At 43.4% G+C, this 42,966-nt stretch carries 42 protein-coding genes, 18 tRNA genes and 1 rRNA gene (1 of these 61 only partly in view); 50 read left to right on the top strand and 11 right to left on the bottom strand.

Annotated elements, in window-relative coordinates; all coding sequences use genetic code 11:
• The 18 genes from NV379_RS22215 to NV379_RS22130 form a co-directional block, all read left to right on the top strand.
• A 23S ribosomal RNA gene (locus tag NV379_RS22215) occupies positions 1 to 187 on the top strand; the annotation flags it as partial.
• Between the two features lie 67 nt (positions 188 to 254).
• Positions 255 to 330 (top strand) — tRNA-Asn (locus tag NV379_RS22210).
• 3 nt (positions 331 to 333) lie between these two features.
• Positions 334 to 425: transfer RNA gene (locus tag NV379_RS22205), tRNA-Ser, on the top strand.
• A gap of 24 nt (positions 426 to 449) precedes the next feature.
• A tRNA-Glu gene (locus NV379_RS22200) sits at positions 450 to 524 on the top strand.
• A 10-nt stretch (positions 525 to 534) separates the two neighbouring features.
• Positions 535 to 610: transfer RNA gene (locus NV379_RS22195), tRNA-Val, on the top strand.
• A gap of 12 nt (positions 611 to 622) precedes the next feature.
• A tRNA-Met gene (locus tag NV379_RS22190) sits at positions 623 to 699 on the top strand.
• An 8-nt stretch (positions 700 to 707) separates the two neighbouring features.
• Positions 708 to 784: transfer RNA gene (locus tag NV379_RS22185), tRNA-Asp, on the top strand.
• A 49-nt stretch (positions 785 to 833) separates the two neighbouring features.
• Positions 834 to 909 (top strand) — tRNA-Phe (locus tag NV379_RS22180).
• A gap of 17 nt (positions 910 to 926) precedes the next feature.
• Positions 927 to 1,002 (top strand) — tRNA-Thr (locus NV379_RS22175).
• A gap of 15 nt (positions 1,003 to 1,017) precedes the next feature.
• Positions 1,018 to 1,102: transfer RNA gene (locus tag NV379_RS22170), tRNA-Tyr, on the top strand.
• Positions 1,103 to 1,109: 7 nt separating this feature from the next.
• Positions 1,110 to 1,183 (top strand) — tRNA-Trp (locus NV379_RS22165).
• A gap of 21 nt (positions 1,184 to 1,204) precedes the next feature.
• Positions 1,205 to 1,280 (top strand) — tRNA-His (locus tag NV379_RS22160).
• A 16-nt stretch (positions 1,281 to 1,296) separates the two neighbouring features.
• A tRNA-Gln gene (locus NV379_RS22155) sits at positions 1,297 to 1,368 on the top strand.
• Between the two features lie 9 nt (positions 1,369 to 1,377).
• Positions 1,378 to 1,452: transfer RNA gene (locus NV379_RS22150), tRNA-Gly, on the top strand.
• Between the two features lie 18 nt (positions 1,453 to 1,470).
• Positions 1,471 to 1,544: transfer RNA gene (locus NV379_RS22145), tRNA-Cys, on the top strand.
• Positions 1,545 to 1,561: 17 nt separating this feature from the next.
• A tRNA-Leu gene (locus NV379_RS22140) sits at positions 1,562 to 1,650 on the top strand.
• A gap of 20 nt (positions 1,651 to 1,670) precedes the next feature.
• Positions 1,671 to 1,747: transfer RNA gene (locus tag NV379_RS22135), tRNA-Arg, on the top strand.
• 13 nt (positions 1,748 to 1,760) lie between these two features.
• Positions 1,761 to 1,840, top strand: a tRNA-Leu gene (locus NV379_RS22130).
• 77 nt (positions 1,841 to 1,917) lie between these two features.
• Here the strand turns inward: NV379_RS22130 and NV379_RS22125 are convergent.
• Positions 1,918 to 4,068 carry a YhgE/Pip domain-containing protein gene (locus NV379_RS22125; RefSeq protein WP_258209519.1) on the bottom strand — a complete coding sequence of 717 codons (2,151 nt, stop codon included), beginning with the start codon at positions 4,066 to 4,068 and terminating at the stop codon, positions 1,918 to 1,920.
• Positions 4,069 to 4,112: 44 nt separating this feature from the next.
• Positions 4,113 to 4,565 carry a DUF441 domain-containing protein gene (locus tag NV379_RS22120; RefSeq protein ID WP_258209518.1) on the bottom strand — a complete coding sequence of 151 codons (453 nt, stop codon included), beginning with the start codon at positions 4,563 to 4,565 and terminating at the stop codon, positions 4,113 to 4,115.
• A 438-nt stretch (positions 4,566 to 5,003) separates the two neighbouring features.
• On the opposite strand from NV379_RS22120, the gene NV379_RS22115 reads away from it, so the two are divergent.
• Positions 5,004 to 5,083: transfer RNA gene (locus tag NV379_RS22115), tRNA-Leu, on the top strand.
• Positions 5,084 to 5,167: 84 nt separating this feature from the next.
• Here the strand turns inward: NV379_RS22115 and NV379_RS22110 are convergent.
• Positions 5,168 to 5,962 carry an alpha/beta fold hydrolase gene (locus tag NV379_RS22110; RefSeq protein ID WP_258209517.1) on the bottom strand — a complete coding sequence of 265 codons (795 nt, stop codon included), beginning with the start codon at positions 5,960 to 5,962 and terminating at the stop codon, positions 5,168 to 5,170.
• Positions 5,963 to 6,146: 184 nt separating this feature from the next.
• On the opposite strand from NV379_RS22110, the gene NV379_RS22105 reads away from it, so the two are divergent.
• On the top strand, positions 6,147 to 7,523 hold the full coding sequence (locus NV379_RS22105; protein WP_258209516.1) for an MATE family efflux transporter: 1,377 nt from the start codon (positions 6,147 to 6,149) through the stop codon (positions 7,521 to 7,523).
• A 76-nt stretch (positions 7,524 to 7,599) separates the two neighbouring features.
• Here NV379_RS22105 and NV379_RS22100 read toward each other — a convergent pair whose 3' ends face one another.
• Entirely contained in the window at positions 7,600 to 8,364 is a 765-nt protein-coding gene (locus NV379_RS22100; protein ID WP_258209515.1) for a sulfite exporter TauE/SafE family protein, read from the bottom strand.
• A gap of 287 nt (positions 8,365 to 8,651) precedes the next feature.
• Between NV379_RS22100 and NV379_RS22095 the strand changes: the two genes are divergently transcribed.
• The 15 genes from NV379_RS22095 to NV379_RS22025 all read left to right on the top strand — a co-directional run bounded on the left by NV379_RS22095 (position 8,652) and on the right by NV379_RS22025 (position 23,423).
• Positions 8,652 to 11,096, top strand: a complete 2,445-nt coding sequence (locus NV379_RS22095) for a heavy metal translocating P-type ATPase (protein WP_258209514.1) — start codon at positions 8,652 to 8,654, stop codon at positions 11,094 to 11,096.
• Positions 11,097 to 11,114: 18 nt separating this feature from the next.
• Positions 11,115 to 11,435 (top strand): thioredoxin, encoded by a 321-nt coding sequence (trxA, locus tag NV379_RS22090; protein WP_258209513.1) that lies wholly within the window; start codon positions 11,115 to 11,117, stop codon positions 11,433 to 11,435.
• A complete protein-coding gene (locus NV379_RS22085; RefSeq protein WP_258209512.1) occupies positions 11,435 to 11,785 on the top strand; it encodes a metal-sensitive transcriptional regulator in 351 nt (116 codons plus the stop codon). Before trxA ends, NV379_RS22085 begins: the two co-directional genes overlap by 1 nt.
• Before the next feature lie 90 nt (positions 11,786 to 11,875).
• A complete protein-coding gene (locus NV379_RS22080; protein WP_258209511.1) occupies positions 11,876 to 12,076 on the top strand; it encodes a copper ion binding protein in 201 nt (66 codons plus the stop codon).
• Positions 12,076 to 12,696 carry an NAD(P)/FAD-dependent oxidoreductase gene (locus NV379_RS22075; protein ID WP_258209510.1) on the top strand — a complete coding sequence of 207 codons (621 nt, stop codon included), beginning with the start codon at positions 12,076 to 12,078 and terminating at the stop codon, positions 12,694 to 12,696. The genes NV379_RS22080 and NV379_RS22075 overlap by 1 nt, the downstream gene beginning before the upstream one ends.
• Before the next feature lie 224 nt (positions 12,697 to 12,920).
• Positions 12,921 to 13,883 (top strand): alpha/beta hydrolase, encoded by a 963-nt coding sequence (locus NV379_RS22070; protein ID WP_258209509.1) that lies wholly within the window; start codon positions 12,921 to 12,923, stop codon positions 13,881 to 13,883.
• A 102-nt stretch (positions 13,884 to 13,985) separates the two neighbouring features.
• Positions 13,986 to 14,990: a GTP 3',8-cyclase MoaA gene (moaA, locus tag NV379_RS22065; RefSeq protein WP_258209508.1), complete on the top strand. Its 1,005-nt coding sequence runs from the start codon at positions 13,986 to 13,988 to the stop codon at positions 14,988 to 14,990.
• Between the two features lie 119 nt (positions 14,991 to 15,109).
• On the top strand, positions 15,110 to 15,775 hold the full coding sequence (gene liaF, locus NV379_RS22060; RefSeq protein WP_258209507.1) for a cell wall-active antibiotics response protein LiaF: 666 nt from the start codon (positions 15,110 to 15,112) through the stop codon (positions 15,773 to 15,775).
• Positions 15,776 to 15,794: 19 nt separating this feature from the next.
• Positions 15,795 to 16,892, top strand: a complete 1,098-nt coding sequence (locus NV379_RS22055) for a sensor histidine kinase (protein WP_258209506.1) — start codon at positions 15,795 to 15,797, stop codon at positions 16,890 to 16,892.
• Complete coding sequence (locus NV379_RS22050) at positions 16,855 to 17,508, top strand: response regulator (protein ID WP_258209505.1); 654 nt, start codon at positions 16,855 to 16,857, stop codon at positions 17,506 to 17,508. The genes NV379_RS22055 and NV379_RS22050 overlap by 38 nt, the downstream gene beginning before the upstream one ends.
• 104 nt (positions 17,509 to 17,612) lie before the next feature.
• Complete coding sequence (gene zwf / locus NV379_RS22045) at positions 17,613 to 19,100, top strand: glucose-6-phosphate dehydrogenase (RefSeq protein WP_258209504.1); 1,488 nt, start codon at positions 17,613 to 17,615, stop codon at positions 19,098 to 19,100.
• Between the two features lie 48 nt (positions 19,101 to 19,148).
• On the top strand, positions 19,149 to 19,754 hold the full coding sequence (locus NV379_RS22040; RefSeq protein WP_258209503.1) for a cyclase family protein: 606 nt from the start codon (positions 19,149 to 19,151) through the stop codon (positions 19,752 to 19,754).
• A gap of 18 nt (positions 19,755 to 19,772) precedes the next feature.
• Positions 19,773 to 21,359 carry a peptide chain release factor 3 gene (locus tag NV379_RS22035; protein WP_258209502.1) on the top strand — a complete coding sequence of 529 codons (1,587 nt, stop codon included), beginning with the start codon at positions 19,773 to 19,775 and terminating at the stop codon, positions 21,357 to 21,359.
• Between the two features lie 214 nt (positions 21,360 to 21,573).
• On the top strand, positions 21,574 to 22,644 hold the full coding sequence (locus tag NV379_RS22030; RefSeq protein WP_258209501.1) for a glycosyltransferase family 4 protein: 1,071 nt from the start codon (positions 21,574 to 21,576) through the stop codon (positions 22,642 to 22,644).
• 5 nt (positions 22,645 to 22,649) lie between these two features.
• Entirely contained in the window at positions 22,650 to 23,423 is a 774-nt protein-coding gene (locus tag NV379_RS22025; RefSeq protein WP_258209500.1) for a YheC/YheD family protein, read from the top strand.
• Positions 23,424 to 23,518: 95 nt separating this feature from the next.
• Here the strand turns inward: NV379_RS22025 and sspI are convergent, their stop codons facing one another.
• Positions 23,519 to 23,740 carry a small acid-soluble spore protein SspI gene (gene sspI / locus NV379_RS22020; protein WP_258209499.1) on the bottom strand — a complete coding sequence of 74 codons (222 nt, stop codon included), beginning with the start codon at positions 23,738 to 23,740 and terminating at the stop codon, positions 23,519 to 23,521.
• A 143-nt stretch (positions 23,741 to 23,883) separates the two neighbouring features.
• Between sspI and NV379_RS22015 the strand changes: the two genes are divergently transcribed.
• Together NV379_RS22015 and NV379_RS22010 are read left to right on the top strand one after the other, a co-directional pair.
• On the top strand, positions 23,884 to 24,573 hold the full coding sequence (locus NV379_RS22015) for a potassium channel family protein (RefSeq protein WP_258209498.1): 690 nt from the start codon (positions 23,884 to 23,886) through the stop codon (positions 24,571 to 24,573).
• Positions 24,574 to 24,578: 5 nt separating this feature from the next.
• Positions 24,579 to 25,373, top strand: coding sequence for a TrmH family RNA methyltransferase (locus tag NV379_RS22010; RefSeq protein WP_373426147.1), 795 nt, complete (start codon positions 24,579 to 24,581; stop codon positions 25,371 to 25,373).
• A gap of 73 nt (positions 25,374 to 25,446) precedes the next feature.
• Here NV379_RS22010 and NV379_RS22005 read toward each other — a convergent pair whose 3' ends face one another.
• Positions 25,447 to 26,505, bottom strand: coding sequence for a metallophosphoesterase family protein (locus tag NV379_RS22005; protein ID WP_258209496.1), 1,059 nt, complete (start codon positions 26,503 to 26,505; stop codon positions 25,447 to 25,449).
• A 203-nt stretch (positions 26,506 to 26,708) separates the two neighbouring features.
• Between NV379_RS22005 and NV379_RS22000 the strand changes: the two genes are divergently transcribed.
• The 6 genes from NV379_RS22000 to NV379_RS21975 all read left to right on the top strand — a co-directional run bounded on the left by NV379_RS22000 (position 26,709) and on the right by NV379_RS21975 (position 33,168).
• Positions 26,709 to 28,406, top strand: a complete 1,698-nt coding sequence (locus NV379_RS22000; RefSeq protein ID WP_258209495.1) for a molecular chaperone HscC — start codon at positions 26,709 to 26,711, stop codon at positions 28,404 to 28,406.
• A gap of 8 nt (positions 28,407 to 28,414) precedes the next feature.
• Positions 28,415 to 30,244, top strand: a complete 1,830-nt coding sequence (locus NV379_RS21995) for a J domain-containing protein (protein ID WP_258209532.1) — start codon at positions 28,415 to 28,417, stop codon at positions 30,242 to 30,244.
• A 23-nt stretch (positions 30,245 to 30,267) separates the two neighbouring features.
• Positions 30,268 to 30,918, top strand: a complete 651-nt coding sequence (locus tag NV379_RS21990) for a DUF1266 domain-containing protein (RefSeq protein ID WP_258209494.1) — start codon at positions 30,268 to 30,270, stop codon at positions 30,916 to 30,918.
• Between the two features lie 111 nt (positions 30,919 to 31,029).
• Positions 31,030 to 31,806 (top strand): sporulation protein YunB, encoded by a 777-nt coding sequence (gene yunB, locus NV379_RS21985; RefSeq protein ID WP_258209493.1) that lies wholly within the window; start codon positions 31,030 to 31,032, stop codon positions 31,804 to 31,806.
• Between the two features lie 99 nt (positions 31,807 to 31,905).
• Positions 31,906 to 32,784: a lipoyl synthase gene (gene lipA / locus NV379_RS21980; protein WP_258209492.1), complete on the top strand. Its 879-nt coding sequence runs from the start codon at positions 31,906 to 31,908 to the stop codon at positions 32,782 to 32,784.
• A gap of 33 nt (positions 32,785 to 32,817) precedes the next feature.
• Positions 32,818 to 33,168, top strand: a complete 351-nt coding sequence (locus NV379_RS21975; protein WP_258209491.1) for a YutD family protein — start codon at positions 32,818 to 32,820, stop codon at positions 33,166 to 33,168.
• Positions 33,169 to 33,239: 71 nt separating this feature from the next.
• Here the strand turns inward: NV379_RS21975 and NV379_RS21970 are convergent, their stop codons facing one another.
• Together NV379_RS21970 and spoVV are read right to left on the bottom strand one after the other, a co-directional pair.
• Positions 33,240 to 34,049, bottom strand: a complete 810-nt coding sequence (locus NV379_RS21970) for an NAD kinase (RefSeq protein WP_258209490.1) — start codon at positions 34,047 to 34,049, stop codon at positions 33,240 to 33,242.
• Between the two features lie 96 nt (positions 34,050 to 34,145).
• Positions 34,146 to 35,396, bottom strand: coding sequence for a dipicolinic acid transporter SpoVV (gene spoVV, locus NV379_RS21965; RefSeq protein ID WP_258209489.1), 1,251 nt, complete (start codon positions 35,394 to 35,396; stop codon positions 34,146 to 34,148).
• A gap of 149 nt (positions 35,397 to 35,545) precedes the next feature.
• Here spoVV and NV379_RS21960 point away from each other — a divergent pair, with 149 nt between their 5' ends.
• Positions 35,546 to 35,941 (top strand): globin domain-containing protein, encoded by a 396-nt coding sequence (locus tag NV379_RS21960; protein WP_258209488.1) that lies wholly within the window; start codon positions 35,546 to 35,548, stop codon positions 35,939 to 35,941.
• A gap of 22 nt (positions 35,942 to 35,963) precedes the next feature.
• Entirely contained in the window at positions 35,964 to 36,683 is a 720-nt protein-coding gene (locus NV379_RS21955) for a DUF2225 domain-containing protein (RefSeq protein ID WP_258209487.1), read from the top strand.
• Positions 36,684 to 36,741: 58 nt separating this feature from the next.
• Here NV379_RS21955 and NV379_RS21950 read toward each other — a convergent pair whose 3' ends face one another.
• Together NV379_RS21950 and NV379_RS21945 are read right to left on the bottom strand one after the other, a co-directional pair.
• Positions 36,742 to 36,975: a hypothetical protein gene (locus tag NV379_RS21950; protein ID WP_258209486.1), complete on the bottom strand. Its 234-nt coding sequence runs from the start codon at positions 36,973 to 36,975 to the stop codon at positions 36,742 to 36,744.
• Positions 36,972 to 37,133, bottom strand: coding sequence for a YycC family protein (locus NV379_RS21945; protein WP_258209485.1), 162 nt, complete (start codon positions 37,131 to 37,133; stop codon positions 36,972 to 36,974). Before NV379_RS21945 ends, NV379_RS21950 begins: the two co-directional genes overlap by 4 nt.
• Before the next feature lie 177 nt (positions 37,134 to 37,310).
• Here NV379_RS21945 and NV379_RS21940 point away from each other — a divergent pair, with 177 nt between their 5' ends.
• Positions 37,311 to 39,104: a M3 family oligoendopeptidase gene (locus tag NV379_RS21940; protein ID WP_258209484.1), complete on the top strand. Its 1,794-nt coding sequence runs from the start codon at positions 37,311 to 37,313 to the stop codon at positions 39,102 to 39,104.
• A 388-nt stretch (positions 39,105 to 39,492) separates the two neighbouring features.
• Here the strand turns inward: NV379_RS21940 and NV379_RS21935 are convergent, their stop codons facing one another.
• Positions 39,493 to 40,749: a methyl-accepting chemotaxis protein gene (locus NV379_RS21935; protein WP_258209483.1), complete on the bottom strand. Its 1,257-nt coding sequence runs from the start codon at positions 40,747 to 40,749 to the stop codon at positions 39,493 to 39,495.
• A 281-nt stretch (positions 40,750 to 41,030) separates the two neighbouring features.
• On the opposite strand from NV379_RS21935, the gene NV379_RS21930 reads away from it, so the two are divergent.
• The 4 genes from NV379_RS21930 to ilvD all read left to right on the top strand — a co-directional run.
• Positions 41,031 to 41,396 (top strand): O-methyltransferase, encoded by a 366-nt coding sequence (locus NV379_RS21930; RefSeq protein ID WP_258209482.1) that lies wholly within the window; start codon positions 41,031 to 41,033, stop codon positions 41,394 to 41,396.
• Positions 41,397 to 41,516: 120 nt separating this feature from the next.
• Positions 41,517 to 42,011 carry a hypothetical protein gene (locus NV379_RS21925; RefSeq protein ID WP_258209481.1) on the top strand — a complete coding sequence of 165 codons (495 nt, stop codon included), beginning with the start codon at positions 41,517 to 41,519 and terminating at the stop codon, positions 42,009 to 42,011.
• Between the two features lie 54 nt (positions 42,012 to 42,065).
• Entirely contained in the window at positions 42,066 to 42,701 is a 636-nt protein-coding gene (rnhA, locus tag NV379_RS21920) for a ribonuclease H (RefSeq protein WP_258209480.1), read from the top strand.
• A gap of 174 nt (positions 42,702 to 42,875) precedes the next feature.
• Positions 42,876 to 42,966, top strand: the 5' end (the start) of a protein-coding gene (ilvD, locus tag NV379_RS21915) for a dihydroxy-acid dehydratase (protein ID WP_258209479.1). Its footprint extends 1,595 nt past the window's final position; 91 of the gene's 1,686 nt are visible here — the first part of the coding sequence; its start codon is at positions 42,876 to 42,878; its stop codon lies off the right edge, out of view.

The raw sequence follows: 42,966 nt of genomic DNA, 5'->3' as shown, positions 1-42,966 counted from the left end.
AGGAGCACCGCTGGGTAGCTATGTACGGAGGGGATAAGCGCTGAAAGCATCTAAGCGCGAAGCCCCCCTCAAGATGAGATTTCCCAATTAGTAAGACCCCTTGTAGACGACGAGGTTGATAGGTTGGAGGTGGAAGCGCGGTAACGTGTGGAGCTGACCAATACTAATAGGTCGAGGGCTTATCTAAATACCATGATTTACCTTCGTTTAGCATCTAGTTTTCAGGGAATAAACCCTGTATAATAGTTAAGTATTCCCTGATAGCTCAGTTGGTAGAGCACACGACTGTTAATCGTGTTGTCACAGGTTCGAGCCCTGTTCGGGGAGCCATATGGAGAGGTGTCCGAGCTGGCCGAAGGAGCACGATTGGAAATCGTGTAGGCGTCACAAGCGTCTCGAGGGTTCGAATCCCTCTCTCTCCGCCACTATACTTTTCACAAATTAAGCACGGCCCGTTGGTCAAGGGGTTAAGACACCTCCCTTTCACGGAGGTAACAGGGGTTCGAATCCCCTACGGGTCACCATAGTTTATACGGAGGCTTAGCTCAGCTGGGAGAGCATCTGCCTTACAAGCAGAGGGTCAGCGGTTCGATCCCGTTAGCCTCCACCATATAAACATTATCGCGGGATGGAGCAGCTCGGTAGCTCGTCGGGCTCATAACCCGAAGGTCGCAGGTTCAAATCCTGCTCCCGCAACCAAATTATACGGAGCTGTGGTGTAGAGGCCTAACATGCCTGCCTGTCACGCAGGAGACCGCGAGTTCGAATCTCGTCAGCTCCGCCATTTACTCTTCTACTTGCATCGTGTATGCTAGTATAGAGCCAGGTAAGATGGCTCGGTAGCTCAGTCGGTAGAGCAGAGGACTGAAAATCCTCGTGTCGGCGGTTCGATTCCGTCCCGAGCCACCACTGTTAACTAATAATATGCCGTTGTAGCTCAACTGGTAGAGCAACTGACTTGTAATCAGTAGGTTGGGGGTTCAAGTCCTCTCGACGGCACCATAAGTTTTTTCTTCCGGAGGCTTAGTGAAGTGGCTAAACACGGCAGACTGTAAATCTGCTCTCTTCGAGTTCGGTGGTTCGAATCCATCAGCCTCCACCAATATTATAGGGGCATAGTTTAAAGGTAGAACAAAGGTCTCCAAAACCTTTGGTGTGGGTTCAATTCCTGCTGCCCCTGCCAATTATAACTTCAAATTTCGTGGCGGTCGTGGCGAAGTGGTTAACGCATCGGTTTGTGGATCCGACATTCGGGGGTTCAATTCCCCTCGTCCGCCCCATTTTTACTCCAAGTAATGGGGATTAGCCAAGCGGTAAGGCAACGGACTTTGACTCCGTCATGCATAGGTTCAAATCCTATATCCCCAGTTTATATATGCGGAAGTGGCTCAGCGGTAGAGCATCGCCTTGCCAAGGCGAGGGTCGCGGGTTCGATTCCCGTCTTCCGCTCCATTTATACAATAAAGATTAGGCGCCATAGCCAAGTGGTAAGGCAGAGCTCTGCAAAAGCTCTACCCCCAGTTCGAGTCTGGGTGGCGCCTCCATCATCTTTATCACCCTTGCCGGGGTGGCGGAACTGGCAGACGCACAGGACTTAAAATCCTGCGGTAGGTGACTACCGTACCGGTTCGATTCCGGTCCTCGGCACCATTTACAACTAAAGATTTTTTGCGCCCTTAGCTCAGCTGGATAGAGCGTTTGACTACGAATCAAAAGGTCAGGAGTTCGAATCTCTTAGGGCGCGCCATTTATAATGGCAAGCCGGTGTGGCGGAATTGGCAGACGCGCGCGACTCAAAATCGTGAGGGAAACCGTGGGGGTTCGAGTCCCTTCACCGGCATCACACAAACAAGCCTTGATGATCATGGAAACATGGACATCAAGGCTTGTTTTTTTGTGTTTACTCGGAATCGAATATTAATGCATAAGATCGCTACTCTTAAGCTTTTTGGCGAATTTGGAAGTGAGTTTATTGATGGATTTCTTCAGGACAACGCCGAGAACAATCATGATTCCTGCGTAGATGAGCAGGACGGTGATATTCTTTGTTACGAGATCTGGGACTATGCCTCCCGCCGCTTCCCGCATAATGTTAATTGCATGTGTAAATGGCAGGAAAGGGTATATGGCCTGAAAGAATGGCGGTGTGACTTGTATCGGGAACGTTCCACCTGATCCTGAGATTTGTAAGACCAGCAGGATAACTGCAATAGCTTTGCCGACATCTCCGAATATTGACACTAACGTATAGATGATCAACATAAATATGGCGCTGTTGAGTATCCCAAATAGAATAAAAGGCATGGGGTGTACCACATATGTACCCAGCATGAATATATCGCCAACTGTTACGACAAGCGCCTGCATCATAGCAATAGAGGCGAATGTCAGATAGCGACCGAAGAAGACTTGGTAGCTTGCATAATTAGTCCCAGGTTGGTGAACATCGACGGAAAGAAGTGACACTAACAATAAGGCGCCAACCCATAACGATAATGTAGTGAAAAAAGGTGACATTGCAGAACCATAGTTCGGCATCAGGAATATTCGATTCTCTTTGAGCGTGACAGGCTCTGCGAAGAAATCACTTTGCTTCTTAATGTCGTGCTTAAGCAGTTCGATTACATCTCGAATGTCAGCATTGGCATCGAAATCACGAATTTTGTTCGCTAGTTCATGGACTTTAGCTTCAATAGCAGGTATATCCTGCTTGATCTGATTGAGCACATCGGTTCCTAAGTTAATGCCTTTGGCTGCGTCAGTGAGCAAGCTGGACACGTCTGGCAAGTCTTTCTGGGCTTGTGTAAGGATACTGTTGGCATCTTTAGCAACGGCTTGTGACTTTTCGATTGCATCTTGAATGGCAGGCATAATCGTTGAGTCATAACTGTCGATGATTGAACTTAAACTGTTCTTGATTTCTTTGGATAATGCATTCGTATTTTTGATTAGGTTTTCAGTAGGTTCTTTTCCATTTTTGATGAGATCCATGATCTTCTGAATGTTATTTTGTTGTTCATTGAATTTGTCCTGAACATTACTAAGCTTATTGATGACGCCTGCAAGTTTATTGTTTGCGCCAATTTTTTGTAGACGATCAAGTAAGTTGTTAAGTCCATCTATTGCTTTACCGGCATGACTTAATCGATCGATTAAGGCATTGCCAACAGGAATAGCTTTGGATGGGTCTAGCCCGCTATTCATTAGCAGGGATGTAATATTTTCAAGGGAAGCTGCGATTTCTTGCAGCATCATTAGATCTTTTTTGATAGCGGGACCGGCTGTCGTCAGTGCATCATCTGCTTTACTAAAAAAGTTCATGAGATCAGCGGACATCTCTTGTCCATTCTTAGCCAGTCGATCGATGGTTGGTAAGTTCTTATCGATATCATTTACGATATTCTGTGCTTTGCCAGCATCGGTTAAAGCAATATTGATAATATCCTTGATATGCGGGAATTCTCCTTCAAGATTAAATACAATCTGTTTTACTTTTTCGATACTTGGCAAGTTTTGCTGAATGTCTGCGCCCAACTGATTGAAAATTGTAAAGATCGCGCTTGTTGCAGTCTTTACGAAGTTGTGGCTGATCTGCTCGGTGATACCGGAAGCGCCTTTTGCAGTAATTTTTGGAGCAACAGGATTTATTTTTTCGTTCACACTGTAGAGTATTTCTGGTTTGACAGGATCATTCGTGAGGATGGTTGCTATTTTCTCAGAAAAATCAGAAGGGATGTCGATTGTCGCATAATACTTGCCACGCTCGACACCTGCTTGTGCTTCTGCTTTGTCTACGAATCTCCAACCAAGGAGGTTATTTTCTTTGAGGGAATCGATAATCTCATCGCCAACATTTACGGCTTTTCCTTGTACAGTTGCACCTTTATCTTCATTAACGACTCCAATTAGAAGACCCGCTGTGCTACCGTAGGGGTCCCATGAAGCCCAAATATTGAACCAAGCATAGAGTGGAGCAAGGAAAATAAGTCCGGTAATGATGACAGCAACTACCCAGTTGTTTGCAATTCCTTTAACGTCTCGACCGAAGATTTGAAAAATGGATCTCATATGTAAGCACCTTTTTAGAATTATGACTTACATGTAGTATGAGTTTATTGCTTACCAATTATTAAGGAGAGTATACCTGCTGCAATCAGCGGACCGACAGGTACGCCGCGAAAAAGGGCTACGCCAAGCACTGTCCCAATAAGAAGTCCAGCAACAATGGTCGGTTGATTACCCATTAGCATAGCACCGCGTCCACCTAAATAAGCGACAAGGATACCAACTAAGATAGCAAGGATGGATTTCCAATGGAAAAAGGACTGATAGATCGTTTGGAAAGAGATCTTCCCACTCGCTATTGGAGTCATTACACCGATCGTTAGGATGATGATACCGACAGTGACACCGTATTTTTCGAGAAAAGGGAAGGCACGATGTAAGTTAGTCACACGTAAGAGTAATAATACGAGCATGGAGATAGTCACAGTGGTATTGTTGCTAAAGATGCCAAGTCCAACAAATGCTAATAATATTAATGCAGGCATGTCTATAGTTGTCATGTATGATAACGCTCCTTAATAAATGAAGTTCTGTATTCTCATTATGTACCATTATTAGGAAGTTTCAATCATTGATGGGTTCAAAGACCAAATGTTAATGCTAATAGATGAATAGGAGATTCGCAAGTAAATTTCGCCTAATTAACGACATTTGTTTGAAAAAGGTTAAAATGAAGCGAATGTTCACTGTTTAGAGGGTGACAGGGGAGTTAAATCTATTTTATGATGAGAGAATAGAAAAGGGTTAGAAAGAGGTGTAAATCGAATGACGACAGTATATGTAGTATCGTTTCTTTGTGTAGTTGTCGTGGCATGGATGACGTTCTATGTAACGAAGAAAGCATACTCCAAAAAATGGGATCAAGAAGAATAGAAACTTAATGGCATAAAAGACTTGCATTTTGTTTCAGGACGGGTTATAATCATTTATGTTGTTAAGCCGGTGTGGCGGAATTGGCAGACGCGCGCGACTCAAAATCGTGAGGGAAACCGTGGGGGTTCGAGTCCCTTCACCGGCATAATTGAAAAAGGTGTGTAAGATCTCAGCTTTGAGAACTTACACACCTTTTTTGTTTGTGTGCCTATGAAAATCAATTGGCAGATTAAATATGCGCCTTCCCTAAGAAATCAGATAGCAGATTGTTAAATGCATCGGGTTTCTCAACGGGAGTGAGATGGGCGGTCTCAGCAATGAGACGATACTTGGCATTGGGGATGGAGCTGGCAAGCTGTTTAATAAGCGCAGGTGGAATAATTTTATCATGCTCTCCACCAATTACGATCGTTGGAACCTTAATGGAAGCCAGCATGCTCGTACTGTCTGGGCGAAATGCCATGGCAAGTTGAGCATGGACGAGACCGATTGGAGTTTGCTCTTGCATCCAACTACCAACTTGATCGACTAACTGCGGCTGATCGTGAACGGTCGTATCAGATAACAGCTTGCTTAACATGGCTTGCCTTGCGCTACTTGCACCGTGTTCAAGTAAGTGTTGTGAAGCTTCCAGCCGATTGCGTTGTCCTTCTAATGTATCAGAATCAGCCCTTGTATTGACGAGTACGATAGCAGATATGCGCGAAGGCGCTTTGCGGAGCAAGGCGAATAACACGTAACCACCCATGGAGAAACCAGCAACCGTGACTCGGTTGATGCCCAGTTCATCTAAAAGGGCAATAATATCATCTGCATATTGATCTATATTGATGTTGGTCGAACATCCTTCTGACTGGCCCATGCCACGTAAATCGGGTGCAATTACGCGATGTGTATGTCTGAAAAATTCGATCTGTGCTTCCCACATCCGATGATCAAGGGGATAGCCGTGAAGCAGAAGTAAGGCAGGGCCTTGACCTTTATCGGTAACATCAAGTGTTAACCTGTTAATTCTTACTTGCATGGTTTTCACTCCATTCGTTTGTTATTGTGAACAAAGGTATGATCATAGGCTCATACTTAATCTTATTCGCTAAATGTGCAGATTTTCCTATGACTGGATGTTTTTTATGTACCCTACCAAAAGAGTTGTATGATACAATAGCTAAATTATGCAATCCGCTTAATTTCTATAAAGGAATGAGAAAATGAAACAAACCCATACGTACAGGGATAAGATTCGTCAATTTATATCCATCTTGCTCCCTATTTTGATAACACAAATTTCTTTATTCTTGATGCTATTCTTCGATACTGTTATGTCTGGTCAAGCAAGTCCTAGTGATCTAGCAGGGGTTGCAATTGGCTCAAGTATATGGACGCCCGTGAATACGGGACTTACTGGGATATTGATCGCAATCACGCCGATCGTCGCTCAATTAATTGGAGCGAAGCGTGAGGACAAGGTTGCGCATGTCGTATTCCAGGGGATGTATGTAGGTCTTGTCATTGCCGTTGTCGTCTTGATCTGCGGCTATTTTGCCCTTAATCCAATTCTTGAAGTGATGAAACTTGAGGATGAAGTACATCGAATCGCACACGATTTCCTTGTAGCATTATCCATCGGGATTGTACCACTCTTTATCTATACAGTATTACGCAGCTTTATTGATGCACTTGGTCGTACACGTGTAACGATGGTCATTACTTTGTGTTCTCTTCCGATTAACGTTGTATTAAATTACATGTGGATCTATGGTAAAGGTGGTTTTCCTAAACTAGGTGGTGTAGGTGCAGGTTATGCATCAGCGGTGACACACTGGTTAATCTTGATCATCTTTTTACTAGTCGTAAATCGCAATAAAGCGTTTAAGAAGTTTCAAATCTTCGCTAAATGGTATAAACCGCACTGGCAAACATGGAAAGAGCAGCTGAAGCTGGGCGTTCCAATCGGTTTCTCGATCTTTTTTGAGACGAGTGTATTTGCGGGTGTTACTATTCTTATGAGTCAATTCAATACGAATACGATTGCTGCTCATCAAGCAGCATTGAACTTTGCTTCATTACTTTACATGGTACCATTAAGTATTGCGATGGCGCTTACGATTACGATTGGGTTTGAAGTCGGGGCTTTACGGAAAAAGGATGCCACGCAGTACAGCATTATAGGTATTATATCTGCTGTGATGATGTCGGTATTCTGCGGCGTATTATTATTCTTCTTAAATAATGAGATTGCTGGACTGTACAGTCAGGATAAGACGGTAATTGAGCTAACGAAAGTATTCTTGTACTATGCCCTCTTCTTCCAATTATTTGATGCGATTGCGGCACCGATTCAAGGGGCGCTTCGCGGATACAAAGATGTGAATATCACACTGATTGCAACACTAGTTGCTTACTGGATTGTCGGTCTTCCGCTCGGTTATGTGCTTGCGAACTTTACTTCACTTGAAGCATACGGCTATTGGATCGGATTAATCTCTGGGATTGGAACAGGGGCAATTATCCTATCAGTTCGTTTAATTAAAATGCAGCGAAACAATTCCAATCAGTCCCATCCTACGGTAACGAAATCTGTATAATAAAGAAGTCATCTCGATAAGAGCTAGATTGCTCTTGTAGAGATGACTTTTTATTTTATAAATGGAAGGAAAAATCTTATTGGAACACATCCCACAGTTGCTTGCCAATGAGAAGCGCCGTTACTCCGATAAATAATGGTTTAACGTACGCGGCTCCTTTACGAATCGCGAAACGGGAACCGACAAGTGCGCCTGCAATCATGGCAACCCCTAGAGGGATACCATAATAGTAGTTAACAGATCCAAGCAGTGCGAATGTAATTAAGCTTCCTAAGTTACTACCTAAGTTCAATACTTTCGAGTTGGCTGAAGCACCAATAAAGTCGAATCCGTACCATAAGAAGACGAATAAGAGAAATGATCCTGTTCCCGGACCGAAAAACCCGTCATAGAAGCCAATAACCGAAGCGATGATGATGAGCAGGGCTGCTTTACCCAAAGTAAGTGCTTTATAAGTAGAGGTGGAGCCCCAGTTCTTCTTAAATAAAGTATAGATCGTAACCAGTACAAGAAGTGTGATCACGATTGGTTTGAGAAAGTCAGATGGAATTAAGTGAATAATATATGCACCTGCGACAGAACCGAAGAATGATAACGGGAACAACCAGGCGACAAGTCGAATATTAATCTTACCAGATGATAAGAAAGATGCTGAGCTTGTTAGGGAAGAGAGTGTACCGCCAAGCTTGTTTGTTCCCAGAACCATACTAGGGGATAAACCGGTAAACAAAAGCGCCGGAACGGTGATCAGTCCGCCGCCACCAACGACAGAATCGACGAAAGCAGCTAAAAAACCGATTACGAGTAGGAATATGATCATATCTATACCGGGTATTTCCAAGTTGAAACCTCCTTATAAATCGTACCTGTGTTACGCATAATAGCAATATGATACAGCCCATTAGGGTACGTGGCAATATGACTTTTTATCATCTATAAAAAAAAATCAAAAAAATAAGTGAATATTTAGGTGAAAATAACACTTGCATAGGGGTGGGGGGTATGTTATATTAGTTTCAAGGAAGCTAATCGCCAACGAAACTCACTCAGAAATTGAAAAATAAAAAGTTGAACTTTTTTTTGAAGTAAAATATACCATAGTGGGGTATACTAAAGGAGAGATGATAAATGTCATCAGTAGCTGAAAGCCAAAAGCACACGACCTTGCAAATTACGGGTATGACTTGTGCGGCATGTGCGAATCGAATTGAAAAAGGTTTAAAGAAAATAGAAGGTGTATCTGAAGCGACTGTAAACTTCGCATTAGAGCAAGCTTCCGTTACATTCGATCCAGAGAAAGCAAATCGTGCTGAGATGGAACAAAAAATTAAATCACTCGGTTATGACACAGTTAAGGAAACAGTTGATTTTCAAATCACAGGAATGACTTGCGCGGCTTGTGCGACTCGTATCGAGAAAGGTTTAAATAAGCTTCCAGGGGTTGCGAAGGCGACAGTGAACTTAGCACTTGAAACTGCACATGTGGAGTACATCCCTGGTGATGTATCGATTAATGACATGGTAAAGCAAGTGGATAAACTAGGTTACAAAGCTTCACAAAAACAAGAAGAACAAGACACAAGTGATCGCAAAGCGAAGGAATTGAAAAAACATAAGACGAAGCTAATTATCTCAGCGATTCTATCATTCCCGTTACTATGGGCGATGGTGAGTCACTTCTCTTTCACAGCACAATACATTTGGTTGCCTGAGTTGTTCATGAATCCATGGTTCCAGTTGGCACTTGCAACTCCAGTTCAATTCATAATCGGTCGTCAGTTCTACGTTGGTGCTTACAAAGCATTACGCAACGGCAGTGCGAACATGGACGTACTCGTAGCACTTGGTACATCGGCGGCGTACTTCTACAGCTTGTACTTAACGTTCCAATCAATCGGTCAAACCGGTCACCATATGGTAGAACTTTATTATGAAACAAGTGCGGTCCTTATTACACTAATCTTGCTTGGTAAATTGTTCGAAACACTTGCTAAAGGCAGATCTTCTGAAGCAATTAAGACGTTGATGGGCTTACAAGCAAAGACAGCACTTGTCATTCGTGATGGCCAGGAAGTAAGTATTCCAGTTGAAGAAGTTGTTAAAGGTGACGTAATCGTCGTGAAACCAGGTGAGAAGATCCCTGTCGATGGTGTAGTTGTTGAAGGTGTATCTTCGGTTGATGAGTCCATGCTTACCGGTGAAAGTCTTCCTGTTGAAAAACGTGTTGGAGATAACGCAATCGGCGCAACGATCAATAAGAATGGTATCTTGAAAATCGAAGCAATCAAAGTTGGTAAAGAAACAGCACTCGCACAAATTATTAAAGTCGTTGAAGAAGCACAAGGTTCCAAAGCGCCAATTCAACGTGTAGCAGATAAAATTTCAGGTATTTTCGTTCCAATCGTAGTCGGTATCGCAGTTGTTACGTTCTTGATCTGGTACTTCTTCGTGGACGCAGGCAACTTCGCAAGCAGCTTGGAAAAAGCAATTGCCGTTCTCGTTATCGCTTGCCCTTGTGCTCTTGGTCTTGCAACACCAACCTCGATCATGGCAGGTTCCGGTCGTGCAGCAGAACTAGGTATTCTGTTCAAAGGTGGCGAACACTTAGAAGCGACGCACAAGATCAATGCGATTATTTTAGACAAAACAGGTACAGTTACTAAAGGTAAACCAGAGCTTACTGACGTTATTACAGCTGGTAATCACAATGAAACGGACTTCTTAAGATGGGTTGGAGCTGCTGAGCGCAATTCCGAGCATCCACTTGCTGAAGCAATCGTAACAGGTATTAAGGAAAAAGGTATGGAACTTCCACAAGCAGAAGAGTTTGAAGCGATTCCAGGTTTCGGTATTCGCGCTGTTGTTGAAGGGAAAGAATTATTAGTAGGTACTCGTAAATTGATGGCGAAGCATGATGTTGCCATCGAAGGCATACTTGAGACGATGAATGGTCTTGAGGAAAATGGTAAGACAGCGATGTTAGTTGCAATCGATAAGCAATATGCAGGTTTAGTTGCAGTAGCAGATACGATCAAAGAAACGTCCAAAGAAGCGGTTAAACGCTTGAAAGATCTTGGTATCGAAGTTGTGATGATTACAGGGGATAACTCCCGTACTGCCAAAGCAATCGGTGATCAAGCAGGTATCGATAATGTATTAGGTGAAGTATTGCCTGAAGGTAAAGCACTTGAAGTGAAGAAATTGCAAGCTCAAGGCAAGAAAGTAGCGATGGTTGGTGACGGTATTAACGATGCACCTGCACTTGCTACAGCAGATATCGGTATGGCAATTGGGACAGGTACAGACGTAGCGATGGAAGCAGCAGACGTAACATTAATCCGCGGTGATCTCAACAGTATCCCAGATGCGATCTTCATGAGCCGTAAGACGATGGCTAACATTAAGCAGAACTTGTTCTGGGCACTTGCTTACAACGTAATCGGTATTCCAATTGCGGCACTAGGCTTCTTGGCTCCATGGCTTGCAGGGGCTGCAATGGCACTAAGTTCTGTATCAGTTGTACTCAACGCATTGCGCTTACAACGCGTGAAATTAAAATCAGATAACAATTAATCATTTGGAGGGATTATCATGGTGCACGAAATTACAGATCAGACGTTTAAAGAAACGATTAATCAAGATGGGCTAGTGTTGGTTGAATTTTGGGCACCATGGTGCTCCTTATGTAAGACATTAGCTCCAATCCTTGAAGAGTTAAGTAATGAGAATAGCGATAAGGTCAAGATTGTCACAATTAATGTAGAAACGAATGAACAAGTATCCACAGAATTAAATGTAATGAGCTTACCGGCGATGTTCTTTTATAAAAATGGAAAAGTTGTTGGAACGGTTACAGGTTTCGTACCGAAACAAACGCTTCAGGATGCGATTAATCAACTTCAAGGAGAATGATGAAAATGGAGACTCAAGTTATAGATGTAAATCAAAGTGCGTGTGACACAGATACATCATGCTGCGGGGATGAACGTAAGAGCCATCATTCGGATAAAACAAAGTCTAGTCTTCTTAATCGATTAAACCGTATTGAAGGTCAGATCCGTGGTGTGAAAGGGTTAATAGAGAAGAACACGTATTGTGACGATGTGCTCAATCAAATCTCTTCGATTCAATCCGCATTAAATGGAGTTGGTAAATTACTGCTAGAGCATCATATGAAAGGCTGTGTGATCGACCGTATTCAAGAAGGCGATCATAATGTACTCGATGAACTGTTAACAACAATGAACAAATTAATGAAGTAAATGTATAGGATAAGTTCCCGTTGACTTAAATAGTCTAGGGGGGTATACTATAATTATATTTAATCTTATAAAATAAAGGAGAAATGAACAATGACTAACGTAATTTTACAAGTAGAAGGTATGTCTTGCAACCACTGTGTGAACTCCATTGAAGGCGCACTTAAAGAGATAGATGCTAAAGGTAAAGTAGATTTGTCCGCTGGTACAGTAGCTGTAGAATTCGATGATTCCAAATTGTCCGTAGATGCAATTAAAGAAGCAATCGAAGATCAAGGATATGACATTGTATAATGGCGATGCAAAAATTTGCAGTGACCCCTGGATTTGAAGTCGGCGGGACATTGTTAAGACCCGAGCAATTAGCTGCTATTGGAGCAGTCATTGGTGAAGATGCGAAAGTTGAGATGACGACCTTTAAACAGTTGTATGTAGAAATGAAAGAGGAACGTATAGAAGAAGCGCAGGAAGCTTTGAAAAAAGTTGGACTACAAATTCACCCTGCGGGCTTTTATACGAAAAGCTTAATCTCTTGTAATTTCTGCAGAGGTGCTGAGGACGCTGGACTCGACATTGCAAGAAAGCTGGATGAAGCAATTGCAGGTCATGAGGCTCCAAGTCCACTGAAGGTCGGTTATGCAGGCTGTGCGCTAGGTACGAGCGAACCTCTTCTTAAAGACATTGCGGTTGTCAAAATGAGAGACAAATATGATATCTACGTAGGTGGAGAATCCAAAGGTCTGAAGGCTGCACTGGCGCAGTTATTAACGGCAAATGTTGAAGAAGATCGTCTTATTCCAGTCGTTACGAGCTTAATTAGCGATTTTCAGCAGAATGGTAAGAAGAAAGAGAAGTATTCGAGGTACATTAATCGGATCTCACTAGATCATCTTCGAGCTTCATCAATCATATAGATTGAAGTGAAAAATCCCCCTGCGGCAAATGTCGTAAGGGGGTTTCGTATTCCTCAGAAAATGCACGGGCTTTGAATGTTTCCGGTCGTGGACGACACTCAAGTCACTCGAAGCTTCATTCTATATAACCCAATTGTTAATAGATTGTAGTAGAAATTTCGTGGCAAAGAGATTATAATGCGCTCATAGCCTATATTGAAAACGTTTTTAAGGGAGGTTTTCGTTTGTCAGATGCGCAAAATGTAATTCGTAATGAGGCGCGCTTGCAACAGCAAATTAGACCGAAACGCCGTCGTCGCTGGATTGGAATTAGTGCTGTAATTCTTATCGTGATCCTATTACTTGGGGTATTCGGCATTTCGGGATATGTGGGGTGGAATTTAACCCATCCAGTGAAGGATCCACTAGAAGCCAAACCAGAAGATCTACAGCTTGCCTATACGAATGTAGAGTTTAATAGTGCCTATGATGAAACCCTGCTACGCGGCTGGTTAATTCCAGCAGGAGATACGAAGGATCGGATCGTTATTTTCTCACATGGATTTAGAGGTAACCGCTCTGGAGAGAAGCCTGCACTTCCAACAGCTAAGGCACTTAAGGAGCAAGGTATCGCTTCATTGCTATTTGATTTCCGTAATTCAGGTGAATCAGAGGGAACAGTAACAAGTGTGGGACTTTATGAGAAATCGGATCTACTCGCAGCGATTAATTATGCCAAGAGCTTAGGGTACACGAAGATTGGGTTAGTCGGTTATTCAATGGGAGCAGTCGTATCGCTTAATGCCGCTCCAGAAGCATCAGATGTGCAAGCGGTTATTGCAGACTCTCCGTTTGCAGATTTACGTCCGTATTTAGAAGAGAACTTGCCTGTGTGGAGCAATTTGCCGGCATTCCCGTTTACACCGCTTGTGATTTGGGAGACGACGCTAATGACGGGACTTGACCCAGATAAGGTTCGCCCGATCGAATCGATTACGAAGCTGAAGGATAAGCCAGTGATGCTGATTCATACGACGAATGACGGGAAGATTCCGGCGAGCAATAGTGAACAGTTGATGAAAGCTTCTGGTAGTCCGAATACTTCCCTGTGGCTTGTAGAAGGGGATAAACATGTCGGTGCTTATGATGTTAAACCTGATGAGTATTTAGCGAAAGTGACACAATTCTTTTCCAACAATCTGAAATAAAGCTCCGCTTCCAAACATAAACAGGTGTAGGGGTGGCTTCGCCGCTTCTATCCTGTTTTTTTGTGAATGTGTATGACATAATGATCCAAAGGGGGAAGGCTGATGTCTGGTGGGCTCGTAGATTCTTACAACCGTAAACATGATTATCTACGTATTTCGGTTACAGACCGCTGTAACCTACGTTGTGTATATTGCATGCCCGAAGAAGGTATGGAGTTTGAACCTAATGAGAAATTGCTCTCATTTGAAGAAATAACTGAAGTTGTTCGTATACTGGCAAAGCAAGGACTTCGCAAGTTGCGTCTAACAGGTGGAGAGCCGCTTGTCCGCAAAAATTTGGAACAATTGGTTGAGATGTTAGCGAATATACCAGGGATCGAGGATATTGCGCTTACGACGAACGGGGTTTATTTTGCAGCAAAAGCAGATAAATTTAAGCAAGCAGGGTTAACACGGATAAATATTTCCTTGGACTCCTTACGTGCAGATCGGTTTGCCATGATTACACGCGGTGGAGATATTCATAGAGTCTTACAAGCAATTGAAGCCGCTTACCGTGTAGGTTTATATCCCATTAAAATCAATGTTGTATTAATGAAAGGTATCAATGATGATGAGATTCTAGATTTCCTGAGGCTTACACTAGAACGAGACATCCAAGTTCGATATATTGAATATATGCCAATAGGTCATGATGATGCAGGCTGGAAAACCAAGTATGTTCCACTATCCACTGTTCTTGAAGTATGCAAAGAGCAGGGGTTTGAAGTAGCGGAATCAGCAGCTGTATATGGCAATGGCCCATCTCAAAATTATCAGATACAGGGTGCAAAAGGATCGTTCGGATTGATTCATCCAGTTAGTGATCACTTCTGTCAAACGTGTAATCGCCTTCGACTTACTGCTGATGGCAATATTAAACCATGCTTGTATTGGTCCGATGAATTTAATGTACGCCCATTGATCGGAAATGAAGAGCAACTGCTACAATTGTTCTATCGGGCATTAGGTCAGAAGCCAGAAACGCATGAGATGGCACTTAAATTAACAGATAAAACCCAGTCCCATACACCCACCCTGCGCCGGATGTCGCAAATCGGAGGTTAGGTTAGATAAGGGGAAAAGCGGGCGACCAAGACTAAGGTCGGGGTTCTTGTATAGTCCTAGGGCTATGTTCACCTGCTTAGGGATAATATACAATAGTATGAAATAGGGGAGGTGGCAACATGGAAGAGCAAAAGAAAAATTACCGTAATCGCAACACGGCATTATTTTTAATAGGCACAGGTGTTTTTCTGATCTTTTCGAGGTTGATCGGTACATTCCCCATGATTGCCATATTGATATTTCTATTAGGGTTCTATCAACTCCGAACAATGGGAAATCGCAAGGGACTAACCTGGATTGTAATTGGTTTGTTATTCTTGCTCGTTGAACATATGGCACTTGTCATCTTTATCACACTGGCGTCCTTGGTCTATTTTTACTATCAATCCAAGAAGGTTCAGAAGAAGAACTTTCATCTTCATAAGCAAAACATTCTAGGCGGTCTTCGTCTAGGAGGAGATCCTTATGTACTGCGTGACAGCTCGGTGTGGTTCATGTTCGGTGAAGTGCATATCGATCTGTCGATGGCTTTGATTGAACAGAAAGAGACGACAATCTTGCTGCAAGGCATGATTGGCGATATTGATATTCGAGTACCTGAAGAGCTTGGGTTATCTGTCGAAGCTTTTAGCTTCATGGGTCCAATTGATGTGGAAGAAGAACGAGAGAATGGGCTAATGAATCGCATTCACTATCGCTCTGCGAATTATGACACGAGTGCGAATCAGGTGAAAGTACTTATATCCTATATTGTTGGAGATATTGATGTGAAAATATTAGACTAAAGGTTCTGGAGGATGTTTCATGCAAAGCTATAAGAAAAAGCTAACCAATATGATATGGCGGAGTATGGGGGAGTCCATTGTCTTTAGCTTTATTATTGTGGGGGCATTGTTATATGCGATGAGTTATTTTGGCTTGATCGCAAAAGTGGATGCTTGGTCAAGCGAATTTTTTATCTTAATCATAGTTGGACTTGCTGTACCTATCGTAGCAGGGGGAACTTACGGATTCTGGTCATCGAATCGGATTAGACGTAGATTAGAACCGATCATGGAAACGATGCAGCTACTTGAAAAAGGAACGTTTACACGCGGAACGCTAAATTTAGGTGAAGACGAGATTGGCCGTCTTGGTCAACAATTAGAACGTGTGACGAAGAAATGGGAAGAGCAGGTCAACACCCTTCAGCGTCTTTCCAATCACAATGCACAATTAGCGGAGAAGGCAAGATTCTCGGCAGTTATGGAAGAACGTCAACGATTAGCTCGAGAACTTCATGATGCGGTTTCTCAGCAATTATTCGCAATTTCGATGACGGCAACAGCGGTTGGTAGAATCATGGATCGAGATTTTGAAAAGGCGAAGCGCCAAATTTTCTTGATCGAAGAGATGTCATCGGTTGCACAATCCGAGATGAGAGCGCTATTAATGCATCTTCGTCCTGTGCATTTGGAAGGCAAGCGTCTATCTGTCGCGTTAAATGATCTTCTGCTCGAACTGCGTGCTAAAGTAACCATGGATATTGACTGGGAGGCAGATGAAGATATTATTTTACCTAAGGGTATTGAGGATCATCTGTTCCGTATCGTCCAAGAAGCGTTATCGAACGCACTGCGTCATGCCAAAGCAACCAAGCTTGAACTCAAGCTGTTACAACGTATAGATGGTGTAAGGTTAATGATTCGTGATAATGGGGTTGGATTCGACCTGAATGAATCGAAGAAACAATCCTCATATGGACTTACGACGATGCGTGAGCGGGTAAGCGAAATTGGTGGATCGATCTCCGTTGTCGCAGCGCCTGAACAAGGCACTCGCATTGAGATTCGTGTTCCAATTATATCGGAAGGAGTGGTGGATGATGGAGGACTCAATCATCAAAGTACTGTTAGTGGATGACCATGAGATGGTACGTATTGGACTTGCAGCAGTACTAGGGACTGAAGAAGATATTGAAGTGGTTGGAGAGGCAAGCTCAGGTGAAGAGGGCATCACTATGGCTGAGGAATATGATCCAGATGTCGTACTGATGGATCTAGTGATGGAAGGCGGCATTGATGGCATTGAAGCGACCCGTCGATTAATCGAAATTAATCCGGATCGGAAAGTCATTGTACTTACCAGCTTTTTGGATGATGAGAAAGTGTATCCCGTACTTGAAGCGGGTGCCATCTCGTACTTACTCAAAACTTCGCGTGCTGGGGAAATTACAGGTGCGATCCGCGCAGCGGCGAAGGGTCAATCCATTCTAGAATCTCAAGTTGCCTCTAAGCTGATGAATCGCTTTAGACAACCAAAACAAGTAGTAACTGCACCGCATGAAGATTTAACGGAACGTGAAATGGAAGTGTTGCGTCTGATTGCAGCAGGGAAATCAAATCAAGAAGTGGCGGATGATCTATTTATTGGAATTAAGACAGTTAAATTCCATGTGACGAATGTATTATCCAAATTAGGTGTTGATGATCGTACACAAGCGGCGATTTATGCATTTAAGCAAGGTTTAGTGGAATAGAAAATAGAGAAAAATATCGGAAAAAGACAAGGGGAAGTTGAATACTTTGTCTTATTTCGGTATGCTATTCGTAATAAATTCTATACAGAAAGAATGATGAACTCATGATAGGCGCAGTATTTTTCATTTTTGGAGCAACGGGGGATCTTGCGAAAAGAAAGCTTTTTCCCGCTATTTACAGCATGTATCGCGAAGGCAAGTTGGGAGAGAACTTTGCAGTTGTAGGATTAGCTCGTCGTCCACGTACGAATGAACAATTCCGTAAGGACGTGTGTGAATCCATTAATCAATTTGCGCGCTACTCCATCGAGGAGGACGAGAGTTGTTCTTCTTTCGCAGAACATTTTCAATACATGTCACTCGACATTAATAATGTAGATGGTTTTAAAGCCCTTAAAGGTCTTACAGAAGAGTTGGACGAGAAATTCCAGACGGGCGGAAACCGTCTATTTTACCTTGCGCTCGCACCTGAACTATTCGGTAGCGTAGCGTTTAATTTGCGTGATGGAGGCTTGCTTGAAACAGAAGGCTGGCATCGCCTTGTGATCGAGAAGCCGTTCGGTTACGACCTTCCTTCCGCACAAACGTTAAATACGCAGCTTCGCCAAGTGTTCCAAGAGCAAGATATTTATCGGATCGATCATTACTTGGGTAAAGAGATGGTTCAGAATATCGGGATTGTTCGCTTTGCGAATGCATTCATCGAGCCACTCTGGAATAACCGCCACATCTCCAATATTCAAATTACGATGAGTGAAACGGTTGGTGTAGAAGAGCGCGGTGGTTATTATGATCATGCAGGTGCACTTCGTGATATGGGACAGAACCATATGTTGCAAATGCTTGCAATGATGGCGATGGAGCCACCAAGCCGTTTGTTACCTGAAGATATTCGCGATGAGAAAGTAAAAGTATTGCGCTCTTTGCGTGCATTCAAATCTTCGGATGAAGTGCGAGAGCATGTGATTCGTGGACAATATGCGAATGGTGAGTTTAACGGTACTGCGCTTCCAGCTTATCGTGAAGAAGATTCTGTGAATCCAGAATCGACAACAGAGACTTATTTTGCAGCACGAGTATATGTTGATAACTTCCGCTGGGCAGGAGTACCTTTCTATGTGCGTACAGGTAAACGTCTTCCAGCGAAAACAACGGAAATTGTTGTGGAATTCAAGAACGTTCCAGATAACGTGTATTTGACTGAAAAACATGAGCTTGAGCCCAATTTACTTGTGTTCCGCGTGCATCCAGTTGAAGGTATTCATTTGAAAATGAATGCGAAACAACCTGGTGGTGAAGGTAACGTTATTCCAATTACGATGGATTTTGCACAAAGCAGTCTTGTTGGGATGAATACACCAGAAGCGTATGAACTTCTTCTGAATGATGCGGCACGTGGTGATTCGACGTACTTTACCCGTTGGGATGAAGTGGCACATGCATGGGAGTATGTGGACAAGATCGCGAAAGCATGGTCAGAGACAAAAGAAGATCTTCAATTGTATCCAGCTGGATCATGGGGTCCTGTTGGTGCGACTGAATTACTCGAAAAAGATGGTTTCAAATGGTGGCCGGTACACGGACAAGAATAGAGATTCCGGGAAGGAATGGCGATTCATATGAAAATTTATGATATATCGATGACGATTGAAGAAAGCATGCAAGTGTATAAGAACAAGGAAGAGAAAAAGCCGGAAATTATTAATATGGCTAATTTCTCGAACTCGAAAGTGCATGAAACTCGCATTGCACTAGACGTTCACTGTGGTACACACCTAGATGCAGCTTTGCATATGATTGAAGGCGGAGAGACGATCGAAGCAATTCCACTAGAGCAGCTAATTGGCACAGCACGTGTTGTAGATTTAACACATGTTGAAGAAGCAATTGAACGTGAACATTTGGAGCCCTTTGCACTGCAAGAAGGCGAATGGGTGATTCTAAAGACACGCAACTCCCTATCTGAGGAGTTTGATTTTAACTTTGTGTATTTAGCAGACAGCGGCGCGCAATATGTGATTGAGCGTAAGCTGCAAGGTGTGGGTACAGACGGCTTAGGTATTGAACGTGCACAGCCGGAGTATCCAACTCACCGCTCACTTCTTCGCAACCGCGTACACATCGTAGAAGGACTTCGTTTGAAAGACGTACCAGCCGGCACTTACTTTATGGTGGTAGCACCGCTTAAGCTTACAGGTATTGATGCTGCTCCTGCACGAGCATTTTTAGTTGAGCAGCTCACATAGAAGGGGATTCAATCGACAATGAATGAACAAGAACAGAAAAAATTAAATACGGAAGTGAATAAGCGCAGAACATTCGCGATTATTTCCCACCCCGATGCGGGTAAAACGACACTTACTGAAAAGCTGTTGCTTTTCGGGGGCGCGATTCGCTTGGCAGGTACGGTAAAAGGACGTAAAGCAAGTAAATTCGCAACTTCCGACTGGATGGAAATCGAGAAACAAAGAGGAATCTCAGTAACTTCCTCCGTGATGCAATTTGACTATGAAGGTCACAAGATTAACATTCTGGACACACCAGGTCACCAAGACTTCTCCGAAGATACGTATCGTACACTAACAGCGGCAGATGCTGCTGTCATGTTGATTGACGTAGCGAAGGGTGTCGAGGCACAGACGATTAAGTTGTTCCAAGTGTGTCGTATGCGTAACATTCCGATCTTCACGTTTATTAATAAACTCGACCGTGAAGGCCGTGATCCATTCGAATTGCTCGAAGAGCTTGAGAATGTATTAGGTATTCGTTCGTATCCGATGAACTGGCCGATTGGAATGGGTAAAAGTCTATGTGGGGTGTATGACCGTCAGAAAACCCAGCTAGAGCTGTTCCAAGGTGACGACCATAGAGAAATCGAGGTTCGTCCTGTAAGTGGTTATGAGGACCCTCTTGTGCGTCAAATCGCAGGTGAGTTCTTACATGATCAACTCAGTCAAGAGCTTGAGCTTCTTGATGTTGCTGGTGATCCTTTTGACATGGAAAAAGTGCTTAAAGGTGAGCTTACACCGGTATTCTTCGGTTCGGCTGTTAACAACTTCGGGGTGCAGACGTTCCTTGAGAACTTCTTGCAACTTGCGCCAGCTCCACAGCTGCGTAACTCCTCGGAAGGGCCTGTAGAACCGACCACACCGTCATTCTCAGGTTATGTGTTCAAAATTCAAGCAAACATGAATCCTGCTCACCGCGATCGTCTTGCTTTCTTACGAATCGTATCTGGCAAGTTCGAACGCGGTATGTCAGTACGTCATGTACGTGCCTGTAAAGATATTAAGCTTGCACAGCCGCAGCAGTTCTTGGCACAAGATCGTGATATTGTAGATGAAGCTTATGCAGGCGATATTATCGGTTTGTTTGACCCGGGTATTTTCCGAATTGGAGATTCTTTAGTTCAAGGAGGCAGCTTTGTCTACGATGAACTTCCAACGTTCTCACCTGAATTATTCTGTAAAGTAACGGTTAAGAATGCACTTAAACATAAGCAATACCAGAAGGGGATTGACCAGTTGACAGAAGAAGGTACGATTCAAGTGTTCACCTCTGCAGGTGTATTTGATGAGACGATTCTTGGTGTAGTCGGTCAACTTCAATTCGAGGTATTCGAGCATCGCATGCGCGGCGAGTATGGCGTAGACATTCAATTGCAACGTCTTAACTTCCAATTCGCACGTTGGATTGTAGCGGATCAGATTGATCCAAGTAAATTTAGAATCAACTCTCATCTTGTTAAAGATAAGAATGGTAATTTTGTAGCGTTGTTTGAGAGTGAGTACGCGCTTCGCTCCGCGATTGATCGTAATCCAACCACACAATTTTTACCGAACGCTCCTTAAAAATAATAGGATTATCAAGCATCTCCGAGATTTTCGGGGGTGCTTTTTTTATGGTGCCAAAAGTCTACACTGAGTATTGCCTATGCCAAAGGGGGACGCGTCAACATACTATATCCTATCGGTTCTACGAAATAATTGCGAAGGATGTGTCCCCTTGCATATATGTATAGTCGCTCCTGAGCAGTTGCCCGTTCCTCCAATAGTTGGAGGCTCCGTGGAAATTTGTATTGATGCGATCTCCAAAGAATTTGCCAAGTATCATCGCGTCACTGTCATTGCTCGAAGACATTCCAAACAAGCGAATCATACGACATCTGGAAACCTGACCATTATCCGAGTGCCATCTGGCAAGTCGGGCAAGTATCTGCAAGGTGTGATTGAGCAAATTCGTTTACTCGATTGTGATCTCATTCAAGTAGATAATCGTCCGATTTATGCTGCTGCGATTAAGGCTCATTTTCCGAATAAGCCAGTTAGCTTAATGATGCACTCTCTCACCTTCGTAAGTAAGCGATATATCTCGCATGCACATGCAGCCTCTTGTTTGTCAAACTTGGACATGATTATCGCGAACTCAAGCTCACTCAAGCAAGAACTAAGCAAGCTATTTCCTTCCCAGCAAGCTAAAATTCACAAAGTGTTCTTAGGGGTGGATACGAACCGCTTCCGCTTGCCAAGTGCAAGTGAGCGGCTCGCGGTTCGAAAGAAGTACGGATTGCATCGCACATTCAATGTGTTGTTTGTCGGCAGGTTGGTTCCGAGAAAAGGGATTAACGTCTTGATGAGGGCGATTCATGAATTAAGGCGTAAACACCCGAAAATTCGTCTTCTAATTGCAGGCGGTTCACCGCATAAAGCATATATTAGGAGCTTGAAGCAGTATGCACACAAGTTAAAGTTACCTGTTACTTTCTTAGGCAATATCCCTCACAGCAGGTTACGGAGTATGTATTGGTTAGGAGATTGTTTTGTCTGCCCATCACAAAAGCATGAAGCATTCGGTCTTGTGAATGTGGAAGCGATGGCCTCTGGTGTTCCAGTGATTGCATCGGCAATTGGGGGGATTACGGAGATCGTGCAAGATGGACATAATGGGTTGCTAGTACGTGCGTATAAGGATCATAAAATGTTTGCTAAACGAATCGCTTCGATTGAGGAGAGTCCCGTCCTAGCCCAGAAGCTTAAAGATGAAGCAAGAAGTACGGTTAATCAAAAATTCAGTTGGATACAAACTGCTAACGAAATGGCAACTTTGTATATTACGAAAATTAATGAGATGGGGTGAGTTGGGTGGGGCAATTTGTATATAGCAAATGGAAAAAAACAAAGGTGTTGCTGAAGGACAGTGGTATTAGCAATTATATTCCTCAGACTCTTCCACTAACTGAGGCGTCACTTAAGAATATGCTTGCCCAACACCATATGGTCTATATTAAACCTGTACTAGGCATGCATGGTAGAGGCGTAATGAGGGTTGATTGGGATCCTAAAGCAACTGAAAAAGCCTATAAGTATCAGAATGTATATAAGGTGCTTAAGTTCGATACAGTAAGTGAATTGTATCAATCCATTCGTGCGACAATAAAGGCTAAATCTTATTTGGTACAGAAAGGTATCCATTTACTTGAATTCGGCTCACGCCCATTTGACATTCGAGTCATGGTTCAGCATTTGGATGGAGACAATTGGGAAGCAACAGGTATGATTGGCCGGGTAGCGAGCCCTGGGAAAATTATTACGAATGTACATGGTGGCGGCATGTTAAAGCCAGTTGAGACACTGCTGAATGGACATATGAATACAATGAAACAAAATGCATTTATCGCAAATTTAAAGTACTTGGGGCAGCGTGTAGCGAAATTGTTGCACAAAAAATATACAGGCATCCGAGATATTGGGCTTGATATTGCAGTGGATCATTCCTTAAAACCATGGATAATTGAAGTCAACACAAGTCCTGACCCGTATATTTTCCAAAAATTAAAAGATAAGCGGGTTTACCGCAGGGTCATCAATTTAAAGAGAAAGCATCGTGGAGTAGGGAAAATACGAGGGAAAAAGTAATGAAGGTTCTAAGAGATTATGCCAAAAGTGAAACACCGTAGTGCGCCTTTGAAAGTGAAAAGGACCTACGGTGTTATTTTGTTTAAATATTGTTCCTATTGCTCTGTTTGTTTGAGCGAATGTTGCAGAGCAGTGATCAGCTGGCTTTTGACAGAAGGATCAATATTCTTCCATACATGTTCAAAGATGACCCCAAGTCCAGGCAGTACTTGTTCTTTACCGTCGATGGATTCATCAATGATTTCTTGAAGCTCGGCATCTGATTTATTGCTAATACGTTGGAAAATAGCTTGTCTTAGATCTAACAGTACGCCCACAGCTTAGAACACTCCCCAATCTTATACAAGTTATCTTGACGACTCGCTTTGTTAGTATGCTTCAAAGGAGGGGAAGACATGCTCGGGGGATTATTTTTAAGGGAAAGATGAAATTATGTTATAATAGGGGGATACTAAGACCGATGCAGGAAACTTGGTGGGGGAGGGTTTTCGTGAAAAAACAATATGCTATTATTGGACTTGGTCGATTCGGTTCAAGTGTCGCAAAAAACCTATCAAAAGCGGGATTTGAAGTGCTTGCGATTGATTCCAATGAAACGAAGGTACAGGAAATATCGCCTTATGTCACCCATGCATTGCAAGCCGAAAGTACAGACGAAGATGCGCTTCGTGCAATTGGTATACGTAACTTTGACGTCGTGATTGTTGCAATTGGGGAAGATATTCAGTCGTCGATTCTAACGACTCTGATCTTAAAGGAAATGGGTGTTCAGAGCTTAGTTGTAAAAGCGGCAAATGATCTGCACGGAAATGTACTGCGTAAAATTGGTGCAGACAAAATCGTGTACCCGGAGCGGGATATGGGTCAGCGCGTTGCGCACAGTTTAATTTCTTCTAACATTATCGACTACATAGAGCTGTCGGATAATTATAGTATTATTGAGACGCATCCTGCTGGAGATATGGTAGGAAGGACGATTCGTCAATTGGATGTCCGCGCGAAGTATAAAGTAAACGTTATTGCTCAGAAAAAAGGGGATAAACTTATTATTCCGCCTACAGTAGATGAGCCGCTGAAGGAAGATGATATTCTCGTTGTTCTGGGACATAATGATGAACTACAAAAATTTGAATTGGCATTTACGGAGTGAATTTAGTGCATAGTGAAATTATATCGACTCAAAATCCCCGGGTAAAAGCGTGGGTGCAATTATTAGATCGCAAAGGTCGTCAGAAACAAGGGCAGTTTATGATCGAAGGGACTCACCTGATTGAAGAAGCTTTGAAGGCGAAGGCTCCTGTTCGAACGATTGTGTATGATATGGAGAAGGGTTTGCCGCGTGAACTTCGTGCTTTTAATGAGGCTGATGTGGAGTGGGTAGCGGTAACACCTGCCATCATGGTAAAATGTTCGGATACACAGACGCCGCAAGGTACGTTTGCGATCGTAGATAAAGCAGCTTCTAACGCGACGGAGTTGTTCAAACTTAAAGAAGCGCTTGTTGTGGCGCTGGATGGCGTACAAGACCCTGGTAACTTGGGTACGATTATTCGAAGTGCTGACGCGGTCGGTGCACATGCAGTAGTACTCGGTCGCGGTACAGTTGACCTGTATAATCCGAAGACGATTCGCTCGACGATGGGCTCTCTTTTTCATCTGCCGATCATTGAAGCGGACTTGAAGGAGTTATTAGCAGAGGCGGCTGAGCAAGGCGTGCAGATTATTGGCAGCTCCTTGCAGGCGGAGTCGAGCTATTATGAGCTAGATCTCAAGCGGGCGAGTTGGATTGTGCTAGGGAACGAGGGGCAAGGCATTTCCGCGGAAGTGGAACAATTGGTTACCCAGCAAGCTATCATCCCGATGCATGGACAAGCAGAATCGCTGAATGTCGCGATGGCTGGAACGGTTATGTTGTTCGAGGCGGCGAGGCAGAGGCATATTGGGAAATAATTAAGAAAATCCCCTTCAAGTTGAGTGACTTGGAGGGGATTTTGTTATGCACGACTGGTTATATCGTCGTCATTTATTTCGTTAGCTTCACTGTCCAATTCGCTTTATCGATCCAAGTACGATCACTGAATTCACGACCGCGCACGACAACTTTATCTTCGTATACTTGCACATATAGGCCTTGAGAAGAAGTCTTACGCGCTTGCTCATACTTTGTGTTCAATACACGAGAAACAGATGAGTTCTTAAACCAGTGGAACGTTTCCTTGATATAATGCTCTCTGTCATTCTCTAAATCCTGATGGGTATGGCCAGAGAAGATGAATACATTCGGATTGGATTTTACAATCTCGCGGAACTGCTTCGCTCTAATTAGTCGATGTGTACCGCCGTCCTGCCCTTTAGCTGGAAGCTCCTGATGAATCATAACAAACACCGGCTTGCCCTTACTTGCATCAATCTTGCTCTTGAACCAATTCATCTGCTCGTCGGAGTACCAAGCACCTTCACCAACCTCAGGTTTTTCCTGAACGTAAGCTTCTTGCGATAGAAGAATGAATGGAAGTCCGTTTAGGTTCGCGTCATGATACGGTTTCTCTAGATTGAATAAGGACATAAATGCTTCGCGTGCCATCGCATCGGTCTTTCCGTTAGGGAATGTTTTCTGACTCCACTGTCCATCCTTATCTAACCAGACGTTGTAGTAGTCATGGTTACCCATATTCGCATAAATCGGAGGAAGTTTGTATTGCGACATGATTTTCTTGTACTCTTTGTAATCACCTGGAGCACCTGTATCTGTAACATCTCCTGTTAGCATAATGGCTTCGACTGGATCCTTGAATGATTTGATGTCGTCTAGTGCTTTCTTGAGTTGGTTCGAATAGGCAGGGATGCCTGCACTGACATGAATATCACTAAGGATGAAGAAAGAAAGCAGCGGATCTCCAGGAGCTTTCGTCGGAGTTGCCGTTGGTACCACTTCAGCTTGCGGTTTAGGTGGAAGGGCGCTCGATAAGTTGCCTTGTCCGACACTGCCCTGTAAGGAGCGGATTAAGAAAAATGCAGACACGATGATAATGCCCACCAGAACGACTACGAACGGTCGCCTGATGAAACTACGTTGAACCATGGGTGTATCCCCCTTTAAGATACCTAATTATTCTATCATTATACTATAAATAAATCGCAATGCTAGGATGACAGAAATCCCTTTAATTAAGGGGTTTCTGTCAGATTTGTAATAGATTAACACGTTCGCAATAGGTTAAGATCAGTTATGATATTTTGATAGGGATAAGTTGTAGTAGATAGAAGGCAAGGAGTGGATTGGATTTGCTTACAATAGGTATTGATCTGGGTACGTCGAATAGTCTTGCGGCGTATTGGGAAGAAGATCGTCCTGTACTAATACCGAATGCATTAGGGGAGTATTTGACTCCGTCAATCGTGAGTGTGGATGAGTCTGGTGAAATATTAGTGGGTCGTATTGCAAAAGAGCGTTTAATTACGCATCCCGAAGTAACAGAAGTTGCATTTAAACGGTTTATGGGGACGGAGAAAATAGCCCAAATGGGACAATACTCCTTTACACCAGAGGAATTGTCCTCTTTTATTGTGCGATCATTGAAAGAAGATGCGGAAGCTCATCTAGGGCAGCCTGTAACCGAAGCGGTTATTAGCGTTCCTGCATACTTTAACGATGCACAGCGTAAGGCAACGAAGCGTGCGGCAGAGCTAGCAGGCTTAAAGGTTGAGCGATTGATCAGTGAGCCGACGGCGGCTGCGCTTGCGTATGGTCTTCATTTGGAACAGTCCGATACGAAGTTTCTCGTGTTCGACTTAGGAGGTGGCACGTTCGATGTGTCGGTTCTGGAGTATTTTGAAGGTGTAATGGAAGTGAAGTCGATTGCAGGTGATAACTACCTAGGCGGTGAGGATTTTACGCATTTGCTGGTTACGCATTTTGCAGATAAACATAAGCTTGATTACAAATTGTTGGATTCGAAAATGAAGACAGCTCTAAATAAGCAAGCGGATCAGTGCAAATATGCACTTGGTCACGCTGCGACAGCTACGATGCATTTTACATATCAAGAGACGGAATATGAGTTAACGATTAGCCGCAGTGAGTTTGAATCCATCGCAGGTTCATTGATCTTGCGTCTACGTAATCCGATTGAACGAGCGCTTCGAGATGCCTCTATTACCCCCAATGAGCTGGATGCGGTGATCTTGATCGGTGGTGCATCACGTATGCCTGTTATTAAATCGATTGTTGGTAAAATATTCGGTCGCCTGCCTTACGTGGAGATCAATCCAGATGAAGCAGTAGCACTTGGGGCAGCGGTTCAAGTTGCTCTCAAGGAGCGAAATGCGCTACTTCGTGAGATGATCCTAACGGATGTATGTCCGTATACATTAGGGACAAGCGTAGCAAAGCGCCTTGAGAACGGGCAGCAGGCAGACGGCTATTATCATCCGATTATTGAACGAAACAGTCCGATTCCGATCAGCCGAATGAAGCGATTCTATACCATGCATGATAGACAATCGGAAATTTGTATCGATGTATATCAAGGGGAAAGCAGGCGTGTTGATCATAATATCAAGCTGGGTGAAATGATGATTAATGTGCCACCTGCTAAGGTTGGTGAGCAGTCTGTCGATGTTCGATATACGTATGACATTAACGGAATCTTGGAAGTAGAAGTGACAACCGTGAGTAGTGGAGAGAAACAACGGATGATCATTGAGAACAATCCGGGTGCTGTTACCGCAGAAGAGATTGAAGCACGATTCCTTGCCTTGCAAGCGATTAAAATTCATCCCCGAGATCGTGCTGAGAATCGCCTTTTACTGGCTAGAGGCGAGCGATTGTATGAGGAAGCACTGCGTGATAAGCGAGAGTTTATTGCGAACTTGATCATGCAATACGAGAGTATCCTTGAAACGCAAGATGAGCAATTGATTGGGCAAGCAGCAGACAAATTCAGAGAACATCTAGAGCAATTGGAGAGGTGGCAGGAATAGAAGTGAGTATGTGGCAAGTTCTTGGTATTAAACCAACAGATGATCTCTCCGTCATTAAGAGAGCGTATGCGAAGATGCTTAAAGTGCATCATCCTGAGGATGATTCAGAAGGATATCAGCGATTAAGAGAAGCTTATGATGCCGCAATTGAGTGGGTGAAGAGCGATAGGAGCGTGCAGGAAACAGAAGAGGAAGAAGATGATAGCAGTTGGGAGGAAGATGAGGATAACGGATATGTGCCACACCAGTTGAATGGGCTGAATGAAGAACAACGGGTGATCTCACTACAAGCAGATAGGAATGCAGCTGCGAAGATTCACGCGTTCATGAAGAAGCTTAGCAGCTTATACGATGACTTCTATGCTCGAATGGATGTGCAGTGTTGGTCAGAGCTTCTTGAGGATGATGCCTTATGGAATATGGAGATTAAGGAAGAACTTAATGAGCAAGTAAGGTGGTTCTTCGACCATCATCGTGATGTGCCGAATTTCGTATGGGAGCTTCTAGAGGAAAGTCAATTAATAACGGAGGACATGGATGAGGAGTACGAAGATTTATATATATTTCTTCGTCACCAGCAAGCTGTTCCGGAGCTTAGCTATGCATTCATGCATTTAGCTCCAGATATCGATCATGAAGCGTTCTGGCTAAACCGTAAGTTTGCGTATTTCTTATTTGTAAAAGGAGACATGGAGCAAGCAGGTCGCTATATTGAGGAAGCGTACAATCTATTCCCTAATGACCCTGAATTGCTTCGACTGCGTGGACGATATTGGATCGAGCAGAGAAATTGGGAAGAAGCGCTCGCAACCTATGAGCATCTGAGTACGCTGTACCCCGATGATCTTGAGACGTACTATATATGTGCGAATATATGGTTTGATATGGGATCATTCGAGCAAGCGCAAAGCGCATGCAAGTTCTTACTCGAACAAGAGCCGACTAATAAAGATTTCTTGATTCTCCTTGGAAAATGTGAGCTTCGCCTCGGTAGAGCTGAGCAGGCTAGAGAGATTTGGAATCAGCTTTCACCTGATCAGCTTGATATAGGTACAGTAGCTTATCTTGCAGAAGCCCAAAGTATATGCATTAGGCAAGTGGAGCGGGGTGCAAGTTCGGGTCGTAAGCAGCGTCTTGCTGAGTTGTATAGGGAGGCAGGCAAGCCTAGCTTGAAATACCAACTTCAAGCAATGAAATATGGGTTGTACACACTTCGGCCGATTCGATTACTTATAGTGATTATCCTATTAGGTCTATTTACTTCAGGTGTTGGTGGAGCTTACTACAAGCTGATTCAGGAACGTATGGAAACGACAACTGAAGTGACGTCAATCGAGCAGCTTGGGCAGCTGAATAATGTGAAGATCCATCTGATGCTCGATAATGCATCGAATACGACCATTGTAGTTGTTAAACATAAGGATGGTACGAAGACTTACACAACGCAAGCTGAAGCCAAGATCATGGGGTATGATAAAAGAAAGATCAGCTATATGAGCATAGGGTTTCTAAATGACGTACCTTTGGCTGTAATTACTAACAATGATGAGAAGATCGATTACGCTTCTGGTGATCATGTGGAAGTGACGGGGCGTATGATGTCGGCGGTACCTGAGGAATTACTACACATTAAGTCATCCGTACTTGTTCAGCCGAAGTCACTTGAAGTAGATCAAGATTTGTTGAAAAAACCTTACATCGATACAACATCTGTAATACCGGATAAAGAAATGCCAGTTAAGATCGTGATTGCAAGTATCATGTTCTGGCTCCTCCTCTTGCTTGAAGTGTATCTCATGTATCGGTTCTATCGAATATTTAAGTCCTTTAGATATTAATTAGACGAGAGGGGGGATCAGTTATGAATTGGTGGAAGAAGAGAAAAGAAAAACAACAACAAGAATTGTATTTGCAAACGTTAGCATCGATCTGTATAACAGGAGATTACAGCTATTATCTTAATTATAATTTGTTTAATCGAAGTGAATGGAATAAGGATATTCTCGCACAAGCTGGCATTGAAGCAGATCGAGATGAGATTCGAGATAAGCTGGATGAATTACTCCATGGAGATGGGGATAATCAGTGGGTTGCGCATACGCAGCGAACATTATGCGCATTATCCAAGGAGCAGCGAATCAAGTATAGGGATACTTTTGCAGGAAATCCTGATCATGAACATGCCATTCAGAACATTGATAACGTCATATGGCGCTATCCGACAGCGGTGGATCTCCAGTCTCGACATTATGCATGGTGTATCTGTATTGTGCGGGCTGCCAAAGAAATGCGCCTGATCGATGATAATGATTACTGGTATTTCATCCTTAAGGCGTGTGATTACATTCAATCTACGTATTCAGGATGGCATGATTACTTCGGTATTCAAGTGTATCTTCAAACCGGAGATGATTATTATATGAATTGCAAGCAATTAATTACGAGATTGTTCGTATCTAAGAACAGTCCACTTCATAAACTCGACTGGAACATGCAACTACGCAGATTGTAATAGAGATGAAGCTGGCTTCCGCTTGTGGAGGTCAGCTTCATTCTTTTTCCCCTGACCTAAGCATAGGCTTGTAGTATGTTGTGCACAAGCTTATGCATTGGGGGGATGCGCATGCTAAGGCGTAAATGGAGAAGCAGCCAAACGAATAAGAAGAACAATCGAAGAAAAAAATGGCTCATTATTCTCCTCATTGTTGTATTGTTGTTTACACAAATGATCATTTATGTGGATCGCAATTTGAAGCATCCATTAATGAATTTGGCTAAAGTGAAACTAAGACAAATTGCTGCTGAGACAATCAATGCGGCAGTGACAGATCGAATTACACAAGCAACAGACGCAGAGCGGTTGATCGACTGGCGACTTAACAAGGAAGACAAAGTTACCGGTTGGTCACTGAACTACTCGGAGCTCATGCGTATTACGAAGGATACGATTAATATCGTTCAGCCGATCATGAAAGAGCTGACTTCAATGCCTGAACATATCCCAGTTGGGCAAGCGATGGGCAGTCCGTTAATTGCATCATTTGGTCCGAATATTCCAATACGGCTCGTTCCACAGGGGAACGTGCAGGTGAAGCTGGATACACGTTACCAGAACGCGGGGATCAATACGATTCTTGTGGAAGTTTACATTCGAGTGACAGCAGAGGTTTCGGTCATTATTCCCTTTGATTCGGAGCCTGAAATTATAGAGTCTGAAATTCCAATTCTATACTCGATGGTTGTTGGTGATGTTCCTATGTATTATTTTGACAATAAAGGTAATCCAACTGGGCAGAATAAAGATGTGGTTCCCCCTAATATATCCGTTCCGAATATCAACTCGGTACCGCAGACTGCTCCGAAAAAAGAAGGAAGTCATGAAACAACGCCAAAGGGTTGAGGAAATAAATTGGAATCTGTTTCAGCGCGGATATTTTTGCTATAATAGGAGGTATTGGGTTCCCGTTTATACAGATGACATACTCAGAGGTGGAGAGAAATGGCGACCAAGCAAATCGAGAGAAAACCTGAATGGCTGAAAATTAAGCTAACGACAGGAGAAAACTTTAAAGAAATTAAAAATATGATGCGTGGTAAAACGCTGCATACGGTATGTGAAGAAGCGAAGTGTCCGAATATTCATGAGTGTTGGGCGAATCGAACAGCTACTTTCATGATTCTAGGCAGTATTTGTACACGTGCATGCCGATTCTGCGCGGTGAATACAGGTATGCCAACTGAGCTTGATCTAGATGAGCCAGGGCGTGTTGCGGAAGCTGCAGAGCAGATGAACTTGCGTCACTGTGTGATTACGTCTGTTGCTCGTGATGACTTGCAAGATGGAGGCGCGTCTATTTTTGCTGCATCGGTACATGCTGTTCGTGAGAAATTGCCGCTATGCTCGCTTGAAGTGCTAATTCCTGACTTTATGGGGAATGAAGATGCACTTCGTACGGTGCTAGAAGCGAAGCCGAACATTCTGAACCATAACGTAGAGACCGTTGAGCGTTTATCTGACCGAGTACGTGCGAAAGCGAAGTACGAGCGTTCTTTGGAATTGCTTGCACGTTCCAAAAAGATCGATCCGACGATCCGCACAAAGTCTTCAATTATGCTTGGCGTAGGCGAGGAATGGGATGAAATTTTGCAAACGATGGACGATCTTCGTAAAGTGGATTGCAACATCTTAACAATCGGTCAATACTTGCAGCCAAGTGAAAAGCACTTGTATGTAGAAAAATATTATACGCCAGATGAATTTGCCTTGCTTAAAGTAGAAGGAATGAAACGTGGATTCAGCCATGTTGAATCAGGTCCGTTAGTTCGCTCTTCTTATCATGCACACGATCAAGTGCAGTCTGCAATCGCAAATCCTTAAACGCGTAAGACACGAGGAGAGGTTGGTGAACGCATGATTCAAGTCGGAGGCAAAGTGTTTGAGCTTGTCAAAGACCATAAGAGTGGTTGGAATATCGATGCATTCCGTGACCGCTATAGTGAAGTGCTCGAGCGTTATGATTACATCGTGGGTGATTGGGGATACAGCCAGCTAAGGCTGCGTGGTTTCTTCCGTGATACCCATCCGAAAGTAACGAAAGAGTCTTCGATTGCAAGCTTGCAGGATTACTTGAATGAATACTGCAATTTTGGTTGTGCTTACTTTATCATTGAGAAAGTAAACAACAAGTCACAACAGAAGCAACAGGATAACGGCCAACCACAAGATACTGCGGCAAAAGAGAAAGAACCGAAACCCTCCTGATTATTAGGAAAGACAAATAAAACCTCGAATGGATAGCACGAGAAGTGCTGCGCATTCGAGGTTTCTTATTGTTAATGAATGTCGCTGCCGATAAAGGCTTCACGAACCCGACTCCAGAATGGGAATGGACGGAAGCGAGCGAAATTCACTTTAATATCTGGAGCAACGCGGCAACGAATCGAGATGACTTCGGAACGTTGCAAATACTGATGATCGATAGAGAGTAGCATATTCTGCTTGGATTGCGGGAATATGTCGCAGTGATGATGCTTCGGTAGTAAGAACGGTGATCCGAGTGTTCGGAACAAGCGATTATTAATCGATGCAATCTCTGCAATCTGAATCGATTCAATGGATGGGTGCACAATAGCGCCCCCTAAACTTTTGTTATATGCTGTAGATCCAGATGGTGAAGATACGCAAATCCCATCACCACGGAATGCCTCGAAAGGTTCGTCATTCACACGCACTTCAGCAACAAGCGTAATATCCGTACTTTTCATCGTAAATTCATTCAAGGCAAGATACTTCTCCACACCTTGCTTCGTCGTAATCTCGATTTCGACAACTGGGTAGTGGACAAGGCGTAGACCGCCATCTTCTGTCTTGCGCATTAGACTTGCCAATTCCTCAATCTTATCCGGTTTCCAATCCGCAAAAAATCCTAATTTACCTGTATGTACACCGACGAATGCGATTTTATCTAATCCACCGATATATTTATGGAATGCTTGCAGCATCGTACCGTCGCCACCAATCGAGAGGACGATATCAGGATCAGCCTCATCGTGGATTAAGTTATTCTGCTGAGCGAGCTGCTTAAAGTACTCCGTTAATTCTATAGACCTTTCGTCATTCCGATTTACGACAGCGTATTTCAACGATGGTTCCTCCTAAGTAAGATGCCGTGAATGAACTTAAACTTCGGTTCTGCTCTCCCCATCATAATCAATAAAGCTAGATAACACAACGTTAGATCACAAGCGAGCCCACTTCCATAACCGATATATTGCGAAAAAGAGAACGATACTGCCACATACGGTGAGGATCATTATGCCGCTTGTGGGAAGGAGCTGTTCAAGCGTGCGAATTGGCGTTGGCAGCTGTGTCCATGTATTCACAGCGCTTGTCGGGATTGGACTGCGGTCTCCATGTATAGGTTGCCACAAGAGAAGTACAATTACGACAGCAATTACTCCATGTATCAATCTGGCGAATAAGAAAGGCATATAACGAAGGTTTGTATTGGCAAGTAAGGACACGACTTGTGCATGCACAGATAATCCACCCCACGATAAGATGAATGCCGCCGCCGCTACTTGAAAAGGAAGTGCGACGCCCACCGCGCTGCCGGCTTCTTTAGTCCCTAAAGTCACTTCAAACACTCCACTCATCAGCGATTGAGACAGCGCCTCTGGCAGGTGAACCGCAGCTAAGAGTGTTGCTAGTCCATTGTAGAAAAATTGCATGATACCGGCTTGGGTAAGCACACTGAGTACAACAGAGAAGAAGACAACAAGCCCGCCGACAACGAACATGAGATTAAGGGAATGCTGTATAGCATGACCAAGAAGGGTGCCAATACGTCGACCATCTTTGATCCTTGCGGCATGCATCGCTTCAAATGCACGCTTCAAGATCGAATCCGTATGTGATGTTGGATGTCGGTTAGGGTCATCTTCAGATGGCTTCGAGCGCATACCGTGGAAACGCATTAGAAGCCCAATAATCATCGCTCCGCCATAATGAGCAATCGCGAGTATCCCTGCTAGTTCGACATCATGGAAAAAGCCGACCGAAACCGCACCGATGAGGAAGATCGGATCAGAACTCGTAGTCACTGCGACAAGCCGCTCTCCTTCCTCGCGATTCACCAGCTTCTGTTCCCAAAGTTGTGCGGTTAATTTTGCACCGACAGGGTATCCTGAGGCAAAGCCCATTGCCATAATAAACCCACCAATGCCCGGAACGCGAAACACGGGTCGCATCATCGGATCGAATAAGGTTCCTATAAAATGCACGATTCCAAAACCGAGCAAGATTTCCGATATAACAAAGAAGGGGAAGAGCGCGGGAAATAACACATCCCACCATATGGACACACCCCGTAGGGCTGCTTGTATGCCTTGGGGGGCATAGATGAGCAGCAGTAAGGTGATGAATAATGCGATCGCACCTATAAGATAGATGGATGTATACGATTGTGTACGCTTGGAACGTGTGGTCATGAATGCACCTCCTCTTACAACATATATGAAGAAAAGTGGACATCCATGCCGTGTAATCGTCCTGTCGAATCATGACTTTTTGCAAAAAGCTATGGTAAACTGAAATAGAAGACGAGGCTGTTAAGACCAAACAACTGGAGTTGAATGACATGTCAGAGCAAGATCAAAAAGTAACGATCTACGATTGGATTGGCGGAGAGGAGACTTTACGTCAGATCGTAGAAGCATTTTATCCGAAAGTACAATTAGATCCACTGCTTTCCCCTTTGTTTCCTGAAGATATATTGCCGATCATGGAAAAACAACACTTATTCCTAACGCAATTCTTAGGAGGACCTTCTTTATATTCCGATCAATACGGACATCCCATGATGCGAGCTAGACACATGCCATTCCCGATTACACCTGCACATGCTGCGGCTTGGCTGAGCTGTATGGAACAAGCACTTGTCGAGGTTGGGTTGTCAGCAGAGATGCGAGAAGTAGTGATTCAGCGGTTGTCTGCACCTGCGTATCATTTTGTCAATACACACGAGAGTAACTAGAAACGATGGATGAGGTGAAATCATGATTAAAGAGTTGAACATCGATCCTTTATATCAAATCACGGTACGTTGTCAGCATTGCATGCATACATTTGAAACATCCAGAGTTCGTCCAAGCTTTAAGAAAGGCATACAGACCGATAGTGATTTCTGTGTGCATTACAAAGATAATAATCCAGATTTCTATGTGGTTCGGGTATGCCCGAACTGCGGCTATTCTTTTTCCGAGAATTTTAGTGAGAAGTTGACGGACAGTCAGCGAGAAGCAATCGCTTCGAAAATTACAGTAAATTGGACAACCCGCGATTTTGGTGGCAAACGAGATTGGGACACTGCCTTACATACATATAAGTTAGCTTTGCTATGCGCACAAATTAAATCAGAGAAGGAGCGGGTAATCGCAGGCTTACTGCATCACATTGCTTGGTTACATCGATATCAGGGGAATAAGGAGGAAGAATTACGATTCTTACAATATGCGCTTGATGCCTACATTTCGGTGTACGAAACAGAGGGGACGGAGATTAACAACGCCCGCCTCATGTACTTGATGGGGGAAATCCACCGTCGATTAGGACAATACGTTGATGCGGTCAAGTGGTTCTCGCGTGTCATTAACGATAAACGTATTATGGATTCTGCTATGATTGCGAAGAGTCGGGAGCAGTGGGTGGTAACCCGTGAAGATATGGTAGCAGCAAGATTAGAACTGCCTGAAGAAATGCAAGAGCAAGCCAAATAAAACGAATAAACGCCTACCTCACGTTTTCAGCTATTGAAAACAGGGGGTAGGCGTTTCATTATCTGCGTAACTTCTTATCGGTGAGCAAGTAATCTGAATCGACATCTATAATGGTTAAGCTATGATGACAGCACGGAAACACGAGTAAGCGTTTCTTACCTTCATGGATGACAGCTAGTTCAGATACTTGAAGCGGAAGCAATACATTGCTTGCATCACAGTAGGGGCAGTTCATCACATAAATATCTTTACCAATCGTTTCATAAGGCCATGTTTGGGAAAAAGGGATCACTGCGAGTTATCTTCCTTTTCTGCCGTTTCCTCTTTGGCAAGTTCCATCAGCTTTTCTACCAAAATATGCTTTGGCATATGCATGATATGTTCGACGGGTACTTTCATTTTTGCAGCAAGCTTGATAGCTGTATCTGCGGATATTTGTAAAGGTTGCATTGTGAAACCTCCTAAGGTCATATTTTCAAACTTAAATCCAACGGATTCATTTATCATTAAAGCATATTTGCAATAGAAATCCAACGTGGACATTTACAAATTGACCGATGGTAGTGTTTATCCGATAATAGATAGTAGGTAATTGTACTATAAATTCTGAAAAATGAGGTGCCATTCATGAAACATCCTTTACCGCAAACATGGGACTTGGAGTCTATTTTTCCAGGTGGAAGCAGTTCAAAAGTTTTGGAAGACTTTCTAGGTCAACTTAAAGAAGAAATTACAGCATTCAAACAAACGATTGAGCAGGCTGTTGCTCCACAGGACGCTAATCAAGTAGACGGTATTCGTAGTTGGGTAGAGACTATGCAATCTATCCAAATGAAATTGCGTGAAGCTGGCGCATTCGCAGGTTGCCTTGCTGCTGAGAATCAGAATGATAAGAAAGCGGTTCTTCTCGGTGGTCAAATTAAGAGCTTATCTGCACAGTACGCTTCAACGCTTACATACTTGGATCAATTGTTCCTTGCGATCCCAGATCAAGCTTGGACGCTTATTATGCAGCAAGAGCCGTTCTCAGCAATTGAGTTCCCGTTAACAGAGCGTCGTGAGCGTGCGAAAGAGAAGCTAGCTCCTGAGCTTGAAGCACTTATTAATGAGTTATCCATTGATGGCTACCACGGTTGGAGCGATTCCTATAACACGCTAGTAAGCAAATTCCGTATGACTGTTGAGCAAAATGGCAAGCAAGTCGATCTATCTGCAGGACAAGCGTACAACAAGCTGCACACGCCGAATAATGAAGAGCGTACTGCACTTATGCAACAATGGGAGTCTTCCTGGACAGACCTTGAAGATTATTGTGCAGATGCACTAAACCATCTGGCAGGCTTCCGTCTGAAGGTGTATGGCAAGCGTGGATGGGAATCCATTCATAAAGAACCATTAGACATTAACCGTATGTCAGAAGCAACACTTAAAGTGATGTGGGATGTTATCGACCGCAACAAGGATGTATTCGTAGAATACCTAGACCGTAAAGCGAAACTTATGGGTCTAGAGAAGTTAGCTTGGGTTGACGTTGAAGCACCACTTGCGAATGGTGCTAAAGAAGTGAATTATGATGAAGGTGCGAAGCTTATCGAAGAAAACTTCCGTAAGTTCTCACCAAAAATGGCAGACTTCGCTGTTCATGCATTCGAGAATGCTTGGATTGAAGCAGAAGATCGCGCTGGCAAGCGTCCGGGTGGATTCTGTACTTCCCTTCCACTTAAGCAAGAAACACGTATTTTCATGACATATAGCGGTACGTCCAACAACGTAGGTACACTTGCACATGAACTAGGTCACGGTTACCATCAGTTCGTGATGAATGACATGCCAGCTATGGCACAGCGTTATGCAATGAACGTAGCAGAGACAGCTTCTACTTTCGCAGAGATGATCGTATCGGATGCACTTGTTCAGCAAGCTGCTTCCAAAGAAGAGCGTATTGCGTTATTGGAAGATAAAATCGGCCGTTCGATCGCGTTCTTCATGAATATTCATGCTCGCTTCATTTTCGAAACGAATTTCTATGCAGAACGTGAAAAAGGCTATGTATCTGTTGAACGTTTGAACGATCTAATGGTGGATGCGCAGAAAGTGGCATATAAAGACTCCTTGGCGTCTTACCACCCACACTTCTGGGCAGCGAAGTTACACTTCTACTCCACAGGCGTACCGTTCTACAACTTCCCGTATACATTCGGATACTTGTTCTCTGCTGGTATTTATGCAAGAGCAGTGAAGGAAGGTATTGCGTTCGAAGATAAGTATGCAGCACTACTTCGCGATACAGGTTCAATGAGCGTAGAAGATTTGGCACAGAAACACCTTGGTGTTGATTTGACGCAGGCTGACTTCTGGCAAAGTGCTGTGGATATGGCGGTTGCGGATGTTAGGGAGTTCATGGAGCTGACTGCTGAGTAAAAAATGAAGGGTAACTGCGTAGAACAGGTACACTTCCGGTCGCTGTCTCAATCGTGAAGCTTGATTAGGTTAGTAGGTAGCTTCACGATTTCAAAGGCGAACATTTCATTCCTACAGTGTACCTGTTCTACTCCGTTTTCATTTTTTTCGCAGAGGATTGGTAATAGAGAAAAGCGCCGGGACGAATTGTCCGGCGCTTGTTTTTTTGCTTGATGAAAGTATTGAAATATGTTCAAAATGCGTAGCGGAGTAGAAAGAGGGTACTTGAAGAGCGGAGCGTTCGCCTTTGAAATCGTGAAAATACCATTAAACCAATTCAAAATTCACGATTTCAACAGCGACTGGAGGTACTCCCTTTCTCAATAGCGACCCGGATTTTAGATTTATTTTAAAGCTTGAAGATCTGGATCGTCTGCTGTAGCTTCGTGACCATACGCGTCATTTCGGCAGATTGGTTGACGATGGTGCTTACGGCAGAGATTTGTTCGTTCATGGAAGCAGAGACTTGCTGCGTGCCGGCTGCGGACTCTTCAGTGATGGCAGAGATGCTTTCCATGGTAGCAGAGATTTGTTTGGAGCTTGCGAACATTTGGTCACTTTCAGTAGCGAATTGAGCAATTTCTTTCGAAATAAATTCCACAGATGTGACGATTTCGGAGAAAATGCTTTCGGTCGCTTGAATGAGTTCCGTCTGTTTATGTACAACATTTTCGTTAATTTGAATGTTATGTAGGGATTGTTTGATACCTTTTTCAATCGATGTGACAAGACCGAATACTTCTTTCGTTAAGGATGTCGATTCTTCAGCTAGCTTACGAACTTGCTGAGCTACGACGGCAAATCCACGACCATGTTCCCCTGCACGCGCTGCTTCAATCGAAGCATTAAGGGATAGTAAGTTGGTTTGTTCTGCGATCTCAGAGATGGATCTAGTAATCTTGGAAATGCCAGCTGCTTGGTCGGCAAGGATGTGAATCGTCTTGGAAACTTGTGAAGTCGTCTCTACATTACGCTTCATTCCTTCGCCTTGAAGGACAACTGCGTTCTGGCCTTTTTCCACCAGTGTAAGCATGTTAGAGGATCGATCGTTCATTTCTTTCGTAGAAGAAGTGTAACCTGATACTTTGGTCTCAATGTCTTTCGTCGATTGAGAAATTGTCGATACTTCTTCGGAAATTTGTCCGGCACCTGAAGCGAGCTCTTGTGTCGATAATGTTACTTGTTCCATTAAATCTTTGAGGTGTTCATTTTTCACATAAATATCACGGCTGGAATCGGACACATGCTTCGTAATACTGCTTGTTTCTTTCAAAATGTCGCGAAGCTTGTCTGTCATTTGGTTAAATGAGCGGGCCAGTTCCCCAAGCGCATCATTCGAAGTCACATCTGCCTTTTGGGAAAAATCGCCTTTGGCAATGGACATGGCAACACGAGTCATATCAGAGATTGGTTCAGTAAGGGTCTTTTCAAACCAGAGAACAAATGGATAGCTGGCAGCGAGTAATGCTACCGGGATGATATAACCGAATACAGATGCACCGTGCATTAGAAGTAGAACAATCATGAGTATAGAAGATATCCCAATCATCCCATACACACCAATCTGTAGCTTTTTCTTGAATGAGAATGTAGAGAAGAAGCCCATTATCCAAGTCCCCTTTACCTAATAAGTTCAAATTCTGGATAGGAAAAACTTTCCTGACCAAATTATATCATTGTGATCTTGCAAGGGTCTACATTTTTATACATAAGTCGACCAGAAGACCTAATTTTCATCTATATTCTGTCAGTTACAAGGATCTGAAGTCGTGGGGAATTCGGGATTCTTTGTAAAAATATGTTGAAATCATGCTGAAAGCCCTATATAATGCAAAATACGTAGGCAGAATTACATAATATTACATTCCTAATGAAGGAGGAGATGAATTGATATTAGAGCAACTACCGCTCGCACGCCAGGTAGAAATCGTATTTAAACAAGTGAGGGACGAACTGAGTTTAATGTCGTCTGGCAGCGTCTTCATCCAGATTCGTAACAATGTAATCGGCAAGTTTGGGGTTAGACATTTACCAATGGAGAGTAAAGGTGGGGTCATTAGTAAACAAGAGTTTGGTTTAACAGAAGCACACTATATAGCATTTAAGCAGATGGCAATTGATAGTCTGAAATACAAGAATAGCTGGACACATGGCGAGATTTTGTTTGATTTTGCAGTGAAAAAATCTGCTTTATATGCTTCTGTTCAATTTGAATCAAATTACAATCTAGCAAGTCTTGCAAAGAGCGTGTAAAGTACATAGTTCATAGTTCATCCTAGGAGTAGCCCTTACCGGTTGCTCTTTTTTTCATCTTATTGGAGAAAATGAGGCTATAGCTTATAATTAAGAGAACAAGGTGTATGGGGGCTAACCATGTTTGAACTGACGATGGGGAATTGGTCATGGAATCAAGAACTGCAAATTATTGTAGCGGATGTGCGATTGCAAATGGATCAAGATATCCTCGTAGATGAACCGCTATGTGTAGATGTAGGCATGCCTGCCATGCTTAGAAGTGTGCTTAAAGATAACGAGCTGAATCGATTTGCCGAGCCGTCAATGTGGTGGGTAATGCCCTTCTTCGTATGCGGCTGCGGTGATCCAGAGTGCCGGGGATTCTCATTTATCGTGAAGCATCTTAGTGAGGATTTGATCTCTATTACACATGTGGAAGACAAGACGGATGGAACGTTGCGGGAGTACGAAAGCTGTGAAGTCCCATTTGCTGAATATCGACACAACGTGATGAAGATTGCCCATGCGTTTGATGAATATGTATGTACATTAGGAGAAGCCTATCAACCGCTTTTGAACCATACAGCGACGCTTGTTAAGGAGTTAATGGCTGAAGTGAAGCGGCAGGAATAGGGATAAAGAAGTAGGTCTAGTCCAAAGGTAATAGTCGAAAGAAGGTGCTGAAATTTGGCGAAAACTAAATTTTATGTCGTATGGGTCGGACACGAACCTGGGATCTATCGTTCATGGCCGGAGTGTCAGAAGCAGGTGAATAATTACCCCCAGGCTAAATATAAATCGTACGAATCGGAAAAAGAAGCACAAGAAGCTTATACACGTGGTTGGCAAAAATCGTTGAATTTCTCCTCCGATAAGAAAAAAGAAGCTGCAGCTGCAGCCTTGGAAGATGTTCCTGAAATTGATTATGACAGCATTTCCGTCGATGTGGGTTGCTCGGGTAATCCTGGTATCGTTGAATATAAAGGCGTAGACACCCAGACAAGTGAAATCTTGTTCTACTATGGTCCAATTGCGAAGGGGACGAACAACTTAGGGGAGTTCTTAGCGATTGTGCATGGACTAGCCTACCTTAAAGAGCAAGGCAGTAACAAGACGATTTATACGGATTCACGTACAGCACTTAGTTGGCTACGGAAGAAAGAAGTCGCGACAAATCTCGTTCGGGATGATTCGACAACAGAAATATGGTTCTTGGTTGATCGCGCGCTTAAATGGCTCAAAACAAACACGTATCCAAACAAGATCGTCAAATGGGAAACGAAAAAGTGGGGCGAAATTAAAGCAGACTTCGGGCGTAAGTAAATATCAGAGTATGAAGAGGAAGACACATGAGATCCGAGTGATCAAGTGTGTCTTTAATCATTTAAAGTAATGGTCAGAGGCATGTAAAATGTGCTATATTAAAATAATAGAATTTTTAATCGATTCGATTATTTATAGTAGTTTAATAAAGAGATACTAGGAGGAATGAACCAAATGGCTAACAAGAAAATGCGCAGCGATATGATTAAAAAAGGTTTTGATCGTGCTCCTCACCGCAGTTTACTGCGTGCATCAGGGGTGAAGG

This window comes from Paenibacillus radicibacter, assembly GCF_024721995.1.
Lineage (GTDB): Bacteria > Bacillota > Bacilli > Paenibacillales > NBRC-103111 > Paenibacillus_AM > Paenibacillus_AM radicibacter.
The sequence above is the reverse complement of the archived record's forward strand: the minus strand, read 5'-3'. Positions and strand labels throughout refer to the sequence as shown.

Excerpts from the sequence above, each read along its gene's own strand:
- zwf (WP_258209504.1), top strand. The coding sequence starts at position 17,613 with ATGATAGGCGCAGTATTTTTCATTTTTGGAGCAACGGGGGATCTTGCG.
- NV379_RS21945 (WP_258209485.1), bottom strand. The coding sequence starts at position 37,133 with ATGCAACCTTTACAAATATCCGCAGATACAGCTATCAAGCTTGCTGCA.
- lipA (WP_258209492.1), top strand. The coding sequence starts at position 31,906 with ATGGCGACCAAGCAAATCGAGAGAAAACCTGAATGGCTGAAAATTAAG.
- NV379_RS22105 (WP_258209516.1), top strand. The coding sequence starts at position 6,147 with ATGAAACAAACCCATACGTACAGGGATAAGATTCGTCAATTTATATCC.
- NV379_RS22055 (WP_258209506.1), top strand. The coding sequence starts at position 15,795 with ATGCAAAGCTATAAGAAAAAGCTAACCAATATGATATGGCGGAGTATG.
- NV379_RS22075 (WP_258209510.1), top strand. The coding sequence starts at position 12,076 with ATGGCGATGCAAAAATTTGCAGTGACCCCTGGATTTGAAGTCGGCGGG.
- NV379_RS21940 (WP_258209484.1), top strand. The coding sequence starts at position 37,311 with ATGAAACATCCTTTACCGCAAACATGGGACTTGGAGTCTATTTTTCCA.
- yunB (WP_258209493.1), top strand. The coding sequence starts at position 31,030 with ATGCTAAGGCGTAAATGGAGAAGCAGCCAAACGAATAAGAAGAACAAT.
- NV379_RS22120 (WP_258209518.1), bottom strand. The coding sequence starts at position 4,565 with ATGACAACTATAGACATGCCTGCATTAATATTATTAGCATTTGTTGGA.
- NV379_RS21935 (WP_258209483.1), bottom strand. The coding sequence starts at position 40,749 with ATGGGCTTCTTCTCTACATTCTCATTCAAGAAAAAGCTACAGATTGGT.
- NV379_RS21990 (WP_258209494.1), top strand. The coding sequence starts at position 30,268 with ATGAATTGGTGGAAGAAGAGAAAAGAAAAACAACAACAAGAATTGTAT.
- NV379_RS22110 (WP_258209517.1), bottom strand. The coding sequence starts at position 5,962 with ATGCAAGTAAGAATTAACAGGTTAACACTTGATGTTACCGATAAAGGT.
- trxA (WP_258209513.1), top strand. The coding sequence starts at position 11,115 with ATGGTGCACGAAATTACAGATCAGACGTTTAAAGAAACGATTAATCAA.
- NV379_RS22125 (WP_258209519.1), bottom strand. The coding sequence starts at position 4,068 with ATGAGATCCATTTTTCAAATCTTCGGTCGAGACGTTAAAGGAATTGCA.
- moaA (WP_258209508.1), top strand. The coding sequence starts at position 13,986 with ATGTCTGGTGGGCTCGTAGATTCTTACAACCGTAAACATGATTATCTA.
- NV379_RS21925 (WP_258209481.1), top strand. The coding sequence starts at position 41,517 with ATGTTTGAACTGACGATGGGGAATTGGTCATGGAATCAAGAACTGCAA.
- NV379_RS21975 (WP_258209491.1), top strand. The coding sequence starts at position 32,818 with ATGATTCAAGTCGGAGGCAAAGTGTTTGAGCTTGTCAAAGACCATAAG.
- NV379_RS22085 (WP_258209512.1), top strand. The coding sequence starts at position 11,435 with ATGAAAATGGAGACTCAAGTTATAGATGTAAATCAAAGTGCGTGTGAC.
- NV379_RS22005 (WP_258209496.1), bottom strand. The coding sequence starts at position 26,505 with ATGGTTCAACGTAGTTTCATCAGGCGACCGTTCGTAGTCGTTCTGGTG.
- spoVV (WP_258209489.1), bottom strand. The coding sequence starts at position 35,396 with ATGACCACACGTTCCAAGCGTACACAATCGTATACATCCATCTATCTT.
- NV379_RS22080 (WP_258209511.1), top strand. The coding sequence starts at position 11,876 with ATGACTAACGTAATTTTACAAGTAGAAGGTATGTCTTGCAACCACTGT.
- NV379_RS21995 (WP_258209532.1), top strand. The coding sequence starts at position 28,415 with ATGTGGCAAGTTCTTGGTATTAAACCAACAGATGATCTCTCCGTCATT.
- NV379_RS21960 (WP_258209488.1), top strand. The coding sequence starts at position 35,546 with ATGTCAGAGCAAGATCAAAAAGTAACGATCTACGATTGGATTGGCGGA.
- NV379_RS22040 (WP_258209503.1), top strand. The coding sequence starts at position 19,149 with ATGACGATTGAAGAAAGCATGCAAGTGTATAAGAACAAGGAAGAGAAA.
- NV379_RS22035 (WP_258209502.1), top strand. The coding sequence starts at position 19,773 with ATGAATGAACAAGAACAGAAAAAATTAAATACGGAAGTGAATAAGCGC.
- NV379_RS22095 (WP_258209514.1), top strand. The coding sequence starts at position 8,652 with ATGTCATCAGTAGCTGAAAGCCAAAAGCACACGACCTTGCAAATTACG.
- NV379_RS22050 (WP_258209505.1), top strand. The coding sequence starts at position 16,855 with ATGGAGGACTCAATCATCAAAGTACTGTTAGTGGATGACCATGAGATG.
- liaF (WP_258209507.1), top strand. The coding sequence starts at position 15,110 with ATGGAAGAGCAAAAGAAAAATTACCGTAATCGCAACACGGCATTATTT.
- NV379_RS21955 (WP_258209487.1), top strand. The coding sequence starts at position 35,964 with ATGATTAAAGAGTTGAACATCGATCCTTTATATCAAATCACGGTACGT.
- NV379_RS22015 (WP_258209498.1), top strand. The coding sequence starts at position 23,884 with ATGCAGGAAACTTGGTGGGGGAGGGTTTTCGTGAAAAAACAATATGCT.